43 protein-coding genes (1 of these 43 running past the window's edge) are annotated in these 57,671 nt (G+C 67.6%); 22 read left to right on the top strand and 21 right to left on the bottom strand.

Annotated elements, in window-relative coordinates:
* Positions 1-3,285, top strand: partial view of an ankyrin repeat domain-containing protein gene (locus ACZ6YI_RS14355; protein ID WP_465779260.1) — the 3' portion only. The gene continues 153 nt to the left of window position 1, outside the view; the window shows 3,285 of its 3,438 coding nt (coding positions 154-3,438); its start codon lies beyond the left edge, outside the window; the stop codon is at positions 3,283-3,285.
* Positions 3,286-3,334: 49 nt separating this feature from the next.
* On the opposite strand, the gene ACZ6YI_RS14350 is transcribed toward ACZ6YI_RS14355, so the two are convergent.
* The 8 genes from ACZ6YI_RS14350 to ACZ6YI_RS14315 all read right to left on the bottom strand — a co-directional run bounded on the left by ACZ6YI_RS14350 (position 3,335) and on the right by ACZ6YI_RS14315 (position 13,609).
* Complete coding sequence (locus tag ACZ6YI_RS14350; protein WP_465779259.1) at positions 3,335-5,143, bottom strand: monovalent cation:proton antiporter-2 (CPA2) family protein; 1,809 nt, start codon at positions 5,141-5,143, stop codon at positions 3,335-3,337.
* A gap of 62 nt (positions 5,144-5,205) precedes the next feature.
* The gene (gene hemB, locus ACZ6YI_RS14345; RefSeq protein ID WP_465779258.1) at positions 5,206-6,195 is read right to left on the bottom strand and encodes a porphobilinogen synthase; all 990 of its coding nucleotides are present in this window, start codon (positions 6,193-6,195) and stop codon (positions 5,206-5,208) included.
* 126 nt (positions 6,196-6,321) lie between these two features.
* Complete coding sequence (locus ACZ6YI_RS14340) at positions 6,322-7,092, bottom strand: heme ABC transporter ATP-binding protein (protein ID WP_465779257.1); 771 nt, start codon at positions 7,090-7,092, stop codon at positions 6,322-6,324.
* Positions 7,089-8,126, bottom strand: coding sequence for a FecCD family ABC transporter permease (locus ACZ6YI_RS14335; RefSeq protein WP_465779256.1), 1,038 nt, complete (start codon positions 8,124-8,126; stop codon positions 7,089-7,091). Before ACZ6YI_RS14335 ends, ACZ6YI_RS14340 begins: the two co-directional genes overlap by 4 nt.
* On the bottom strand, positions 8,123-8,959 hold the full coding sequence (locus tag ACZ6YI_RS14330) for a heme/hemin ABC transporter substrate-binding protein (RefSeq protein WP_465779255.1): 837 nt from the start codon (positions 8,957-8,959) through the stop codon (positions 8,123-8,125). The genes ACZ6YI_RS14335 and ACZ6YI_RS14330 overlap by 4 nt, the downstream gene beginning before the upstream one ends.
* A complete protein-coding gene (locus ACZ6YI_RS14325) occupies positions 8,956-10,029 on the bottom strand; it encodes a hemin-degrading factor (RefSeq protein WP_465779254.1) in 1,074 nt (357 codons plus the stop codon). Before ACZ6YI_RS14325 ends, ACZ6YI_RS14330 begins: the two co-directional genes overlap by 4 nt.
* A gap of 12 nt (positions 10,030-10,041) precedes the next feature.
* Complete coding sequence (locus ACZ6YI_RS14320; RefSeq protein WP_465779253.1) at positions 10,042-12,360, bottom strand: TonB-dependent hemoglobin/transferrin/lactoferrin family receptor; 2,319 nt, start codon at positions 12,358-12,360, stop codon at positions 10,042-10,044.
* A gap of 154 nt (positions 12,361-12,514) precedes the next feature.
* Positions 12,515-13,609: an ABC transporter ATP-binding protein gene (locus ACZ6YI_RS14315; protein ID WP_465779252.1), complete on the bottom strand. Its 1,095-nt coding sequence runs from the start codon at positions 13,607-13,609 to the stop codon at positions 12,515-12,517.
* Positions 13,610-13,835: 226 nt separating this feature from the next.
* Between ACZ6YI_RS14315 and glk the strand changes: the two genes are divergently transcribed.
* Positions 13,836-14,879 (top strand): glucokinase, encoded by a 1,044-nt coding sequence (glk, locus tag ACZ6YI_RS14310; RefSeq protein WP_440327335.1) that lies wholly within the window; start codon positions 13,836-13,838, stop codon positions 14,877-14,879.
* Positions 14,880-14,930: 51 nt separating this feature from the next.
* Here glk and ACZ6YI_RS14305 read toward each other — a convergent pair whose 3' ends face one another.
* The 4 genes from ACZ6YI_RS14305 to secB all read right to left on the bottom strand — a co-directional run bounded on the left by ACZ6YI_RS14305 (position 14,931) and on the right by secB (position 20,442).
* The gene (locus ACZ6YI_RS14305; RefSeq protein WP_465779251.1) at positions 14,931-15,542 is read right to left on the bottom strand and encodes a hypothetical protein; all 612 of its coding nucleotides are present in this window, start codon (positions 15,540-15,542) and stop codon (positions 14,931-14,933) included.
* 236 nt (positions 15,543-15,778) lie between these two features.
* Positions 15,779-18,790 carry a DEAD/DEAH box helicase gene (locus ACZ6YI_RS14300; protein WP_465779250.1) on the bottom strand — a complete coding sequence of 1,004 codons (3,012 nt, stop codon included), beginning with the start codon at positions 18,788-18,790 and terminating at the stop codon, positions 15,779-15,781.
* A gap of 119 nt (positions 18,791-18,909) precedes the next feature.
* Positions 18,910-19,947 carry an NAD(P)H-dependent glycerol-3-phosphate dehydrogenase gene (locus ACZ6YI_RS14295; RefSeq protein WP_440327339.1) on the bottom strand — a complete coding sequence of 346 codons (1,038 nt, stop codon included), beginning with the start codon at positions 19,945-19,947 and terminating at the stop codon, positions 18,910-18,912.
* A gap of 3 nt (positions 19,948-19,950) precedes the next feature.
* On the bottom strand, positions 19,951-20,442 hold the full coding sequence (gene secB / locus ACZ6YI_RS14290; RefSeq protein WP_440327341.1) for a protein-export chaperone SecB: 492 nt from the start codon (positions 20,440-20,442) through the stop codon (positions 19,951-19,953).
* Positions 20,443-20,753: 311 nt separating this feature from the next.
* Here secB and rpmB point away from each other — a divergent pair, with 311 nt between their 5' ends.
* Both rpmB and rpmG read left to right on the top strand, forming a co-directional pair.
* Positions 20,754-20,990, top strand: a complete 237-nt coding sequence (gene rpmB, locus ACZ6YI_RS14285) for a 50S ribosomal protein L28 (RefSeq protein WP_216156715.1) — start codon at positions 20,754-20,756, stop codon at positions 20,988-20,990.
* An 11-nt stretch (positions 20,991-21,001) separates the two neighbouring features.
* Positions 21,002-21,166 carry a 50S ribosomal protein L33 gene (rpmG, locus tag ACZ6YI_RS14280; RefSeq protein ID WP_045829048.1) on the top strand — a complete coding sequence of 55 codons (165 nt, stop codon included), beginning with the start codon at positions 21,002-21,004 and terminating at the stop codon, positions 21,164-21,166.
* A gap of 105 nt (positions 21,167-21,271) precedes the next feature.
* On the opposite strand, the gene ACZ6YI_RS14275 is transcribed toward rpmG, so the two are convergent.
* Complete coding sequence (locus ACZ6YI_RS14275) at positions 21,272-22,465, bottom strand: DesA family fatty acid desaturase (RefSeq protein WP_465779249.1); 1,194 nt, start codon at positions 22,463-22,465, stop codon at positions 21,272-21,274.
* Between the two features lie 236 nt (positions 22,466-22,701).
* On the opposite strand from ACZ6YI_RS14275, the gene ACZ6YI_RS14270 reads away from it, so the two are divergent.
* The 6 genes from ACZ6YI_RS14270 to ACZ6YI_RS14245 all read left to right on the top strand — a co-directional run bounded on the left by ACZ6YI_RS14270 (position 22,702) and on the right by ACZ6YI_RS14245 (position 28,273).
* On the top strand, positions 22,702-23,433 hold the full coding sequence (locus tag ACZ6YI_RS14270; RefSeq protein WP_465779248.1) for an ABC transporter ATP-binding protein: 732 nt from the start codon (positions 22,702-22,704) through the stop codon (positions 23,431-23,433).
* A complete protein-coding gene (locus tag ACZ6YI_RS14265) occupies positions 23,430-24,185 on the top strand; it encodes an ABC transporter permease (RefSeq protein WP_440327347.1) in 756 nt (251 codons plus the stop codon). Before ACZ6YI_RS14270 ends, ACZ6YI_RS14265 begins: the two co-directional genes overlap by 4 nt.
* Positions 24,185-25,531: a GldG family protein gene (locus ACZ6YI_RS14260; RefSeq protein ID WP_465779247.1), complete on the top strand. Its 1,347-nt coding sequence runs from the start codon at positions 24,185-24,187 to the stop codon at positions 25,529-25,531. Before ACZ6YI_RS14265 ends, ACZ6YI_RS14260 begins: the two co-directional genes overlap by 1 nt.
* Before the next feature lie 2 nt (positions 25,532-25,533).
* Positions 25,534-26,004 (top strand): hypothetical protein, encoded by a 471-nt coding sequence (locus tag ACZ6YI_RS14255; protein WP_465779246.1) that lies wholly within the window; start codon positions 25,534-25,536, stop codon positions 26,002-26,004.
* 140 nt (positions 26,005-26,144) lie between these two features.
* Complete coding sequence (gene mutM, locus ACZ6YI_RS14250; protein WP_465779245.1) at positions 26,145-26,957, top strand: bifunctional DNA-formamidopyrimidine glycosylase/DNA-(apurinic or apyrimidinic site) lyase; 813 nt, start codon at positions 26,145-26,147, stop codon at positions 26,955-26,957.
* A gap of 89 nt (positions 26,958-27,046) precedes the next feature.
* Positions 27,047-28,273 (top strand): PI-PLC domain-containing protein, encoded by a 1,227-nt coding sequence (locus ACZ6YI_RS14245; RefSeq protein WP_465779244.1) that lies wholly within the window; start codon positions 27,047-27,049, stop codon positions 28,271-28,273.
* Between the two features lie 74 nt (positions 28,274-28,347).
* Here ACZ6YI_RS14245 and ACZ6YI_RS14240 read toward each other — a convergent pair whose 3' ends face one another.
* Complete coding sequence (locus ACZ6YI_RS14240; protein WP_465779243.1) at positions 28,348-29,121, bottom strand: hypothetical protein; 774 nt, start codon at positions 29,119-29,121, stop codon at positions 28,348-28,350.
* Positions 29,118-29,771 carry a thymidine kinase gene (locus ACZ6YI_RS14235; RefSeq protein ID WP_440328108.1) on the bottom strand — a complete coding sequence of 218 codons (654 nt, stop codon included), beginning with the start codon at positions 29,769-29,771 and terminating at the stop codon, positions 29,118-29,120. Before ACZ6YI_RS14235 ends, ACZ6YI_RS14240 begins: the two co-directional genes overlap by 4 nt.
* A gap of 142 nt (positions 29,772-29,913) precedes the next feature.
* On the opposite strand from ACZ6YI_RS14235, the gene ACZ6YI_RS14230 reads away from it, so the two are divergent.
* Entirely contained in the window at positions 29,914-31,908 is a 1,995-nt protein-coding gene (locus ACZ6YI_RS14230; protein ID WP_465779242.1) for a UvrD-helicase domain-containing protein, read from the top strand.
* Between the two features lie 91 nt (positions 31,909-31,999).
* Here ACZ6YI_RS14230 and ACZ6YI_RS14225 read toward each other — a convergent pair whose 3' ends face one another.
* Together ACZ6YI_RS14225 and ACZ6YI_RS14220 are read right to left on the bottom strand one after the other, a co-directional pair.
* Positions 32,000-33,019 carry an AI-2E family transporter gene (locus ACZ6YI_RS14225; RefSeq protein WP_465779241.1) on the bottom strand — a complete coding sequence of 340 codons (1,020 nt, stop codon included), beginning with the start codon at positions 33,017-33,019 and terminating at the stop codon, positions 32,000-32,002.
* Between the two features lie 52 nt (positions 33,020-33,071).
* Entirely contained in the window at positions 33,072-34,088 is a 1,017-nt protein-coding gene (locus ACZ6YI_RS14220) for an AI-2E family transporter (RefSeq protein WP_465779240.1), read from the bottom strand.
* Positions 34,089-34,231: 143 nt separating this feature from the next.
* On the opposite strand from ACZ6YI_RS14220, the gene ACZ6YI_RS14215 reads away from it, so the two are divergent.
* From ACZ6YI_RS14215 to ACZ6YI_RS14175, 9 genes are all read left to right on the top strand, one after another.
* Positions 34,232-35,149, top strand: coding sequence for a 5'-nucleotidase, lipoprotein e(P4) family (locus ACZ6YI_RS14215; RefSeq protein WP_465779239.1), 918 nt, complete (start codon positions 34,232-34,234; stop codon positions 35,147-35,149).
* A gap of 242 nt (positions 35,150-35,391) precedes the next feature.
* On the top strand, positions 35,392-36,360 hold the full coding sequence (locus ACZ6YI_RS14210; protein WP_465779238.1) for a hypothetical protein: 969 nt from the start codon (positions 35,392-35,394) through the stop codon (positions 36,358-36,360).
* A gap of 17 nt (positions 36,361-36,377) precedes the next feature.
* The gene (gene plsB, locus ACZ6YI_RS14205) at positions 36,378-38,987 is read left to right on the top strand and encodes a glycerol-3-phosphate 1-O-acyltransferase PlsB (RefSeq protein WP_465779237.1); all 2,610 of its coding nucleotides are present in this window, start codon (positions 36,378-36,380) and stop codon (positions 38,985-38,987) included.
* Between the two features lie 103 nt (positions 38,988-39,090).
* Positions 39,091-42,321, top strand: coding sequence for a dermonecrotic toxin domain-containing protein (locus ACZ6YI_RS14200; RefSeq protein WP_465779236.1), 3,231 nt, complete (start codon positions 39,091-39,093; stop codon positions 42,319-42,321).
* Positions 42,322-42,339: 18 nt separating this feature from the next.
* Positions 42,340-43,119 carry a bifunctional demethylmenaquinone methyltransferase/2-methoxy-6-polyprenyl-1,4-benzoquinol methylase UbiE gene (ubiE, locus tag ACZ6YI_RS14195; RefSeq protein ID WP_465779235.1) on the top strand — a complete coding sequence of 260 codons (780 nt, stop codon included), beginning with the start codon at positions 42,340-42,342 and terminating at the stop codon, positions 43,117-43,119.
* Between the two features lie 115 nt (positions 43,120-43,234).
* Entirely contained in the window at positions 43,235-46,090 is a 2,856-nt protein-coding gene (locus tag ACZ6YI_RS14190) for a hypothetical protein (protein WP_465779234.1), read from the top strand.
* A gap of 56 nt (positions 46,091-46,146) precedes the next feature.
* The gene (locus ACZ6YI_RS14185; RefSeq protein WP_465779233.1) at positions 46,147-49,659 is read left to right on the top strand and encodes a hypothetical protein; all 3,513 of its coding nucleotides are present in this window, start codon (positions 46,147-46,149) and stop codon (positions 49,657-49,659) included.
* 74 nt (positions 49,660-49,733) lie between these two features.
* Complete coding sequence (locus tag ACZ6YI_RS14180) at positions 49,734-51,581, top strand: M1 family metallopeptidase (RefSeq protein WP_465779232.1); 1,848 nt, start codon at positions 49,734-49,736, stop codon at positions 51,579-51,581.
* Position 51,582: 1 nt separating this feature from the next.
* Complete coding sequence (locus ACZ6YI_RS14175) at positions 51,583-52,584, top strand: alpha/beta fold hydrolase (protein WP_465779231.1); 1,002 nt, start codon at positions 51,583-51,585, stop codon at positions 52,582-52,584.
* A gap of 103 nt (positions 52,585-52,687) precedes the next feature.
* Here the strand turns inward: ACZ6YI_RS14175 and ACZ6YI_RS14170 are convergent, their stop codons facing one another.
* From ACZ6YI_RS14170 to ttcA, 4 genes are all read right to left on the bottom strand, one after another.
* Entirely contained in the window at positions 52,688-53,455 is a 768-nt protein-coding gene (locus ACZ6YI_RS14170) for a M48 family metallopeptidase (protein WP_440327738.1), read from the bottom strand.
* 72 nt (positions 53,456-53,527) lie between these two features.
* Positions 53,528-54,436: a recombination-associated protein RdgC gene (locus ACZ6YI_RS14165; protein WP_440327737.1), complete on the bottom strand. Its 909-nt coding sequence runs from the start codon at positions 54,434-54,436 to the stop codon at positions 53,528-53,530.
* 76 nt (positions 54,437-54,512) lie between these two features.
* On the bottom strand, positions 54,513-55,700 hold the full coding sequence (locus ACZ6YI_RS14160; protein ID WP_440327736.1) for an amino acid aminotransferase: 1,188 nt from the start codon (positions 55,698-55,700) through the stop codon (positions 54,513-54,515).
* 33 nt (positions 55,701-55,733) lie between these two features.
* Positions 55,734-56,606 (bottom strand): tRNA 2-thiocytidine(32) synthetase TtcA, encoded by an 873-nt coding sequence (gene ttcA, locus ACZ6YI_RS14155; RefSeq protein WP_440327735.1) that lies wholly within the window; start codon positions 56,604-56,606, stop codon positions 55,734-55,736.
* A gap of 104 nt (positions 56,607-56,710) precedes the next feature.
* Here ttcA and ACZ6YI_RS14150 point away from each other — a divergent pair, with 104 nt between their 5' ends.
* A complete protein-coding gene (locus ACZ6YI_RS14150; RefSeq protein WP_440327734.1) occupies positions 56,711-56,917 on the top strand; it encodes a YdcH family protein in 207 nt (68 codons plus the stop codon).
* 14 nt (positions 56,918-56,931) lie between these two features.
* Positions 56,932-57,516, top strand: coding sequence for a GNAT family N-acetyltransferase (locus ACZ6YI_RS14145; protein WP_465779230.1), 585 nt, complete (start codon positions 56,932-56,934; stop codon positions 57,514-57,516).
* The last annotated feature ends 155 nt before the right edge of the window (positions 57,517-57,671 follow it).

Genomic DNA, 57,671 nt, shown 5'->3' with positions numbered 1-57,671 from the left:
TGCCATGCGATCGGTTTCGACCCGGAACCGAACTACCTGCGCACCGCGCTGCGCCGCGGTTCGGCGTACGTGGTCATGTTCACGATCTACACGTTCGCCGTGTTCGTGCTCGTGGCCTGGCCAATCCTGAAGCTCACCCAGGCGCCCAGCCTGGGCTACGCCCTGCTCCTTGCCGCCACCCTGGTCGTGGCGCTGGGCATCCTGTGGCGGATGTGGCCGGCATTCGGCCTGGTCTACCTGTGGGATGACGCCTACCCCGAGAGCAGTGGCGATGGCTCGTGGATCTTCACGGCCATGGCCCGGTCGGTGAGCTTCGGCCGCCACCTGTCGGCCGAGGAGCGCTTCTTCACCCATTTCCTGCCGGCCGCGATCGGCCTGCTCGTGCTTGCCTTCTGCGCAGTCGCCCTGTCCGGCCTGTACGGGGTGTTCCCGGCCGAGATGCGTATCGCCGCGCTCGCCATCTACGCCGTGGTGCTGCTGCCGGCCTGCTCGCTGCTGATCGCCAACCGCACCCTGCGCGCCCTGCTCTGCGACCGCCGCGGCCACATCCGCACCGCGCGGGCCGAGACCCGGCGCGAGCCCGAGATCAGCGATGCCCACCGGGTGCCGACGCCGACGCCCATCCCGGAGCTGTCGACGGAAGACCGCCAGCCGGAGATCCGTGATGGCGCGCTGCTCGCCGCGATCCGCTCGGGCGATGTCGCCCGTGCGGTCGCCCTCGTCGAGGCAGGTGCGAACCCGAACACCGAAGCGGAACCGGGCGACCGTGACCAGCGGCCGGTGCTCACCCTGGCGGCCCTCTCGGCCGATACGCGACTGCTGCGCGCGCTGATTGCGCGGGGCGCGGACGTTAACCGCGCGCACCACGGCGTTAGCGCATTGCTCGCCGCCTGCCGCGATAGCTGGCACGGCCGGCCGGATGCCGTGCTTACCCTGGTCTCGAACGGCGCCAACGCGGCCGCGACGGATGCGGAAGGCAATACACCGTTGCACGGGGCTGTGCTGAGCGCCGAACCGATGGTTGCCGCCATGCTCCTCGACGCCGGTGCACCGGTGGACGCGGTGAACGCCGCCGGCGAAACGCCGCTGGCCATCGCTTGCCGCGCCGCCAACTGGGCCCTCGCACGCTTCCTGCTCGAACATGGCGCCAAGCCTGCGCCTGTCGGCGCCGAACCTGCCCTGGTCGCGGCGGCCAGCATCGCCGACGACGATGCCGAAGGCGTGAAGGTGCTCCTGCGCTACAAGGCGCCGGTGAACGGTGCCAACGGCCACGGCCGGACCGCGCTGATCGCGGCCGCCAGCGAAGGCCACGAGCAGATCGCCCGCGTCCTCCTCCAGGCCCACGCCAACGCCAACCTCGCCGATCGCCACGGCACCACGGCGTTGATGGAAGCCGCGCGCGCCGGCGCTACCGGCATCGTCCAGCTGCTCGCGGATGCGCAGGCCGACGCTGCGCCGCGCGACAGCCATGGGCGCGATGCACTGACGCTCGCCTGCCAGTCGCCGCGCGCGCAGGCCGCCACGGTCCGCGCCCTGCTCGCCATGGGCGCACAGCCGAAGGCGCCCGGCGCCGACGGGCGCAGCGCGCTCGACCATGCCGCCTCCGGTGGGCGCTGGGATTTCGTGGCATTGCTCGATCCCGAAACGCCGCTGCCCACCTCACTCAGTGAATCGGTGCTGCCCGAGGCTGGCGCCGATTCACCCCTGCACCTCCACGATGCCCTGCGCTTCGGCCACTGGGCGGTCGCATCGACGTTCGCGGCCAAGGTGCGCGAGTGGCCGGTGGAGGAACTCGCGGCGCTGTACATCGACCTGGCCGGCCCAGGCTTCGATGCCGCGCGCGCATGGCTCTTCGATCATGGCCTGCCCGCCGAGACCCGCCTCGCTCCTCCGGTCGATGAGCCCGTCGACGCACTCGGCCGTCGCCTGTTCGATGCCCTGCTCCCGCAGTTGCCGCAGTCCGCCGACGCGCTGTTGCAGCTGATGCGCGCGGGCGCATCGCCTGCTGGCGCGGGGCTGCTCGGCCAGGCCATCTGCCGCCTCGATGGCAGTGACGAGGGCCTTGCGCTCGCCATGCTTGAAGCAGGCGCCGACCCGTTTGGTGCGGACGCCCGTGGGCGCACGCCGATGCACATGGCGGCGGCCACCGGCTCCGCCCGCGTGCTCACCGCGCTGCTCACGCGCGGCCTCGATCCGAACGTTCGCGACGCTGGTGGGCGCACACCCTTGCATGCCGCGCTGGAACACGGCGGCGATGCGCTGCCGCTGGTGCGCCTGCTCGTGGCGCATGGCGCCGATCCGGAAGCTGCCGACGTCAACGGTGAAACGCCGTACGGTCTCGGCATCGGCCATGGCGACGTGGAGCGCTGGCTGAGCTGGCACCTGTGGCCCCTGCCAGGCCGTCCGCTGCATGCTGCCGATCTTCCCGCCGCCGCCGCGGCAGGCGACATGCAGGCGGTAGACCGCCTGCTCGAACTCGGTTTCGGTATCGACACGCGTGACGCGCAGGGTGCCACCGCGCTGCTGCGCGCCGCCGGTGCGGGCCAGGTCGACGTCGCGGTGCACCTGCTCGACGCCGGTGCTGATCCGGCGACCGCTGCGGCGTCCGGCGTCACGCCGCTTGCGGCAGCCGTCAATGCACGCCGCGACGCGGTCGTCGAGCGCCTGCTCGATCGTGGCGTGGCCGTCGACCAGCGCCTTCCGGGTGACACCACGGTGCTGATGATCGCCGCTGCACTGGGTTATCCCGATATCGTGGAGCGCCTGCTCGCCGCCGGCGCCGACGTCAAGGCGGAAGACGCCCATGGCCATACCGCGCTGCACGCTGCCGCGCAGTACTGCTTCGGCAGCAACGACAGCCTGCGCGCGCGTCGCCTGCTCGATGCCGTGATCGGCAAGGGCGCCGACGTCAACAAGGCCGACAAGGACGGCGCGACGCCGCTGCTTCTCCTGCTGGGTTCGCACATGCGCCCGGGCACCCCGGCCGATGCCACCCACCTGGGCGCACTGGTGCCGGTGCTGCTGGACGCAGGCGCGAAGATGGAACACGCCGATCACCGCGGCGTGAGCGCGTTGCACGCCTGCGCCATGCATGCCCTGCTTCCACCTGCCCGCGTACTGCTGCACCGTGGCGCCAACCGCAACGCGGCCGATGCATTCGGCCGCACCGCGGGTGACGTCGCACGCCACCTGGGCTATGTGGATATCGCGCATGAGCTGGGCGTGCGCGCCAACGCGATTCCAAGCGTGCGCCAGACGCTGCGCCAGCCCGCGCAGCCCGAGTGAGCCGTATCACCTGTGGGAGCGCGCTTGCGCGCTCCCACAAGGCAGAGGGTTATTTCTCTTCGGCCCGCTCGCGCTCTTCAGCCGCATCTGCCTCGAACAGGTGCTGCAGGTCGTTGAGCGCCTCCTTCGAACTCTGCACCAGCGCCGCGTCATCGTCGTAGACGAGGTACTGCTGGCGGAGCACCTGCTCATCGAGCTTGCGGAATCGCTGGATGCGCGCCTCGACGACTTCCGGCGGCATATCCAGCGCCTCGAGCACGTGGCGCGTCATCATCAGGCTGGAATAGAACGTCTCGCGCACCGGGTCTTCCACGCCGATATCCATCAGGCGGAACACGTGCTGGCGGTTGCGCGCGCGGGCCACGATCTTCAGGTGCGGATACTGCCGGCGCACGAGACGGGCGGTGCGCAGGTTGGCCTCCGGATCATCCGTGGCCAGCACGAACACCGAAGCCTTGTCGGCCTGCGCGGCGCGGAGCATCTCGGGGCGCCCCGGATCGCCGAAGAACAGTGATGTACCGCCGAAGCGACGCGACGTCTCCACCTGCTCGACGGAACTCTCCAGCGCGACGAACTGGATGCCCTGCGCACGCAGCACGCGGGCGACGATCTGGCCCATGCGACCGAAGCCCGCGATGATCACGCGTGGCGTATCGGTCTCGATCTGGTCGAACTCGCGATCGGGCTTGCGGGCGCGCTCGTGCACCAGGCGCGCGGCCAGCAACACCAGCAACGGTGTCAGCGCCATGGAAAGCGAGATCGCCATCACCATCAGGCCGCGCTGGGGCTCGGTGATGATGTGTTGCTGCTGGGCGAGGTTAAGCACCACGAACGCGAATTCGCCGCCGCTCGCCAGCACCGCGGCGAGCCGTACGGAATCCGCGTTGGTCAGCCCTCCGACCAGCCGGCCCAGCGGCATGATGAGGATGGCCTTCACCGCGAGCAGCCCGGCGACGAGGCCGATGACCACGAGCGGCTGTGCGTAAAGCAGGCGCAGGTCGACCGACATGCCCACGCTGATGAAGAACAGGCCGAGGAGCAGGCCCTTGAACGGCTCGATGTTCGATTCGAGTTCGTGGCGGTATTCGGAGTCGGCGAGCAGCAGGCCGGCCAGGAAGGCACCGAGCGTGCTGGAGATGCCGGCCAGCTCCATCAGCCACGCCGTGCCCATGACCACGAGCAGCGCCGTCGCCGTGGAGACTTCGGTGCTCTTGGCGCGGGCAACGAAGCGGAAGACATGGCGCAACACCACGCGGCCACCGATGATGACGCCGATGATGGCGCCCACGACGCGGGCGATGCTCATGAAATCCGGTGCGTGGGTGTCGCGCGCCAGCTCGCCCCCCAGCAGCGGAACGGCGGCGATGAGCGGGATCGCGGCGAGATCCTGGAACAGCAGGATCGCGAACGCCTGGCGGCCATAGGCGGTGCCGGCTTCCTTGCGTTCCGCGAGGATCTGCAGGCCGAACGCCGTGGAGGACAGCGCCAGGCTGCCGCCGACGATGACCGCCGCTTTCCAGGTCAGGCCGAAGAGGTAGTAACCCATGGCGCCCAGCGCGAGGGCGCAGACGATCACCTGCAAGGTGCCGCTACCAAACACGGCGCGGCGCATGACCCACAGGCGCGACGGCGAAAGCTCGAGGCCGATGACGAACAGCATCAGCACCACGCCGAAATCGGAAATGGTGGCGACACCCTCCGTATCGCTGATCAGGCCGAGCATCGATGGCCCGATGACCACGCCTGCCAGCAGGAAGCCGAGGACGGCCCCCAGGCGGAAGCGCTTCGTCAGCGGGACGGCGATGACCGTCGCCAGCAGGAAGACGACCGCCGTTTCGAGGAATTGATGTCCGTCCATCCGCCGCTCCCGAAATACTGGCCCGGATTATGTCATGGGCGGACGTGGGCGGTTTGGAGGAATCAGGCCTTCAGCCAGCGTGCGACGTCCACCGCGAAATAGGTCAGGATGGCATCCGCGCCGGCGCGCTTCATCGCCACCAGTGACTCGAGGACGACCGCCTTCTCATCCAGCCAGCCGTTCTGCGCGGCCGCCTTGATCATCGCGTACTCGCCGCTCACCTGGTAGACGAAGGTCGGCGCACCGAAGGTCTCCTTCACCCGGCGCACGATGTCGAGGTACGGCAGGCCCGGCTTCACCATGACGGCATCGGCACCTTCGGCCAGGTCGAGCTCGACCTCGCGCAGCGCCTCATCGCTATTGCCCACGTCCATCTGGTACGTGTGCTTGTTGCCCTTGCCGAGGTTGGCCGACGAACCGACGGCATCGCGAAACGGACCGTAGAAGCTCGATGCGTATTTCGCCGAGTAGGCCAGGATGCGAGTGTGGATGTGGCCGGCCGCCTCGAGCGCGTCGCGGATCGCACCGATGCGTCCATCCATCATGTCGGACGGCGCCACGAAATCCATGCCGGCCTCGGCCTGGGCCAGCGACATCCGGATCAGCGCCTCCACGGTCGGCTCGTTCATCACATAGCCATCGGCGTCGATGAGCCCGTCCTGGCCGTGCGTCGTGTATGGGTCGAGCGCGACGTCACCGATCAGTCCCAGTTCCGGGAAACGCTTCTTCAGCTCGCGCGTCGCGCGCTGGAACAGCCCGTCGGGGTTCCATGCCTCGCGCGCGTCCTCGGTCTTCGCGGAGCCATCCACCGACGGGAAGATCGCCAGCGCGGGAATACCCAGCGCGACGCACTCGGCGCCGAGCTTCAGCAGTTCATCGATGGAGAGGCGCTCGACGCCCGGCATGGACGGCACCAGCTGGCGGACACCCTGGCCCTCGACCACGAACGCAACCATGATCAGGTCGGCGGTGGTGAGCACGGTTTCGCGCATCAGGGCGCGGGAGAAGGCGTCGCGGCGCATGCGGCGCATACGGACAGCAGGAAAGGTCATGGGACGTGCCTGGACGTGTGGCGATCCCGCCATTTTACGCCCCGGCGGCCACCCCGGGGGCGGCAGGTCGTCGCAGCCCGCGCCCGCGGTCGTGGGAGCCCACCCCGTGGGCGACGCCTTTCGCCCCTAGGCCACGTCGATACCAAAGCTCCGCCCCAACGGAATCCCATAGATCTCGGACAACAACGCCGTATCCAGCGCCTCCCCCGGCGCCCCGTGCCGCAACAACGCACCCCCGGCCAGCACCGCCACGTCGTCCGCATATCGCGCGGCGAGGTTCAGGTCATGCAGCACCGCGATGACCCCCAGGCCCATCGCCGCGCACGCCCGTGCGCGGCGCAGGATGAAGTGCTGGTGGGCGATGTCGAGGCCCGCTTCCGGCTCATCCAGCAGCAGCCACGCCCCCTGCGGCCCACCCTGCCAGATCTGCGCCAGCACCCGTGCGAGCTGCACGCGCTGCTGCTCGCCGCCGGACAACGCGGTGTAGCGCCGGTCGCGCAACTCCCAGGCGTGCGCCGCGCGCAACGCCGCCACGACGATCGCTTCGTCGCGCACGGCATCCGGCACGTGCGGGCTACGACCCAGCATCACGACCTCGCGCGCGGTGAAACCGAACGCCAGGTCGATCCGCTGCGAGAGCATCGCCCGCCGGCGCGCGAGCGCACGCGGTTCCCACGCGGTGAGCGGCAGCCCATCGAGGGTGACATACCCGGCATCCGGCCGGATCCGCCCAGCGAGCGCGCCGAGCAGCGTGCTCTTGCCCGCACCGTTGGGGCCAACCAGCACCAGCAACCGTCCCGGTGTGGCTGCGAGCGATACATGGCTCAGGATCGCGCGGCCCTGGCGCACGATGCCGACACCTTCGGCGACCAGCTGACTGACTGCGTTGGTCGTCATGACACGCCCTCCCCCACCCGGCGACGCAACAGCAGCCAGAGGAAGAACGGGCCGCCCACGAGTGCCGTGAGTACGCCGATCGGCAGCTCACCCGGCGCCACCACGGTGCGCGCGAGCGCATCGGCTGCCACCAGCAAAGTGGCGCCGCCCAGCGCGGAGGCTGGCAGCAGGAAGCGATGGTCCGGACCACAGGTCATGCGCAGCAGGTGCGGTACGACCAGCCCGACGAACCCGATCACGCCCGTGAACGCGACCGAAGCGCCGACCGACAAGGCGACTAGCCCCACGAGCAAGGGCTGCAGGCGTTCGGGGCGGAACCCCAGCAAGGCGGCCTCTCCATCACCCAGCAGCAACGCGTTCAACGCGGCCGCGGCGCGCGGCAACAGGAGCAGCGGGACTACGATCCACGGCGCGACGATCCCAAGCCGTCCCCAACTGGCGCCACCCAGGCTGCCGAGCGACCAGAAGGTGAGATCGCGCAACTGGTTTTCGTTGGCGAGGTAGGTGAGCAGGCCGACACCGGCCATGGCGATCGCATTGATCGCGACGCCGGCGAGCAGCAGGTTCGCGACACCCGGCCGACGCCGTCCAATGGCGAATACCAGCGAGGTCGCGACGAGTCCGCCGATGAAGGCCGACACCGCCACCACCCACGAGCCCGACTTGCCACCGAGCACGATCGCCCCGACGGCACCCACGGCCGCACCGGCCGAGACGCCGATCAGCCCCGGGTCGGCGAGTGGATTGCGGAACAGCCCCTGCATCGTGCTGCCGCCCGTCGCCAACGCAGCCCCTACCGCCGTCGCGAGCAGCAGGCGCGGCAACCGCAGGCCAAGCACGATGCCGTCGTCACCCTGCGGCGCTTCGCCCATGAGCCAGCGCCACAGCGCGCCGGCGACATCGGCCGGCGCGATCGCCATGGCACCGCGGGTCAAGCTCCAGATCGCCGTGGCGAGCAGGAGCAGCGCCAGCGCGCCCAGCAGGGCGCGGCGCCCTGGGCGGCGCCTCGGCAACGACGCAGCCACGCTGTTCACGGCGCAGCCCAGCGCGCCTGCAGTGCCGCGGCGCTTTCCGCCGTGCGCGGGCCAAAGCCAAGCAAGGCCTGGCCTTCCACGAAGAAGATCCGCTTCGCCTTGCCGGCCGGCGTATCGGAAACACCCGGCATCCGCAGCACGCCATCCACACCGCCCACCGAGGCCTCCTGCTCCTTCATCAGCACGATGGCATCCGGCTTCATGGCCACGAGCGACTCGGGCGACACGGCCTTGTATCCCGGAACGTCCGCCGCGGCATTGATACCGCCCGCCAGCACGATGGCGCGATCCGCCGCGGTATCGCGGCCTGCAGCCATCGGGCTGCCCGTGCCGGCCGACATCAGGTACACGGCACGCGGATGCGTCGGCATGGCCGCCACGACCTTCGCCAACGATGCGAAGCGGGCGGCCACATCGTTCGCCAGTGCGTCGGCTTCCTTCGCATGGCCCGTGATAGCACCGATGCGGCGGATCTTCGCTTCGATATCCTGCGGCGACCGCGATGCGGGCAACGTTTCGATCTGGACGCCAGCCCCACGGATCTGTTCGATCGCGGTCGGCGGCCCCGCATCGTGCGTGGCGAGGATCAGGTCGGGGCGCAACGCGAGCACGCCTTCCGCACTGAGCTGGCGAACGTAGCCGACGTCGGGCAGCTTGCGCGCGGCCTCGGGCCAGGTGCTGGTGCTGTCCACCGCCGCGAGCTGGTCCTGCGCGTGGATGGCATAGACGGTTTCCGTGACATCGCCACCAAGCGAGACAATGCGCGACGCGGCTTCAGCGACGCACGGCAACGCCGCCATCGCGGCGGCGAGGACGAGTGCCCGCGCGTTCATGCCGCCACCTCGACGGTGGCGAGCAACGCCCGCCAGTCATCCCGCTCGGGCACACCGGGCTTGCGCTTGCCGAACACCTGCACGATCTGCGTGCCGTCCGCTGCATAGAGTTCCAGCGACGTCACCACACCTTCCGGCACGGGCTTGCGGACGATCCAGCTGCTCACGATCGCATCGGTGCGCAGGTGCAGGTTGAACGCGGGATCCATCACGTTGATCCACGGGCCCGCCATCACGATGTTGCTGACCGGGCCGGTGTGGATCTGCACCACGCCCGGCGAACCGACGAACACCATCAGCGGCGTCCCGGTCGCCGAGGCGCCTTCGAGCACGCTGCGGATCGCCGCATCGGAAACCCGCGTGGCGAACTCTTCACCCACCAGGCGGAGCGCCTGCGTGCGCGTGACCTTGTGCTTCTTCAGCATCGCGAAGAAGTCGTGCGGATCGCGCAGCGCGCGCCAATGGTCGCGCAACGAATCGGCATCCACCGCCGCATCGTCGAGCCGCTCGGGCAGCGGCTCCTCCACGCTCACGATGTCGATGAGCGGCGACTGCACCGCGGCGGTATAGCGGTGCAGCAGTGCGCGCCACGCCGAGCGATTGGTGTCCTCGGTGACATAGACCTTGTGCACCGCCTTGCCGTCGCCATCGAAGAACTGCAGGCTCTCGAGCTCCCGGCCACGCGATACTTCCTTGACCGCGAAGCCGTAGCGCCAGTGGCGGAGGAACAGGCGGAGGTCGATGTCCTCGGCGAGGACGATACCCATGGCGCCGCCGATATCGATGTGGTCGTAGGCGCCTTTCTTCTCATGAACGCAGTACTCGTTGCGCGTCAGCGCCATCACGCGGCACAGCGCGGGCAGGTCGCGGATGATGTCGGGAAGCTCGCCTTCGAGGCGGGTCACGCCATCGCCTACGCGGCTTGCGACCAGGGCGCCTTCGCTGACGCCCAGCCGCTGCGCGGCATCGCGGGCGCGCAGGCCGGGTTCGGCCTCTCGAAGGAGACGGTAACCCTGGAGAAGCGCCGGGATGTCGATGCGCGGCGCGGTAGCGGTCTGGATATCCTGCATGGCGCGGTCTCCTCAGAAGGTGTAGCGGGCGGATACGACGAGCGCGCGGCCGGGCATGGTCAGCCGCTCGATCTGGGCGTTGCGCGCCTGGGCGTCATCGACGCCGCCGCCCGTGGCGACGTTGGTCAGCACGCCGCCGTGCAGCGAGCCCCAGTCCCAGTATTTGCGATCGGCGATATTGGTGACGCCGGCCATCAGCTCCAGCGGCTCCCACGGCTTCCAGTGCGCATACAGATCGAGCGTGGCGTAGCCGGGCGCGCGGAACGTCGTGTCGTCGTCAAGCCGCGACTTGCGCTGCACGCCCTTGCCCACCAGTTCGGCGCCCCAGTCCTTCGCGTCGTACGCGATGCCGAGCGTCGCCGTGAGCGGGTCGACACTGTTGAGCGGCGACCAGCCACCTTCGTAAGTCTTCTTGTCGCCCTTCGACGCGGCCAGGTTGCCTTCGATGCGCCAGCCGGCCAGCGAGTCGTTCAACGCGCCGAGCATGAGGCCACCCGAGGCTTCGACGCCCTTGATCGTGGCCTTCGGGAAATTCACCGCCTGCATGACGATCAACAGGTTCTGGCTGACCGCCCACTGCGGCCATTCGTTCCGCGGCAGGGTGTAACCGCCGAAGATGAAGTTGCGGTAGCGGTTGTAGTACGCGCTGGCGCTGAAGTAACCGAGGTCACCGTTGCCACGCACGCCGATCTCGATGCCCTTGCTCGTCTCGGGCTTGAGGTTCGGGTTGGGTACGATGCCGTAAAGACGCGCCGTGCCCCACGCCACGGCCAGTTCGTTGTACAGCGGCGGGCGGAAGCCCTGGCTGTAATTGCCGAACAGTTCGACGTTGTCGGTGACGGCGAAGGTCACGCCGAGCTTCGGGGAGAATCGGTTCTTCTTTACATCGCCCAGGCCCTCCTGCACGAACGAGCTCTGGTAGTACGGGTCGTTCTGGTCCGGCTTGAACGCATAGTGATCCCAGCGCACGCCCGGGGTGATACGCAAACGGCCGTCCATCAGGGCGATCTCGTCCTGGGCGAAGACGGCGTAGCGATCCGTGTCGTTGCGAGGGAAGAAGCGCAGCGGGTAGTTCTCCGGCATGTACGGCGAACTGCTCGAGGTGATGCCGGTAGCGATGTTCGTGCCCTGCCCGCCCAGCTGGCCGGTCGGCGTGGTGCGCGATGCCTCGACGCCGTAGGCGATGTGCTGTTGCACGCTGCCCGAGTCGATCGTCTTGCCGAACGTGAGGTGGCCACCGACCACCTTCTCGTTCAGGTCGCTGAGGTACAGGCGGTCGTACGTCGCATTGCGCGTGGGCACGTTGGCGAGCGTACGCGTCTGCGATTCGGTCTCGGACTTCTGCCAGTACAGGTCCCACTCGAGGGTGTCGGCGATACCCATGGCGATCGTCGGGAAGCGCTGGCCGACCGAAACGCGCTGGCGGGTCGCGCGGTCGTTCGCCGTATCGGTGAGCAGACGCGTCGTGCCGGCCTGGCCGACCGCGCTAAGGACGTTGGTATCGACGTTGTTACGGTAGAAGTCAGCCGTCACCCGATCCTCGCGACCGCTCGCCGCGACGTGCACGTATTTCGCGAGCAGGCTGGTGCTGTTCTGGGTCAGCGGATCGGGGCGCGTGCGAGTGTAGTTCTGCGTTGCGACATCGCCTTTGTTGCCGAGGTCGTGGCCTTCGATGTGGTTGGCCACGATCACCAGGCCGTTATCCGGACGGCCGCCGGCCAGCGTGAGCGAGGTGCCCAGTGAACGGTCGGCGCTGTCGTAGCGCTCGCGTACCGACACGTAGGTGTCCTTGCCGTCCTTCAGGTAATCGGCGGGGTCCTTCGTGGTGTAACGCACCGTGCCGCCGAGCGAGTCCGACGGATTCAGGGCCGAGGCGGGACCACGGGTGATCTCCACGGCCTTCAGCGTGTCCGGGTCGACGAAGCTGCGGCCCGCGCGCATGCCGGTGGTGGAGAAGCCGAACGAGCTGGAGGCCGGTACGCCGTCGGTCAGGATCGACACGCGGTTACCGTCGAGCCCGCGGATGTTGTAGCTGTCGAGACCCCAGCGACCGGCGGTGCCGACCACGGAAACGCCGGGTTCGTACTTCACGAGGTCGCGGATGTTCGCGACAAGGTGGCGGTCCATCTTCTGCCGGTCGATGACCGTGACGGTGGCCGGCACGTCGAAACGCAGCGACGAGCCGATCGCGGTGACGGTGATGCGCGGGAGGTCATCCGTCGTCGTGGCGGCGATGGGCGCGGCGGCCGCGTCGGCGGCATGGGCGCTGGCGGCGCAAAGCAGTGCCGCGCCTACGGCAGCGGCGAGCAGGGTCTTCCGGGTTGTGTACACGTGGAACGTCCTTCGCTAGGGATCGGGAGCTTGCGAAGGAGGCACGTGCCTCCGGGCTGGCGGCCGGTTATCGGGGCATGGTTCGCCGCCTCTTCATGGGCGGTCGCCGCCTAGCTTATTGCGAATGGATCGCATTCGCAACATGAGATGATACTCACGCGTCGATGCGTGAAGTCGTCTCCGGGTCGAAGAAGTGCAAGCGCTCAGGCTTGAAGCCCAGGCCGACATCCGTGCCCGGCTGGATCGACGAATGCGGCGGTACGCGTGAGACGAGCTCCTCGCCGGCGTGGCGCATGTTGAGGAACACTTCGTTACCCACGGGCTCGACGACCTCGACATGTGCGCGCAGGCGCTCATCGACGTCGGCATGATCGGCGACCGTCAGAAGGTCTTCAGGACGCAGCCCGACGATCAGCGGCTTGTCGACATAAGCCGCCAGCGCCGGCGTGTCCGCGCCCAGCGCGATGCTGCCCTCCTCCATCACCAGGCGCAGCCCATCCTCACGACGCAGCGTGCCGTGGAACAGGTTCATGGCCGGGCTGCCGAGGAAGCCGGCGACGAAAAGATTTGCCGGCTTGTTGTAGAGGTTCATCGGCGTATCCAGCTGCTGGATCACGCCGCCGTTCAACACCACGATGCGCTGGCCTAGCGTCATTGCCTCGATCTGGTCGTGGGTGACGTAGACCATGGTCGCACCGACGCGGCGATGGATGCGGGCGATTTCGACGCGAGTCGAGAGACGCAGCTTCGCGTCGAGGTTCGACAGCGGCTCGTCGAGCAGGAACACGGAAGGGTCACGCACCAGTGCGCGGCCGAGGGCAACACGCTGGCGCTGGCCGCCCGACAATGCCGCCGGGCGATGGTCCAGGCGCTCATTCAAGCCAAGCATGTCGGACGCATCCGCAACGCGGCGATCGATCTCCGCCTTGTCGGTGCCACGCAGGCGCAGGCCGAAGCCGAGGTTCTCGCGCACGGTCATGTGCGGGTACAGCGCGTAGTTCTGGAACACCATGGCGATGTCGCGATCCTTCGGCGCCACGTCGTTCACCACGCGGTCGCCGATGGTCATCGTGCCGCCCGTGATCGATTCGAGCCCGGCGATCATGCGCAGCAGCGTGGTCTTGCCACAGCCCGAGGGGCCGACCAGCACCAGCAGCTCGCCATCCGCGATCTCGAAGCTCGCCTCTTTCAGGGCCACGTGGCCGTTGGGGTAAACCTTGCGTACCTTGTCGAGGCGAACCGCTGCCATCAGAACTCTCCGGGGGGTGTCGGGGGCCGGCCCGCCTGCGCGTGCCATGGACCCGGTGGATGGGGTATTCTGCCGACGTAATCGTTTACGTCATAGTGTCGGTTCCCCACGGCCCCATTCAGGACTCCCCGGTCGTGTCAACGGAGTGAAGAGCAAACCGTCACTAGACGTCAGGCCCCGCAAGAGGCACCCTTGCGGGCTTCCGTGACACGACAGGTTTCCCATCATGGCCAACGTTAGCGCCGCGGCGCCGACCCTGCTTGCCGATCTCGGCGGCACGAATGTCCGGTTCGGCATCGCCCACCCGGAACAGGACCACCCGCTGGTCCAGGAAAGCATCCGCCGCTACCACGTCAAGGACTACGCCTCGCTGGCTGACGCCGCGAAGCAGTACTTCAAGGAAACCGGGCATGAGGCGCAGCGCGCCATCATCGCCGCCGCAGGCCGTATCGATAACGGCGAGACCGTGAAGGTCACCAACAACCCCTGGGCCATTTCCGCGCACAAGCTGGCGAAGGAACTGGACCTCGAGTGGGTCCACCTGGTCAACGATTTCGCCGCCCAGTCGATGGCGGTGATGCTGATGAGCGCGGACAAGGTCATCGATGACAAGGGCACCACCGAGCTCATGGCGGTCGGCAACGTCGCCGTGCCGCGCATCGGTGCGAAGGACGAGCAGACCTTCGTCGTCGTCGGTCCGGGCACCGGCCTTGGCGTGGGCGGCCTGCTGATCCGTGGCGACAAGGTCAGCGTGTTGCAGACCGAGGGCGGCCACGCCGGCTTCGCTGCGCACAGCCCGGAAGATATCGAGATCCTGAAAGTCCTGAATCTCCGTTACGGCCGCGTCTCGAACGAGCGCCTGATCAGCGGTGGCGGCCTGCAGAACCTCTATACCGCCATCTGCGAGATCTCGGGCCAGAAGCCCGATGAGACGATCACCCCGGAAGACATCACCCGCCGCGCCACCGACGGCACCTGCCCGATGTGCCAGCGCGCGGTCGAGACTTTCGCCGGCATCTTCGGCAGCGTCGCAGGTGATCTCGTGCTCACGCTGGGTGCGTGGGATGGCGTGTACCTCACCGGTGGCATGACCCCGATCCTGATCCCCTGGATCCAGAAGCACTTCCGCGAGCGCTTCGAAGCCAAGGGCCGCTTCCGCGACACGATGGAGCAGGTGCCAACCCAGGCCATCATGAACCCGGAACCGGGCCTCATCGGCGGCGCCGCCCTGGCGATCGTCGAGGCTGGCGGCACGCCGCTGCGCCGCTGATCCATCAGATCGAGGCGCCGACGACGGCGCCTCGATCAGTTCCTGGCTGCGCTACTGTTCCTCGTGCTTCGGGTGAGGCGACAGAGAAATCGTTCCCACGCAATCGGGCGCGGCCTCTTCAAAAGCAAACATCAGCTCACCCCATTCGCCGGTGGCGGACCAAACCGTGCGCTGGGCCCCGTGCGGGCTCGGGGGCTGGCTGATTGCCAGCGATGGGTAGTGCCTGACGACCTCATGGCGCGTGACGCATCGCCCCTCAAGAGCCATGGACGCGACGGCCACCTTATCGTCCACGTCAACCCGGACTTCTGAGCCGCTAACGAACACCGCGGCCGAAAGCTGAGCGGCCCCGCCCGTCGTCGTCCCATTCGGAACAACGCTCGAGGCGATGTCCTTGACTGGCGACGAAAACGGCCAGGTTGCGCGCAAGACAGCGCCACCTCGGCGTCCTGCATCAGCAAATGTCTCGATCTGGCGCCACAGGTCCGGCTCTACATCCGTAGCCGCGGCAACAGTCATCACTCCATGATTGGCGTCGTACCAGTTGCCGTAGTAGTCGAGATAGGTTTCGCCGGTCGGCACGCGGTTACGAGCGGGTTCGCTTGCGACTACCACCGGAACCCACGCCAGCGCCACCGCGCAGACAAATCCACGACAGATCATTCCTTTCCTTTCCTACATCCGCGCCGAATCGCGCAGCGGGAGTGTGCGAGAACCCTGCACATGAAAGTTTGAGAAAAGTGGACATTCCTATCTCGATTCTTTGCCCGCTCCCGACCCCGAAGCACACCGAGGCTAAGGCGGCGCAAGCCGCTCAAGACATGCATTCGCGATAGCGAATGAACCGATTCCGTGGCGCGTCGAAACGGACGCGCCCGGCAATGAACTCGATTGCTCGATCAGTTCGCCGGAGCGAGCAGCGCGTCCAGGTCGCTTTCGTCGAAGCTCAGGCGCTCACGGCTGCCGCCACCTTCGAGCACCGCATCGGCGAGTTCGGCCTTGCGGGCCTTCAACTCCTCGATGCGCTCCTCGACCGTCCCCGCCGTGATCAGGCGGTAGACAAACACCGGCTTGTCCTGCCCGATGCGATGCGCACGGTCGCTGGCCTGCGCTTCCGCCGCGGGGTTCCACCACGGATCGTAGTGGATGACCGTATCGGCGCTGGTGAGGTTGAGGCCGACGCCACCAGCTTTCAGCGACAGCAGGAACAGCGGCACTTCGCCATCCTGGAAGCGCTGCACCGGTTCGGCGCGATCGCGGGTTTCACCGGTGAGCGTGACGTAGCTCAGGCGGCGGCGGTCCAGCTCGTTCGCGATGAGCTTGAGCATCTCGGTGAACTGGCTGAAGAGCAGTACGCGCCGGCCTTCGGCGAGCAGTGCGGGCAGCATGTCCATCAGCAATTCGAACTTCGCCGATTCGCGCACGCCGCGCGCGGCTTCGAGCTTCACCAGGCGCGGATCGCAGCAGACCTGGCGCAGCTTCAGCAGCGCATCGAGCACGACGATGCCGCTGTGCGCGATACCGCGCTGCGCGATGACCTCGCGCAACTCTTCCGCGAGCGACAGGCGCAGGCTTTCATACAGATCGCGCTGGCGCGGCTCCATGACAACGCGGCGGGTGATCTCGGTCTTCGCCGGCAGTTCGGACGCCACCTGGGCTTTCGTACGGCGCAGGATGAACGGTGCGATGCGCCGGTTCAGGCGCTCCTGCACATCCGTGTCCTGGTGCTTTTCGATCGGTGCGCGGTAATGGCGACGGAACGCGCCTTCGTCACCAAGCAACCCCGGAACAGCAAGGTCGATCTGCGACCACAACTCGCCAAGGTGATTCTCGAGCGGCGTGCCGGTAAGGCACAGGCAACGCGGGATCTTCAGCGCCAGCAGCGCGCGGCGTGCCTGCGTGCGCGGGTTCTTCACCTGCTGCGCTTCATCGAGCACGACCAGCGAGAACGGCTGCTTCTTCAGCGCCTCCACATCACGCGGCATCAGTGCGTAGGTGGTGAGGATGACGTCGTTCTCCGCCATGCGGGTAAACGTCTCCGCACGCTGCGGACCATGCAGCGCGAGCAGGCGCAGGCTCGGCGCGAAACGCGCGACTTCCGACACCCAGTTCGGCACGAGGCTGGTCGGCACCACGACGAGCGCTGGCGCATCGAGCTGCCCGCTTTCCTTCAGCGCCAGCAGGTGCGTGATCAGCTGCAGCGTCTTGCCGAGGCCCATGTCGTCGGCGAGCACGCCACCGGTACCGGCTTCGGCCAGCGCGTTCATCCAGCGCAGGCCATCGCGCTGGTAGCCACGCAGTTCGGCTTGCAGGCCTTCGGGCACCGCATCGCTCGCGCGCTCCGCGGCTTCGCGCAGGCGCTTGGTGAAACCACGCAGGCGCTCCGGGGCTTCGAACGAACCACCGCTGGGCAGCGCCTGTACGATCTCTTCGAGACGGCCGGCCTGCACGCGTGGCAGGTGCAACTGCTGGCGCGGCTTCTCGAGATATTCGGCAAGCGGTGCGAGCAGGTCGCGCAGTTCCTTCAGGCGCACGGGCACGCGGCGGCGATCGTCGACCGGCGCGTACCACACGGAATCTTCCGCTTCACCCGGCATGGGGCTGAGGCTGAGCTGGTGCTCCGCGAGCGCCTGCGCCACGGCGGGCAGCAGGTTCACGCGCTTGCCTTCCACCTCGATGCCGATTTCCAGGTCGAACGCGCGATCGGCGTCGTCTTCGCGGGCCTGGCCGTACCAGTGCACCGGGCCTTCGAGCACTTCAAACGGGAAGCTGGGGGCGTAATCGAGCATGAAGCCATCGGCCTCGAGCTTCGGCCGCAGCGCCAGCCAGCGCGCGGGCGTGTTCACTTCGAGTGCGCCGGCGTAGCCCTTGCCGGGGAATAGCCACGCATCGTCAGGCAGCGTGTCGGCCATGTCCCAGGGCAAACCCTCGGTATCCACCGCCGGATTGAGTCCCGCGGTTTCCAGCGTTTCCATGCTGGCGAGTTCTTCGGCGCGGCGGCGCGTGATCTCGAGCAGCACGCCATTGCGCACGCGGCGAACCAGCGGCTCGCCACCGCGGCCGGGCAGGCGCTCACCGGCGTAATCGAACGACAGGCGGCCATACGCCAGCGGCGGAGTACCGGCGGCAAGGCGGGCGTGCCGGGTCAGCGCGTGCAGGGTCAGCACGGGGCGCGGCGACACCTCCGCCCGGCGCATCTCGGCGAAGACCTGCGGCGAGGGGATGCGCTCGCCCAGGCCCGCTTCGCCCAGGCCAGAAGCAAAGGTGGCGGTGCTTTCCGGCGGCAACGGCGGCAGATCGAGCCACGCGCTCTCGGCGGCATCGCTTTCGAGCGGGCCTACCTCGGCGTGCTCGGCGTCGAGGAACCACAGCGTGCCCACGCGGAACAGCCGCTGGCTGGCGGGCACGTCGGGGAGCAGCTTCTGGCCGCCATCCTTTTCAACGCTCCAGCGCCAGCGCAGGGCGTGCGGCGCGCCGCGCGAGAGACGCAGGCCGGCCACGCCACCGAAGAAGCACGGGGCGGAATCCAGGACCTCGGCAAGCAGCTGGTCACCCAGCGGGCCGGCGAACCGCGCGTAGCTGCGGCTCTTGCGCAACGTCTGCGGCAGGCCGAGGACAGTGGCGGCAAGACGTTTCTCATCGATATTGAGAGCGGACTCCGGCAGGTGCCGGCTATCCAGCGGCAACGGGCGCGAGAAACGGCCGTCTTCGCCCTGGGTCAGCAGGACAGGGGCGACATCCAGCCGCGCGGCCGGCTCGTGGTCGTCGTTCACGCCCTCGAGGAAGAAGCCCAGCACGGTGCGCTCTGCCGTGGGCGCCTTGGGCGCGATGCCGCCCAGCGCGCGTTGCCACGCCACGGGGAGCTCACCCGCCGGTTCGGTTCGCCTGCGCTTTTCGTCCGGTTGATGCATCCGTGTCGGTCTCGCCTGCGCGACCAAAACAGGAAGCTTAGCAAAGGCACGGTGACGTGCCCGTAGGACTTTTTACCCGGGACCGGCCCGGTTCAGCGAACCGGGCGGTCGGCGGGGGCCTACGAGCGACGGCTGGCGAACAGGTCGACCGGGTATTCGGCCTTCTGCTCGCGGCCCATCAGCCTGCGCACGCCCTCTTCCGGGGTGACTTTGCCATGCAGCACGTCGCGGACAGCCGCCGAAATCGGCAGGTCCAGGCCGTGCTTGGCGGCCAGGCGGTCCACCTCGTCGGCGGTGACCACGCTCTCGACCACCTGGCCGATCTGGCGCACGGCATCCTGCAGGCTGGTGCCCTTGCCCAGGGCCAGGCCCAGCCGGCGGTTGCGCGACAGGTCGCCGGTGCAGGTGAGCACCAGGTCGCCCAGGCCCGCCAGGCCCATCAGGGTCTCGGCACGGGCACCGAGGGCGACGCCGAGCCGGAGCATCTCGTTCATGCCGCGGGTAATGAGCCCCGCGCGGGCGTTCAGGCCCAGCTCCATGCCATCGGCCACGCCGGTGGCGACGGCCAGCACGTTCTTCATCGCGCCGCCCAGCTCGGCACCGAGGATGTCGTTGCCGGTGTAGGCACGGAAGTTCGGCGCATGGAGCAGGACGGCCAGCTCCTTGCCGAACGCTTCGTCGGTGGCGTGCACGGTCACCGCGCTGGGCAGGCCGGCGGTCACCTCACGGGCGAACGACGGACCGGTGACGACCGCGGCCGGGTGGCCCGGCAGCTTTTCGTTCACCAGCTCGTGCAGGAAGCGGCCGGTACCGGTCTCAAAGCCCTTGGTGGCCCAGGAAATCCGGGCACCCGGGTCGAGCATCGGGATGATCTCGTCCAGCACGGAGGCGAACGCATGGCTCGGCACCACGATCAGCACGATGCCCGCGCCGCGCACGGCGGTGGCTAGGTCGGCCTCGTAGGCGAGCTCCGGCGGGAGATCCAGGTCCGGCAGGTAGCGCAGGTTGCGCCGCGCCGAGGCCATCTCGGCCAGGGCGGCGGCGTCACGCCCCCACAGGCGCGTGGGGACGTCGTTACGCGCCAGCAGGGCGGCCAGTGCGGTGCCCCAGGACCCGGCGCCGAGGACGGCGACGGTGGGTCGGGAAGGCGCGCTCACGGCTTAGCTGTTGAGCGTATGGGTACCGGCGCCTTCGACCTGCTGGCGCTGCTGCTCGGCGTACAGGGCATCGAAGTTGATCGGCTGGAGGAGGAACGGCGGGAAGCCGCCTTCCTGGACCATGGCCGAGACCATCTGGCGGCCGTACGGGAAGAGCAGGTTCGGGCAGTACGAGCCCAGGATGCCGTCACGGTCTTCGTCGGTGAAACCGGCGATGCCGAAGATGCCGGCCTGGTGCACTTCGGCCAGGTACGCGGTGCGCTCGCCCAGGGCGCAGGTGAGCGTGAGCGACAGGACGACTTCGAACAGGTCGTTGCCGAGGTCGACGGCCTTGTGGCCCAGGTTCAGCTGGACCTGCGGCTGGGCCTCGGTCTCGCCCATTTCCTGGAAGATCTGCGGCGCGTTCGGGGCTTCGAACGAAGCGTCCTTCACGTAGATCTTCTGCAGCACGAGCTGGGGCTGGCCGGCCTGGCCGTTGGCGTTGAACTCTGCCATGGTCTGTTCCTCGAAAATAAGCGGCGTGGGTTGGGGATTCACGCCAGCGGCGCGAAAGCCGGGATTGTTTCACACAACCCGGGCAAGCGCACATCCTGCTTGCGTGAAGGGTCCATCATCTGGGAGAATGCCCGGCTCCCCTATGCCAACCCGCTTTGTCGGGCAGGCCCATCACGCGATGTGGGCCTCGAACTGGCGGGAATGCTCCACCTCCAGCCATCGCGTGGCGCCCCTGTATCCACGGGCCGTGTCGCTGGGCCGTTGCCTCCCTGGCCAAAGGGTGGTCAAACCGAATCTATAAGGAGGCCCACATGGCCCGTAGATGCCAAGTCACCAATAAGGGTGTGCAGACCGGTAACAACGTCTCGCATGCGAACAACAAGACCCGTCGCCGCTGGTTGCCGAACCTGCACGAGCGCCGCTTCTGGGTCGCCAGCGAGAACCGTTGGGTCAAGCTGCGCGTTTCTAACCACGCCCTGCGCACCATCGACAAGAACGGCATCGAAGCCGTGCTGGCCGACCTCCGTGCCCGTGGCGAGAAGATCTAAGGAGTCCGACAATGGCTGGCAAGCGCGATAAGATTCGCCTGATCTCCTCTGCGGGTACCGGGCACTTCTACACCACGGATAAGAACAAGAAGAACACGCCGGAAAAGATGCTGATCAAGAAGTACGATCCCGTCATCCGGAAGCACGTGGAATACAAGGAAGGCAAGATCAAGTAATTGATCTTGAGAAAAACCCGCCGAAAGGCGGGTTTTTTTTGCTCCCGCAAGAGCAATAAAAAAGCCCGCCAATGGCGGGCTTTTTTACGCTGCAATGTGGAGGGCTTACGCGCCGACGGCGGAGTAACCCTTCAAGCGCTGCGCGAACTGCTGGAGCGAGCGGATGCCGCTTTCCTCGGCTTCGTGGATCCACTGCTGGAGCGCGCTGAGCGCCTTGTCGGCACCACGCTCTTCCATCAGGGCGACGAGCCGGGCGCGGAAATCGCACACCGTCTGCAGCGCCGGGCGGTTGGCCAGGGCGGCGTGCATGCGCTCGCGGGCATCGTTGTCGAGCCAGCGGCCACCATCGGCCAGCGCACGGCGCAGGCGACGCGGCACGGCCTTCATGCGATCGCCGGCCTGCTCCACTTCCTCGCGCATCGTCGGGAGAATGACGTTGCGGTAGTAGTCCGTGGTCGCCTGGAAGCGCAGGGTGAGCACACCCTTCAGCGTCTCGGCATCCGGCAGGTGTACGTTCGGGCGGATGTTCAGCGTGGGGGCCACGCGGAGCACCTTGGCGAGACGGAACACACGCAGCGTGCAGATCGCCGCCCAGCCGATATCGAACTCCCACTTGCGCAGGGCGAACTTCGCCGAGCTCGGGAACGCGTGGTGGTTGTTGTGCAGCTCTTCACCGCCGATCCAGAAGCCCCACGGCGAGATGTTCGTGGCCGTGTCGCTGCTCTCGAAGTTGCGGTAACCCCACCAGTGGCCGATGCCATTGACGAAGCCGGCGGCCCAGAACGGGATCCACAGCATCTGCACGGCCCACAGCGCCATGCCGATCACGCCGAACAGCGAGAAATCGATGACCGCCATGAGCACGGGGCCCCAGTACGGGTGCTTGCCGAACAGGTGGCGCTCGAACCAGTCATCCGGGGTGCCGCGGCCGTACTTCTCCATGTCGGCCTTGTTGTAGCTGGCCTCACGGTAGAGCGACACGCCGTCCAGGAAGACCTTCTTGATACCGAAGATCTGCGGGCTGTGCGGATCTTCCTCGGTCTCGACCTTGGCGTGGTGCTTGCGGTGGATGGCGACCCATTCCTTGACGACCATGCCGGTGGCGAGCCAGCCCCAGAAGCGGAAGAAACCGTTGAGCGTCCAGTGGAAATCGACGCCGCGATGGGTGGCGCTGCGGTGGTAGTACAGCGTCACCGTGAAGATGGTGAGCTGGGTGACCACGAGCATGTAGACCACGATCTCGCCCCACGAAGCGCGGGTGAGGCCGTTGGCCAGGAAGTCGAGCACCGTGTCGAACATCGAGTCGTTACCGCTTGGGTAGTGAAGGGGATGTACAGTTGTGCAGTCTATATGGGCGACCCCGTACCCACCAGCACGGAACGCGGCAAAATGTGAAGCCCATGGTTGTGGGAAATGCGGCGCTTTCCGCACAATCGCCGGATGACCGCGACCCGCCCTGTTCAGCCATGTGAAGACCGCCGGGCGCGTTGCCCGCAGGATCCCGCGCGTTGCGCGACGATGGGCGATTTAGTCGCATGATCGATACCGGTTTGCTGAATGTCGCCGGCGTTTCCCGGCGCCGGGCGGGACGCGCCGCCGTGAGCGACGTGAGCTTTTCACTGAACCGCGGTGAAGTGTTGGGGCTTCTGGGCGTCAATGGCGCCGGTAAGTCGACCACCCTGCAGATGCTCGCCGGGGCGCTGAAGCCTGATACGGGCTCCATCCGGCTCGACGGGCGCGATTTCGTGGCGCAGCCGACGATCGCCCGCCAGCTGATCGGCTGGCTGCCGGAAAGCGCGCCGCTCTGGCCCGAACTCACGGTGGAAGAGCACCTGCAGGCGTTCGCGGCGCTCCGCGGCGCCGCGCGGACCGCGGCCCGCGCCGCCGCCAGCGCGATTATCGAGCGCCTCCAGCTGGGCGAGCTTCGGCGCCGCCTGGCAGGCGTGCTATCGCAGGGCCAGCGACAGCGACTGGGCCTGGCCTGTGCCCTGGTCCACGAACCGGCCCTGCTCATCCTCGACGAACCCGCCAACGCCCTGGATCCTGTCCAGGTCGGTGAACTGCGCAAGCTGATCCGCGAACGCGCCGCCGCCGGCAGCGCCGTGATCCTTTCCACCCATGTGCTGGCCGAGGTGGTCGCCGTCTGCGATCGCGTCGCGATCCTGCATGAGGGGACGCTCCGCCACGACGCGCCCCTGGGCGGCGCGGAAGGTGGGAAGGCGCTCGAATCCACCTTCTTCTCGATCGCCACCGGAGCGGCCGCATGAGCCTCGCCGCCGTCACGCGCCTGGAACTACGCCGCCTGGCCGTTCGCCCGCTCGCCTGGGCGCTGGCGGCGCTGACGATCGCGTGGCTCGCCTGGACCTTCGTGCTTGGGCTCGGCCAGTTCCTCGGCATGCAGGTCAAGCTGGCCGCGGTCGCCGACGCGCCCGGGTTCACCGATCTCGTAGCCATCCCCCTGCTGGCCGAACTGGTCAAGCTCTCCTTCCTGGTCGTGCCGCTGATGACGATGTCGCTGATCGCCGGCGAGCGCCGCACCGGCACGCTGGCCCTACTCGCGTCCACGGGCCTGCCTGCCTGGCGCATCGTGATCGGCAAATACCTCGCGGTCCTCGCATGGCTTGGCCTGTGGCTCGCCGCCACGCTCGCGATGCCACTGATCGTCGGCGCCAGCGGGAGCGCCGACTGGGGCAAGCTGGCCGCGGCGACGCTGGGCACGGCCCTGGTGCTGGCGACGCTGGCGGCGATCGGCCTGGCCTGCTCGGCTGCCACCGCGTTTCCTGCCATTGCCGCGGCGATGGCGCTCATCATCACGCTCGCGCTGTGGACTATCGACCGTGGCGCGCAGGCCGCCGGCATCAGTGGCGGCTTCCTCGACTGGCTCACGATGGCCACCCACCTGCAGAACCTGCTGCGCGGGCTGGTGACCTCGGTCGACGTGCTCTGGTTCGTCCTCGCCATCGCGCTGTCGCTCACCCTCGCCATCCGCCGCCTCGGCACCGACCGGGAGCGTCAGTAATGCGCCGCCTTGATCGCTGGCTCGTCGTCATCGGGCTTTTCATCGCGACCGGATGCCTCGGCTTCCTGAGTTCGCGCCACGTTTGGACGGCCGACTGGACCCGCGGCGCGCGCGCCAGCCTCGCGCCGGAAAGCGTCGCCGTGCTGTCGAAGCTGCCCGGCACGGTGGATGTCGTCGGTTACCTGTCGCCGACCGGCCCGCTGCGCGAGCAGACCGCGGCGGTGATCGAGCGCTACAGCCGGGAGAAGCACGACCTGAAGCTGTCCTTCGTCGATCCGGACCTCGATCCTGCGGCGTCGCGCCAGCTCGGCATCAGCGGCAACGGCGCGCTGCTCGTCCGTTACAAGGGGCGCGAAGAGCGCGTCGAGAGCCCGATCAACGAGCGCAACCTGTCGAATGCACTTGAGCGCCTCGCCCGCGGGGGCGAACGCATCGTCGCGTTCGTCACCGGCGATGGCGAACGCCAGGCTGACGGTGTCGCCAACGCCGACCTGGGCACCTTCATGCAGCAGATGGAGCGCCGCGGCATGCGCGCCGTGCCGCTCAACTTCGGGCAGACGCAGGGCGTGCCCGAACACACCGACCTGGTCGTGCTGGCGAGCCCCTCGGCGGCACTTACCCCGCAGGCCGTCGGTGCGCTGGTGGATTACGTGCACGGTGGTGGCAACCTGCTGTGGCTCACCGAGCCAGGCAATGCCGATTTCGGCACGGGCGCACTCGCCGATGTACTGGGCGTGCGCGTGCTGCCGGGCGTACTCGTCGATGGCCAGGGCAGCACGCTCAATGTGAAGGACCCACGGATCATCGTGGCGTCGGACTATCCGTTCCACGCGATCACCCGCGCGTTCCGCGATACGACCCTGTTCCCGCAGGCTTCGGCGCTCGCGCAGGTTTCCGACCATGACTGGGCCGTCGTGCCGTTCCTGCGCTCGAGCGATCGCAGCTGGACCGCTTTCGGCGGCATCGACAATGACAAGCCATCGACGATCGCCTTCCACCCCGAAACCGGTGAGCTGAAGGGCCCACTGGATTTCGGCTTCGCGCTGAACCGGCTCTCACCCAGCCCGGAGAAAAGCGAGCAGCGCGCGGTGATCATCGGCGACGGCGATTTCCTGTCGAACACGTACGTCGGCAACGGCGGCAATCGCGCGCTCGGCGAACGCATCTTCAACTGGTTGCTCGGCGATGACGTGCTCGTGGACCTGCCAGCTCGCGGGGCACCTGACCGGGTCATCACGGTGTCGCAGGACGGCCTGAATGCGCTGACGTTCGGCTTCCTTGTCGCGCTGCCCGTGCTGCTGATCGCGTGCGGCGGATTCATCGCCTGGCGCCGCCGGAGGCGCTGAGGATGCATGCGCGGATCATCGGGGTCGTGGTGCTGCTCGCGCTGGTCGGCGCCGTGGCATGGCAGATGCACTCCGACGATGCCGATGTGCTTGCCCACACGCTGACGCCGCTCGACCCTTCGACCGTGCAGCACGTCGACATCACCATGAAGGGCCTTCCTCCCCAGCGCTTCGACCGAGAGGGGGACCACTGGAGTGGCACGGACCAGGGCCGGCCAGCCGACCTCGCCGCGCTGGCTTCCACGCCCGTAGCCGAGTGGAAGCCGGCGGCCGACTTCGCACCGGCCAACATCGGACTGGCCCCGCCGCTCGCGGTCCTGACCCTCGACGGCACCCGCATCGAATACGGCGACCTTTCAGCCCTGGGCCGCCAGCGCTACGCCCGCATCGGCGACCGCATCGCGCTCATCCCCGCCCAGGCCATGCCCCGCCCACCCCGCACCCAGGCCCTGCCTACGAAGCCGATGCTCTAGGTGCTGTGGGCAAAACGCTGTGGGAGCGTGCTTGCACGCGATGGGTGGTGCCGCGAGCACCCATCGCGCGCAAGCGCGCTCCCACAAGGAAGTGCGCGTGGTGTCTTGCCCTTCCTCCCATTTCGCCCAATATTCCGGCCATGCCCGAATTACCCGAAGTCGAAACCACCCGCCGCGGCATCGCCCCGCATATCGAGGGGCGCCGCGTCACGGGCGTGATCCTGCGCCGCCCGGACCTGCGCTGGCCGATACCGGCCGAGGTGTCGTCGCTGCTGCCCGGCCAGGTCGTGGAGAGTGTCGACCGCCGGGCGAAATACCTGTTGCTGGAAACCAGCGCGGGCACCGCGCTGCTGCACCTGGGCATGTCGGGCATGCTGCGCGTGCTTCCCGCCGACACGCCGATCGCGAAGCACGACCACGTCGATATCGCGTTTGATACCGGCAAGGTCCTGCGCTTCACCGATCCGCGTCGCTTCGGCGCCCTGCTCTGGCAGAACCCCGGCGAGACCCACGAGCTGCTCGAAGGGATCGGCCCGGAGCCGCTGACGGACGCGTTCGACGGCGAGCGTTTGTTCGAGCTTTCGCGCGGCCGCAGTGCCGCGGTGAAGACCTTCATCATGGATAACGCGGTGGTCGTCGGCGTGGGAAACATCTATGCCAGCGAAGCCTTGTTCGCTGCGGGCATCGATCCACGGCGCGCGGCGGGGAAGGTCTCGTACGAACGCTATGTCCGCCTCGCCGCGGAGATCAAACGGATCCTTGCGTACGCGATCACCCGCGGCGGCACCACGCTGCGTGACTTCCTGGCGCCCGATGGCGCACCCGGCTATTTCTTCCAGGAGCTGTTCGTGTATGGCCGCGCCGGCGAGCCGTGCAAGGTGTGCGGGACGCCTGTTCGCGTCGTTACGCTCGGGCAGCGCGCGTCGTTCTGGTGCCCGTCTTGCCAGAGGTGAATTCCTACATTGATGTCGTCCTTCGCCCGATAGCGTGAAGCGCGCACGCCTCCGTAGGCTAGCCCCTCCCCACCCACGCAAGGATGCGTATGAAGAAGCTCATGCTGGCGGCGCTCGCCGCGGCTGCCGTGCCCGCAGCGCACGCACAGACCACGCTAGATCGGCCATTCAACGAATACACCTGGCTGACGGCCCATAACGCCTTCGCGAACACGCTCGTTCCGAGCCAGACGCTTTCCCTCGGCGCGCAACTCCAGAGGGGCGTGCGCGGCCTGATGCTGGATATCCACGAGAGCAATGGACGCGTGCGCCTGTGCCATGGCGGCTGCCTTGGCACCGAACCAACGCTCGCCGATGCACTGAACAAGCATGTCCTGCCCTTCATGCGGCAGGTGCCGCAGGCCATCGTCACGCTTCACCTCGAGGACTACACGAGCCGCGCCGCGCTGGCCGCGGAACTGTCGCTGGCGCCAGAGGCAGCTCGCCTCTCGTTCTCGCCGGAACAGTGGACGCGTGAGCGCTGGCCCACGCCGCGCGAGATGGCAGACGCGGGCCAGCGGCTGGTCATCTTCACGCAGCAACGGGATAACGCGGGTGCCCTGCCAACCGTGGGAGGACCCGCGCATGTCCTGCATGACCGCACCTACACCTCGGAGAACCACTGGGAGCTCGGCCGGACCATCTTCGAGCACGATGCCTCCTGCACCAGCCGCTGGGAGTCACCCGGTCTTTCCAACGGATCCACGTGGGGCCCGCGCGAGTGGCCGCGCCTCTTCGTGATGAACCACTTCCATGGTGCGCCGCTTGGCAATCACAGCGCTGCAGACAACAGCTACGACGCGCTGCGGTCACGCATCGACGATCATTGCCGCCCAGCGGCGGGCCGCAAGCCGAACTACGTGGCGGTGGATTTCGTGGAAGCCGGACAGGCGGCAAGCGTGGTCGCCGCGTTGAACGCCGGTGTGATCGAGTTCTTCGACGAACCCGCGGGCAAGGGCGAACGCATCTGCGCGGTGGCGGCGGGTGCGCGGCGGACGGTGATGCTGGAGGAATATGCGGGCGACCGCTGCCCGCCCGATCGCCTGCGCTCGGCGGTGGTGCGTGATGTACGGGCCGGCACCCGCATCGAACTGGCCGAAGCGGCGACGCACGATTCGGCGCGAACCATCATCACGGTGAAACACGATCTGGACGGTGAACGCGCGCTGGTACACGACCTCCGCGCCGCGCAGGAGGATGAACACCTCAAGGTGAGTTCATCCGCCAGCGGTTTCGCGAAGGGCGTGCTGCAGGTAGCGTTCGCGACCGCCCGTTAATTGTGGGAGCGCCCTTGGGCGCGATGGGTTTGCCGCAAGCCCCATCGCGCGCAAGCGCGCTCCCACAACGACGACTAGCGCGGCCAGCGCATCTCGGCGTGGGAGTTGTTGAAGCGGGGGTCGTTCTCGTCGCCGTGCAGTGCCACGGTGAGATCGACGGGGAGGCCCGCGACTTCGACGGCCTGGCCATCCTGGAAGCGAGCGCCGAGCGCGCCAAGATCGACGAGGCTTTCCGCCAGCGCGCCGACGCGGTCGATCTCGTTGTCCGGCACGTTGGTGAAGCTGAAGTCGGGCCGGCCAAACTTGCGCATGCCACGCGTACGAATCCACGAGCGGCCCTTCGTTTCTTCCGGGCTGCAGAGGATAAGCACGTGATGCCGGGTCGGCGCGCCGCCCTGGATCAGGTAGTGGTCGCGCCAGGCATCGGCACTGAACAGGGAAAGGATTTGGGGATCGACGACGACCTTGCCACCGACATCCGTGAGCGCGGCGACCACGCCCAGCGTGTCACGCAGGTAGCCAAGGTCTTCCCGATCCGGGAAGCGGCCACGGATCACCATGACGTGCGGTGCATCCTTCGCGGCCTTGAACGCCTCGGGGTTGTCCTCGGCAAGGAGTTCGCCCAGCGCGCCGGCGAGCGGGTAGCCCTCCCATCGCGCCAGCACGCTGTTCTGCATGCGCTGCATCTCGATGCCTTCAGGGAGGCCCGGGCTGCCGTATTTCATGGCGGGGATGGCGACGTCCTCGGCGAAACCGCCAAACACGAAGAACAGCAGCACACCCTGCTCATCGCTGGGCTGCCAGTAAGGGCGCGGCCATTCGGCGGCGGTGTTCGTCGTCTCGGTCACGCGTCGTGTCCTTCAGTGGGTTCGCTTTCGCCAAGCGGCAGCACAGGCTGCTGCAGCTCAATACGGCCATCGCCCGCGGTGATGCTCTTGAATTCCGCACGGCTCACGGAGACATAGCGGTCGTTGCCGCCGATCTCAACCTGCGGCCCCTGGGTCACGGCGCGGCCGTGTTCATCCACGCGCACGACCATGGTGGCCTTCTTGCCCGAGTGGCAGATGGTCTTGATCTCGTCGAGGTTATCCGCCCAGGCCAGCAGGTACTTGCTGCCCTCGAACAGCTCGCCCCGGAAATCGGTGCGCAGGCCATAGGCCAGCACCGGGATGCCCAGGCGATCGACCACGTCGGTGAGCTGCCAGACCTGGTTTTTCGAGAGGAACTGGGCCTCGTCGACCAGCACGCAGTTCAGGGTACCGCGCTGGGCGATGTCCTTCTCCACGATGGCGAAGATGTCTTCCTCGCCCGCGAAGCGCATGGCGCGGGCCTGCAGGCCGATCCGCGAGGCCACGATGCCCTCCCCGTACCGGTTATCCAGCGCCGGGGTGAGGATCAGCGTCCGCATGCCGCGCTCGTGGTAGTTATGGGCGCTCTGCAGCAGGGTCGTGGTCTTGCCGGCGTTCATCGCCGAATAATAGAAATACAGCTTGGCCATGCGCTTTCCTGGTCTCGACCGGGCATTTTAGCGAATCCGGCACGTCCCCGGGCCTTTCCGGTCGCCCGGGCCGGGCGGCTGGGCGGCGGTCCTGCTACCATCGCCTCCTCGTCCGTTCGCCTGCCCGCCCGGGCCGATCCCGATGCTGAATCCGCAACAACACGCGGCTGTCGAGTACTGCGACGGCCCCCTCCTCGTGCTCGCTGGCGCCGGTTCCGGCAAGACCCGCGTCATCACGGAGAAGATCTCCCACCTCATCTCCCGGCGCCACCTGGCGGCGGAGAAGATCGCCGCGATCACCTTCACCAACAAGGCGGCGAAGGAGATGCGTGAGCGCGTGGGCAAGCTCATCTCGGATGAGTCGGCGCGCGCCCTCACCGTCTGCACCTTCCATGCGCTGGGGCTGAAGTTCCTGCAGATCGAGCACGCGCGCGCGAAACTGCGCCGCGGCTTCTCCGTGCTGGACGCGGACGACAGCGCCAACATGATCAAGGAGCTCTCGCCCAAGGGCGTGAAGCCCGAGGTGATCCAGGGCATCCGCAATCTGGTAGGCAAGGCGAAGAACGCCGGCCTCACCCCGGACGAAGCCATGGCCGCGGCGCGCACCGCGCGCGAGATGGAAGCCGCGACCATCTACGACCTGTACCAGCAGCGCCTGGCCGCGTTCAACGCGGTGGATTTCGACGACCTGATCCGCCTGCCGCTCACCATCCTGGAGAGCGATGACGAAGCGCGTGCCATCTGGCAGGAGCGCCTGCGCTACCTGCTGGTCGACGAATACCAGGACACCAACGACGCGCAGTACCGCCTGCTGAAAGCCATCGCCGGACCCAAGGCGAGATTCACCTGCGTGGGTGACGACGACCAGAGCATCTACGCCTGGCGTGGTGCGAACCCCGAGAACATCGACCAGCTCGGCCGCGATTACCCGCACCTGCAGGTCATCAAGCTCGAACAGAACTACCGCTGCGCCAAGCGCATCCTTCGCGCCGCCAACAAGCTCATCGCGAACAACCCGCACGTGCACGAGAAGCGGCTGTGGAGCGACCATATCGAAGGTCCGCCCATCCGCGTCATCGAGTGCAAGGATAACGACCACGAGGCGGAGAAGATCGCTGCCATCGCCTCGAGCCTGCATGAGCGCTACAAGGACAAGGGTTGCCGCTGGGACGATTTCTGCATCCTGTATCGCGGCAACTTCCAGGCACGGCCCATCGAGAAGGCGCTGCGTCTGGCGCGCGTGCCATACCACCTGAGCGGTGCGCTCTCGTTCCTCGACCGCGCGGAAGTGAAGGACATCCTGAGCTACCTGCGCCTGCTCACGAACCCCACGGACGATGCGGCCTTCCTGCGCATCGTCAACACGCCGAAGCGCGAGATTGGCGCGACCTCACTGGAAAAGCTGGGCGAGATGGCACAGGCGCGCAACGCCTCGCTGCTGGATGCCGCGCGCAGCGACAGCGCGCTGAAGAACATCGCTCCGCGGCCGGCTTCCGCCCTGGCCGGTTTCGCCCGCCTGATGGACGAGCTGCGCAGCCATGCCGTCCACGAAAGTGCCGCCGACCTCGTCACCACGGTGATCGAGAAGACCGGTTACGGCGCGCACGTGGCGGCGAGCACGACGGATGAGGTGTTGCGCGAGCGCCGCATGGGCAACCTGCGCGAGCTCATCGACTGGTTCCGCGCGATGGGCCGTGATGGCGGCCGCACGGGCGACATCGCGCAGCAGCTTGCGCTGCTGAGCCATGCCGATCGCGACGACCCCGGTAATGCGCTGCGCATGATGACCCTGCATTCGGCGAAGGGCCTGGAATTCCGCTTCGTCTTCATCGTGGGCTGCGAAGACGGAACCCTGCCCCATGAAGGCGCGATCGACGAGGGCCGCCTGGATGAAGAGCGGCGACTGATGTACGTGGGCATCACCCGCGCCAAGGAAATGCTGACGCTGTCGTTCTCCGCGCGCTCGCGCAAATACGGCGAGGTGCTGAACAACGATCCAAGCCGCTTCCTCGAAGAATTGCCGGACGACGACCTGCACTGGGATGGGCAGGACCCGGAAGCCGATGCCGAAGTGAAGAAGGAAACCGCGGAGTCGCACATGGCCCGCATCCGGGCGATGCTGGCGGGCAACGGCTGAGCCACTGTTTTGTGGGAGCGCGCTTGCGCGCGATGGCAGGTGCGGCAAAACCCATCGCGCGCAAGCGCGCTCCCACGACAGCAGCTGCGGCTCAGATCAGGTTTTCCGCCTCGAGCTCGCTCTTCAGGTACGCGTAGTAGATCGGCCCGGCCACCAGGCCGCCGATGCCGAACGCGGCCTCGAACACCAGCATCGCCACCAGCAGCTCCCACGTGCGCGCGCGGATCTGCCCGCCGACGATGCGCGCGTTGAGGAAGTACTCGAGCTTGTGCACGACCACGAGGAAGCCCAGCGCGGCGACGCCGACCCACAGGCTGACCGAGAGCGCGGCGATCGTCACCAGCGTGTTCGAGATCAGGTTGCCGACCACGGGTAGCAGGCCGACCACGAAGGTCACGATCACCAGCGTCTTCGCCAGTGGGACGTGGATACCCATGATGGGCAACGCGATGAGCAGGAACACGGCCGCCAGCGAGGTGTTGATGGCCGAGATCTTCAGCTGGGCGAAGATGATGTTGTGGAACGCCTCCGCGAGGCGCGTGGCCCGCACGGACAACTCGTAAGCGAGCGGCCGCGACGGCCGGCCACCGCTGCCATGCGACACGGCCACGATGGCGCCCAGCACCAGGCCGATCAGGATATGCGCGAACACCCGCGCGGCCGTCGTGCCCATCAGGCGCAGGTCGCCCGAGTGTTCATGTGCCCAGCCCATGCCCTGCGAACGGAAATCCGCGAAGCTGTCGGGAAGGTTCCCGGTGATCCACACCGGCAGTTGCTCATGCGCCTTGTCGAGCAACGGCAGCAGCTTCTCGTCCCACAATTGCTGGGGATCGCCCAGGTCGTGGCGGTAGAAGCTAAGCCCCGACACCACCAGCAGGACGATGACGCCCACGATCACCACCGCGACCACGGCGACGGCGATCAGGCGCGCCCGTTCGCCCGGGATCGCCCGGCGGATCAGCGGGGTCATGGCCTCCACGACCTCGTACACCAGCAAGCCGGCCAGCAGGGCCGAGATCAGGTGCAGCATGAGCACGCCCCACAGCGCGAGCGCGGCGAGGACATAAGTGGCCAGGCGAATGGCGCGGGAATCCCCGGGGACGCGAACCATGCTGAAACTCCTTGCGAGCGTGGGGCGGATTCCAGCAGCCGGGCGATGAACGCTAGATCAAGCGCTCGGCTTCCAGTTCAGCCTTGATGTAGGCGTAGAAGATGGGTGCTGCAACCAGCCCAGGCAAGCCGAAGGCCGCTTCGAACACCAGCATGGCCACCAGCAGCTCCCACGCCCGGGCCCGGATCTGGCCGCCGACGATGCGCGCGTTGAGGAAATATTCCAGCTTGTGGATGAGGATGAGGAAGGCGAGTGCGCCCAGGCCCACGTAGAGGCCGACGGACAGGCCGACGATCGTGATAGCCGTGTTCGACAGCAGGTTGCCGATGACCGGCAACAGGCCGACGATGAAGGTGATGACGATCAGCGTCTTCGTCAGCGGCAGGTGCTGGCCGAACAGCGGAAGCACCACGACCAGGAAAATGGCCGTGAACGCGGTGTTGACCAGGGAGATCTTGATCTGGGCGAACACGATGTTGTGGAACGCATCGGCGAGCCGCGCGCAGCGCAGGCCGAGTTCCGCGGCGAACGGGCCGATCTGGTGCGTGGGCCGCGCACGGCTGAGCGCGACGAACGCGCCGAGGACCAGGCCGAGCACGATGTGGACGAACACGCGCGCCGCTTCCTTGCCCGCCAGCTGCAGGGTCACCGCGTGCGAGCGCACCCAGTCGAGCGCCGTGACCCTCAGCGCATCCACGCTCTCCGGCAGCATGCCGACCACGGTGGGAGGCAACTGCTGGCGTGCGCGCTCGACCATCGGCATGAGCTTGTTCTGCCACAGGTCGGCCGGGTTGCCGATCTCGGTGCGGAAGAAGCTGATCGCACCCAGGATAAGCAGGGTCAGCAGGCCGACCACGATCACGCCCACGAGGGCGACGGCCAGGATCCGCGCGCGCTCGCCCGACAGCCGGCGGCCCATCAGCGGCGCCACGGAGAGCACCACCTCGTAAACCAGCAACCCGGCAAGCAGGGCCGGCAGCAGGCGCAGGAACATCACCAGCAGGAGGGCGACGCCAGCGAGGACATAGCTGGCGATGCGCACGGCGCGGGTTCGGGTTTCGGCGTCCATGGCAGGCTCGTCGTGGATGAGGGCGCAGTCTGTCAGGACACGGGGGGCGCGCGCCATAGGCGTGCCGCCGTCGTCACCCTGTCGTAAACTGCCGCCACAATCGCCGGCCCTCGGGCATTGGCGCCCGACTTTCAGGGGATCCCATGATGAAGTTCGCCCCGGCCGCGCTTGCGGCCGCCCTCGTCCTCGCCGGTTGCGCATCGGCGCCGCACGCACCGTCCGCCACGACGCCCGCACCCGAAGCCGCCGCCACGGCCGCGCCGGCGCCCGCCGCGAAAGGCCCGGCCGCCGACGACAACCTGAACGCGGTGCTGTGGTCGCAGACGTCGAACGAGCACGACTTCATCTACATCCAGGCGTTCCGCAACGCGCAGGAGAAACTTCTCAAAGCGAAGGCTGACCCGACGTGGGATGCCCTCGCCAAGGATGACCGCGCCGCGCATCCGTCCCTCAAGGGCCTGAAGCCCGCCGTGGTCCTCGACGTGGATGAAACCGCGCTGGACAACTCGCCCTACCAGGCGCGCCTGATCCGCTCAGGCGGCGAGTACAACGAGGCCGAGTGGGCCGCGTGGTGCCAGGAAGAAAAGGCGAAGCCGATGGCAGGCGCCGTGGCCTTCACGCAGTTCGCGGCAGCCCACGGCATCGAGGTGCTGTACATCTCCAACCGTGCGAAGGACCTCAACGACGCCACGCTCGACAACCTGCGCAAGGCCGGCTTCCCGGTGGCGGGCAAGCAGTCGTTCCTTGGCCTGGGCACGTTCGTCGAAGGCTGCGAGCAGGCCGGCTCCGAGAAGGGTTGCCGCCGCCAGCTGATCGCCGGCAAGTATCGCGTGCTGATGCAGTTCGGCGACCAGATCGGCGATTTCGCGAACGTCTACGGCAATACCGCCGAGGGCCGCGCCAAGGCCATGGCGCCCTATGCGGCCTGGATCGGCGAGCGCTGGTTCGTCCTGCCGAACGCGACTTACGGCAGCTGGGAACCCGCGCTGTTCGATAACGACTACACTCTGCCTCGCGAAGAGCGCCGCCAGAAAAAGATCGACGCGCTGCGAGTCAATTAAATCAATCATTTAGGCATAGTTTCCTGACGTATTGCTTTAGCAATGTCAGGCAACTATCATGTGCCTCGCCGAAACCTGCGGTGCCGAAAGCAAAGCAGGCAAGGCCATTTCCCTTACCGGCTTCGGGCCGGATAACCCCGTGAGACGATTCGTCTCCGGGGTTTTTCTTTATGTGACGCCACTTGCCGCCCGGCCGCGCCCCTCGTAACCTCGCCATCCCCCGACGTATGGACGACGCAGCCATGAAGCGCTTTCACCCCACGGCCTGGGTGCTGGTGTTGGTACTGGCGCTGTTCGCCGGCTGCAACCGGCACAAGGAAGCACCCGGCACGCCCGGCGGCGGTTCGCCCGAGGACGCGATGCGCGATTCGCTCGAACTGATCCGCGAAGGCAAGTTCGACATGTTCTGGCAGCACGCCCTGCCCCCGGCCGACTTCGCCGCGCTCAAGGCGGACTGGCCACGCCGCAACGTCGCCGCCGAACCGGTCAACGACGATGACCGCGCGAAGTTCGAGAACGGCGTAAAAAGGCTTACCGAGCCCGATGCCGAGAAAAAACTCTATGCCGACCTGCGCCCGGCCCTGGTTCGCTTCGACAAGGAATACAAGGACCAGATGCCGCTGCTCACCGGCGTGGCGCAGTCGATGGCGCTCACCGCCATCGACCAGGCCACCGACCTCACCATCCCGCAGAAGCGGCAACTGCGCGAGGCCGTGAACGTCATCGCACCGTGGGCGCAAACCGTGGGCTGGGGCGACCAGGCCAAGGCGAAGCAGGCGATCTCGATCCTGGTGGACACCGCGCGCAAGGCACGGCTCAGTACGCCGGAAGCCCTGCACACCATGGACTTCAACCAGTCCATGGCCGCTTATTCCACGATGTGGCTGGGCTTCAAGAACCTGTTCAACGTGTACGGGCTCTCGCTCGACAAGAGTTTCGACTCGGTGAGCATCGATACACTCGAGAACACTGGCGGCACCGCGCACGTCAAGATCACCTACACGATCCTCGACAAGCCGATCCAGACCGACGCCACGCTCGTCCTGCTCGACGGGCGCTGGTATGACAGCGACCTGCTCCAGAGCGTCCGCAACCAGCACGTGAGGCTGAACCCGCCTCCGCCGCCCGCCAGTGCCCCGCCACCCGCGGCGACCGCGGTGGCGCCGCCCCACGACCCGGCCGCCCCCGTGGCGGCCGCGAAGACCCGCTAAGGCCGTACAATCCCACGATGTCCGAATTACCGATGAGTGCGGATCCGCACGTCCGCGTCGCCCGCTCCCCCTGGTGGTTCAAGCTGCTGGGGCGCGTCCTCGAGCCGTGGGTGCGCATCAAGCGCGACCCGGCGGAGCCCGCCGCCCTGCTGAAGAGCGATGCGGCCGTGTGCTACGCCATCGAGCGCGATGGCACGTCCGATGCGCTGATCCTGGAACGGGCATGCCGCGAGGCCGGCCTGCCCAGCCCCATGCAGCTGCTGGACCTCCCCGGCCGTCGCCGCCGCTCGGTGTTCTCGCTGAGCCGCCAGCGTGGCTGGCTGTTTGGCCGCACGGACACCCATGGGCCGAAGGAGCCCATCGGCCAGCTCATCCGCGCCATTGAAGAAGACCCGACGCGCGATATCCAGGTCATCCCCGTGTCCATCTATGTCGGCCGCGCGCCCAACCGCGAAAGTGGCTGGTTCAGCGTGCTCTTCGCAGAGAACTGGCTGGTCGTCGGTCGCTTCCGGCGCATGCTGGCGTTGCTGCTGAATGGCCGCGACACCGTGGTGCATTTCTCCGAACCGGTGTCGCTGCGCAACGTGCTGTCGGAATCGCAGGGCCTGACCAATGAGCGCCTGACCCGCAAGATCGCCCGCGTGCTGCGTACGCATTTCCGCCGTATCCGCGCGGCGGTGATCGGACCCGACCTGTCGCACCGGCGTACGGTGGTCGACGCGGTGCTGACCGCACAGCCGGTACGCGATGCGATCGCCGCCACGGCCAGCAAGGAAAACATCAGCCACGCGAAGGCCGAGCGACGCGCGCGCGATTTCGCGCTCGAGATTTCCGCCGACTACTCGCATCCGGTCGTGCGCTCCACCTCGTTCCTGCTATCCAACTTCTGGAACAAGCTCTACGACGGCATCGCGATGCACCACTTCGACAAGGCCCGCGCCGCGGCGCCTGGCCATGAAGTGGTCTACGTACCCTGCCACCGCAGCCATACGGATTACCTGCTGCTCTCGTACCAGCTGCATCATTCGGGCGTCGTGCCGCCGCATATCGCGGCCGGCGTGAACCTCAACCTGCCCGTCGTCGGCCCGATCCTTCGTCGCGGTGGCGCCTTCTTCCTGCGCCGCAGCTTCAAGGGCAACGCGCTGTACTCGGTGGTGTTCAACGAATACCTGGCGCAGCTGGTCGATCGCGGCGTGCCGCTGGAGTACTTCATCGAAGGTGGCCGCTCGCGCACGGGCCGCCTGCTCGCCCCGCGCGCCGGCATGCTGGTGATGACCGTCCGCGCCTTCCTCCGCGCGCCGCGCCGCCCGGTGCTGTTCCAGCCCGTGTACATCGGCTACGAAAAGCTGATGGAAGGCAAGTCGTACGTCGGCGAGCTCTCCGGCAAGCCGAAGGAGAAGGAATCCCTGCTCGGCCTCATCCGCGGCCTGAAGGTGCTCCGCCAGCGCTACGGCCACGTCACGCTCAATTTCGGCGAGCCGATCCAGTTGACCCCGATGCTGGATGGCGTGGCACCCGACTGGCGCGAGACGACGGCTGACCCGGATACCAAGCCGGACTGGCTCAACAGCGTGGTCGATGACCTCGCCGAAAAGATCCAGATCAACATCAACCGCGCCGCGGACGTGAACCCGATCAACCTGCTCGCGCTGGCGCTGCTGGCCACGCCGAAGCACGCCATGGCGGAGAACGACCTGCTGGCGCAGCTCGAGCTCACGAAGGCGCTGTTCCAGGAGCTGCCGTATTCCGATCGCGTCACGATCACCGCCATGAACCCGCAGGGCATCATCGCGTACGGCGAGCAGATGGGCTGGATCCGCCGCATCCGCCACCCGCTCGGCGACGTGCTGGTCACCGAGGGCGAACAGGCCGTCCTGCTTTCCTACTTCCGCAACAACGTGCTGCACCTCAATGCAGCCGCGGCTTGGGTGGCGGCGTGCTTCCTCAATAACCGGCGGATGTCGCGCTCGTCGGTGGCACGGCTTGGCCGGATCATCTACCCGTTCATCCAGGGTGAGCTGTTCCTGCCCTGGGATGACGAAGGCTTTGCGAAGCAGGTGCAGGACACGATCGATTTCTTCGTCCGCCGCGGCATACTCGAAGCCTCGTCCGAGGGGCGCGTGCTGGAGCGCGGGCCGGGCCAGGACGATGGCGCGTACCAGCTGCGCGTCATCGCACGCAGCATGCTGCAAGCGTTCGAACGCTATTACATCGCCATCGCCGCGCTGGTGAAGAACGGCCCGCACACGATGTCGGCGGGTGAGCTGGAGACCGCCTGCACACTGACCGCGCAGCGCCTTGGCATGCTCAACGAGCTTTCCGCGCCCGAGTTCTTCGACAAGGCGCTGTTCCGCGGCTTCATCCAGAAGCTGCGCGAGGCCCGCGTCGTGTGGACCGATGAGAATGGCAAGCTCGATTTCAGCGATGCACTGGAAGACATGGTGCGCGATGCGCGCGTCATCCTCGCGCGCGAAGTGCGCCACTCCATTCTCAAGATCACGCCGGGTGGGGACAACGATCGCGACCTCGATGCACGCCCACCCAGCGACCCCGGCGAAACCACGGCGGAGTCGCTGCATGATCGTCACGTCGCGAACGAGCACGAACGTCACCATGGTCAACACTGACGTCCGATAGAGGGTTTCGCCTACACGGCGTAGGCGTCTTACCGGGCAGACCGGTGCGCTGGTCCTACCTAACCTTTGCGAACCACCACGCAAAGGAACGTCAATGGATATGACGCCGCCGCAGGCACCGCCTGCGCAGAACCAACCCGCCCACCAGGCCGCCACCGCCGCGTTCGAGAACCTCGTCGCGGCGCACGCGGTGCTTACCGCCGATATCGCGGCACTGCCGCCGATGCCGGCGGATCCCGCCAAGGCGCCTGCCCTGCTGGCCGCCCTCGACGGCTACTGGTCCCCGGCGCGCCGACAGGCTGCCGTCGAGCAGGTGCGCAGCGTGGCCGCGAACCTCGCCACCCTGCGCCAGGCCGACGAGACGCTGGATGCCGAGTCGGCCGGCATGGTCCGCGCGCTCGCGACACACCGCGGCGACGGCCCGGCACCCGGCATCGACGCGCGTTGCCCCATGTTTGCAGGCCGGCCGCTCGCCGGGAGCCTGGTCGTCGCCCGCCAGGGCGGCGAGGGCAGCGCACTGCTATTCACCGCTGACGCCGGCTGGGAACGTTATGCCAGCCTCGATGCACTGCACGACGCGTTCGGCCAGCGCCTGCGGCAGCACATGGCCGACGATGGCGGCGTGCCCGGCATGGCACGGCGCCCCCTGGCCGCCCAGGCGCTACCCTCAGTGACCTCCGCAACATGCACCGGCGGCGCGTTCTCCGCGTACGTCGATACCGCGCTCGCGGTTCAACGCGAAAGGGTAGCCGAGGCATGGGTGGGCTGGTTGGTGACCGCGACCGATCCCCATCGCGACATCGTGCTCGGCGATACCGTCACCGCCGAAATGGCGCGGCCGCTGGTGAACGTGGAAGCCTTGCTGGCACACCGGCATGCACGCCTGGTGAGCCTGGTGAACGAGGCACGCCTGGCGCAGGTCCCCGCCGAGGTTGCGAGCGGCTGGCAAGACGCCGCCGCGCACTACGCCGCCATGCAGGAGACGTACAAATCGGCAGATGCGGGCATCGAAACACTCACCGCCTTCGCGGCCCAGGAAACCGCGGCGCGGTTGGCAACCCTGGGGATCACGACCTCGCCTGCAGACATCTTCATCAAGGCGGACTACTGGCGGGACGCGGCCGTGCGCGCCCAATCGCTCGAGGCCTTGTTCGATGGTACGCGACCCGCCCGCATCGGCTTGCTGGATCTCGTGTACCAGAACATCGCATCGTTCGATCCGGTCCAGCTCAGCGCGGTTGACGCCGCGGGCCAGCCGCTGGCCGCATTGACAGACACGGCCATCCGCTCGCTTGTCCGCGACCTGGACCTCGCCACGCGCTACCGCGATCACCTTGTTGCCGCCTATCGCGACGGCGAGACCGCCGGGCAGCGCCGCGAGGCCAACACCACGCTGCTGCTCGCGCGCATGCGCATGCAGGCGGCGGAGGCACGCCTGTCGTACTACCTCCCGGGTGAGCCACGCTCGTTCCGTCCCGACCATGCCGAGCGCGGGTTCCGCTGGGTCGAAGCCGTGCTGGATGCCCCCTCGCCGGCGGGACGCGCGCGCGTGGACCAGCACGAAATCGTCGCGAGGCAGGTGACCTACCAGGGCACACCGCTCAAGGACGTACTGGAGATCGGCGTACGCCAGACCGAGGCCGTCCCGACCGTGGTGCTCTACACGCCCGATGCACCGGATGGCGTGGTGTTCCGCGAGTTCGACGATCGTGCCGAGGCCGCACGGCGTTTCTTCCATCACCCGGCGTTCCGCGAGTACCTGCTTGATCGCCTGCCGAACGAATATGCCAGGCCGCAGTCGGATGGTGGCAATCGCGCATTCGCGGGCGACCACCTCGCGCACTGGGTGCTCGGGGCGCCCGTCGATGCCGCTTATACGAAGACGGCGGAGCCTTTCGCGCAACGCGTCGTCGAGGGCAACGTCCTTGAAGCGGTCTACGACACCGGCGTGCAGCAGGCGCTGCGCAACGTCGCATTCTTCAGCCGCAGCGCGGAGGATGCGAATTGGGAATGGCTGGTCGACTGGCCGCGGCGCCTGCTCTTCGACAACCTGGTAGCCAATGCGGTGAAGGGCATTGTCTACGCGCCCGTGCATGCCGCGCAGGCCTCCTGGCGGCTGTACGACAGCCTGAAGGAGGGCGACCATGCCCGCGCATTCGTCGACTTCGCCGACTTCTACGTGGCGTCGCTGGGGATCATCGCCCCGCAGACCGTCGCGCCTTCGGCACGGGGGCTGGTTGCCGCGCGTTTCCGCCAGGGCGGCAAGCTGGTGGGTGGCCGGCCCGTGACGCAGGCGGCCGTGGCGTTCGAACCCCGGTTTGAAGCGAGTCTCGTGCCGGCCGGATCGTCCGCGGGCACGGATGGCATCGTGATGCTGGGTGCCCGGCGCTACATCGAGCAGAACGGAAAAATGTATGGCGTGCGCTACGACAGCGACTTCGCCACCTGGCGGCTCGAGCGCCAGGGCGCCCCGCATGCGTGGGGGCCGGCCATTCGCCGGACCGAAGCGGGCACCTGGGCGTTCAACGAGGTGGGCCTGCAGGGCGGGAGCGGACGCGGGGCTGCCCGTGTGCCCGGCCCGCCCGATCACGCCAACGGGCGTCCGTTCAATCGCTATATGGAGGAACTCGAGCACGCCTTCCCCAACCCCACCGAACGGGAACTCGTCGCCGGCGTGATGGAGGCGGAGGCGCGCAGCCTGCCGACGCCGGCCGTCATTACCACCGCCCAGCGCACGCGCTGGTCCGCGGCGGCTGAACGCGCCGCAGCCGCGCAGGCCATGTCCACCCAGGAGCGCCTCATCCTTGCGCAGAGCCGCCCACTGGATCTCAGCCCACTCCCGCCGGCCCGCCCGGCCGCTCTCCCCGTGGCACCCCCCGTACCCGAACCGTTCCGCCGGATCGAGCAGGCACGCGTCCCGGAGGAGATGTGGTACTACGGCCAGCTTCCCTTCCGCGACAGCCGGCTGCACCGCCAGCGCACGAACCGCGGTTACAACCCCCACTGGGCCCACCTGCATGGCGAGTGGCTCGGCGGTGGTCTCTACGGGGTCCGTGTCACCACCGTGCCGCCGACCGCTCCGCTCGCCGATATCCAGCGAGCGGTCGGGAACCGTGCGTTGACGCGGTCTACCACCTTCGCCATCCGGTTGCGTCCCCGCGAATTCCTCCAGCGGGAGGCCGCGCTCCCCTCGGGCGCCAGCGTGGAATACATCGGCATCGATAGCGCCAACGGCACCAAGTACTTCCTGCGCCCGACCAGCGAGGCCTTCATCCGCCTCGACGCCAGCGATATGCAGATCACCCACCTCGGGCGCGAACCCTGATCGGCCCCATGCTCGCCGATGGGCCGCAACCCCGGTACCATCGGCGGCATGGCTACCGACAAGACCACCCATTTCGGGTTTCGCGACGTCCCCGTGGCCGACAAGCAGAAGCTTGTCGGCCAGGTGTTCACCTCCGTCGCGCGTAACTACGACCTCATGAACGACCTGATGTCGTTCGGCATCCATCGGCTCTGGAAGCGCCACTTCGTGGCCGTCAGCGGCGTCCGCCGTGGCGATCGCGTGCTCGACCTGGCTGGCGGCACCGGTGACATCGCGGCCCTGCTCAAGCCCGTCGTCGGTGACGAAGGCGAAGTGGTCGTTGGCGACATCAACGCGGCGATGCTGGGCGTCGGCCGCGACAGGCTGACCGACCGCGGCCTGGTCGCTGGCCTGCGCTGGGCGCAGATGAATGCCGAGGCGCTGCCGTTCCCGGATGCCAGCTTCGATGCCATCACCATCGCTTTCGGCCTGCGCAACGTGACCGACAAGGAAAAGGCGCTGGCCGACATGCAGCGCATCCTCAAGCCTGGCGGTCGTGTCCTTGTCCTCGAGTTTTCGAAAGTGCAGAGCCCGCTGCTGTCGAAGCTGTACGACGTGCACTCGTTCAAGGTGCTGCCGCACCTCGGGCGACTGTTCGCCAATGACAGTGACAGCTACCAGTATCTCGCCGAGTCCATTCGCAAGCATCCCGACCAGGAGACGCTGAAGGGGATGATGCTTGGCGCCGGCTTCGGCCATGTCGAAGTCCGTAACCTGAGCAATGGCATTGTCGCGATCCATCGCGGCTACAAGCTGTAGGGCTCGACCTACACTGCTTTACAGGAAACCTTGCGGCGTTGATGGCACCCGCCCGGCATAGCGGGTGGGGCCTTCAACGTAGGCTAGCCGGGACATTCACCATCCCGAGGCCGCCATGGATCTGCAGCCCCCGCAGGCACCGCCTGCCGCCGTTCAATCCACCACCCAGAACCCTTCCGATATCCATGCCCGCATGGAGGCGACGCGCGCGTGGATCGATGATGCGCTCGCAGCGGAACCCATCGTTCCCGACACGATGGATGGGATCACGCGCACGACGTTCCTTGCAGCACTGGGCGCCGTCTGGAACGACACCGGCATCAGCGCGCTCGCCGATCGCTTCGCGAGCGTCATGCACGATGATGCGCTCCTCCGCCAACACGACGGCACGCTGTCCGCCACGGAGCAGCAACGCATTGCCGTGTTCACCGCCGCGCGCGGCCTGATCAGCCCGCCAGGCGTGGAGCCGCGCGAGCTCCTGTTCTCAGGTGAGGTCTATGCGGGTGCGCTAGCCCTCGCCGGTGCATCCTCCGATGCGCCGGCGCTGCTGTTCATGCCCGACCGCGGCTGGCAGGCATTCGCGTCACTCGATGCGCTGCATACGGAACTCGAACGACGTACGCGCCATGAACTGGTAGCGCGCGACACGTTGCCGGGCCTGCGAGTCGAGGTGGTCGACCGCATGGTGCGCGAGGATCACTTCGTCACCTCGCGTGCGGCTCCCGCGGATGCTATCCGCTCCATGGCCCGCACGGCTATCACCACGCGCCGCGCACAGGTGACCGACGCCTGGGATACGGTCGCCCTCGGTGACAGCCCGGCAGGCGCCGCCGACGCCGTACGCACTGCGCTCGACCTGCACCGCCATCTCGATGTCGACGCCATGCGCATCGATCGCCTTCAGCGCAGGCTGCTCACCCGGCATGCTGCGCGGCTTGCCTCAGTCCCCGCCGACGCGCGCGAGGAGTGGCGGCTCGAGGTCGACGCACTCCGGCGCGAGTACGACCAGGCGACCGATGCCCTGGACGCGAGCGGAACGGCTGCGCTTCCCACGCCACCGGGCGATATGGCGTCTCCCGACGCCATCCGCGCCTATCGCCTTGCGCTTGCCGACGCGTTCGCGCCGAATGGAGCGGGGCGCATCCGCGAGCACGTCGCTGCACGCATGCTCCGCGCGCGCGTGGCGGCTGCGTCGGCCGACGCGCGGCTGGGCTATTACCTGCCTGCGCAGGCGCCGGGTTACATCGCCGATCGTGACGAACGCGGCCACGCGTGGATGCGCGCGGTGGTCGATAGCCCAGCGGCTGCGACGCGGCGGAAGATCCAGGGCCATGACATCGTGGTTCACCAGTTCACCTACCGCGGTGCCGTGGTGGGCGACCTTTTCATCGTGAGTGCACGTCGGCGGGAGAGCGTCCCGCGCGTGATCCTCTACACGCCGGACGCACCCGATGGCCGCAGCGTGCGCGAGTTCGAGGACGCCGGGCAGGCGGCACGTGCCGTGCTGTACAACCCGCTGTTCGAAACCTGGCTGCTCGATCGCCTTCCCGCGTCGCACGCAAGTCTCGACGCGAATGGTGTTCGCCACTTCGATATCCCCGAAGAGGTACGTCGCAGCCGGTGGGTGCTCGCGCAGCAAAGCTCGGGCACGCAAACCGTGACCGCCGAGGTATTTGGCGAACGCGAAGTGACCGGCAACGTGTTCGAAGCGCTGCATGCCGCGTCGGTGTCACGCATGTCGCTTGACATGACCGATCTGGAATCTGCGCTTCGCGCCGCGGGCCCGGTCGCCCCGCTGCCGTTCGCCGGCGCGTTGGGCGATGTCGCCAACGGCACGTGGATGGTCCGCCAGTTCTTCGTGGACATTGGCCGTGGCATGCGCGCACTCTGGCGTACCGAGGATGCCTTGCGCGCGGGGGCCTATCGCGAGGCCTTCGTGGATGCGACTGAGGCCTATGTCGCGCTGCTGGGCGTCGTCCCGGCGCTTCACGTCGCAGCGCGCCCCGCCGCGTACGTCCGCTACGCCGTCCCCGGCTGGATCCGCAATCCCCTGGGCAGTGCGGCGCGCCTGGATCGGCGGTATGCGGCACCGGATATCAACCTTGCAGGTAGCCGCCCGGATGCACAGGGCATCCACACGATCGGCGGCCGGCGTTACGTCGCAGACGCGGAAGCAACTTACGAAGTGCACTTCGACGATGCGCACGCCACCTGGCGTCTCACCCGGCCCGGCGTGGCGGATGCGCATTACACGGGGCCCGCCATCGCGTGGTCGCGTGCCGGCTGGCACCTGCGTACCGATCTCGGCCTTCGCGGCGGCCGCCGTGGTCCCGACGTGTATCCGCCTGAACATCGCATCCGCACGGTCAGCGAGAGCGACTATGCGGATCTCACGATGCACCAGCGCGGTGAATTCGTGCGTGTGCTGCGCCAAAGGCTGGGCGGCACGATGGGAGACGATCTCCACGCCGATGTGTTCATCGCCGCGGGCGCCCCGGTGTCGGTAGGGCCGCGCTTCTGGCATGCGTGGCGCAGCGCGCTGGAGGCCGGACGGCGCGCACCGCTCGTTCGGCCTGCCCCACCGGCGCCCCCGGTGGTCGCACATCCGCCATGGCGGGAGCTGCTACCCGAGGCCTGGCCGGAAGCCGTGTGGTATCAGCCACCGGCTTACGCGCTGCCGTTGGATCATCCCAGTGTCTACCTGCCCGTCGAGCGCGTGGGTGGGTCCGGCCTGTCGGGCGTGGCCGCGACAGGCCAGGCACCCGCCGTCCCCAACGGCGGCACGGCCAGCCCTTGGGTGCGGATCAACCTGCGCCAGGTGCGAGCGGCAGGCGCGCCACCAGGCCGCCCGGCGCTGCGGGTTTTCATCGATGACAGCGCTGCCCACCCGTCTTACCTCGTTCGTGGCAACACGGATGCGCAAGGCACGTTCCTCGTGCTCCAGCCCGGGCAGTTCCTGGCCGGCCCCTGACGGGCCAAAAGCCCGCATCGCAATACACCTTCCAACTCCCATCACAAGGTTCGCATATGGATATGCTCCCTCCTTCACCCGCTCCCGCGGCCGTTCACGGCATGACCCGGGAAGCCGCCGCGGCCTCGGCCGAATTGCAAAGGCTCAGCGCTGCGCACGCCGCGCTCGCACGCCTGGATGACAGCGCGCCGACGCTTCCCGATCCTGCGCCCGCGACGTTCGACGCCTTTCTTTCCGACCATACGGCATGGCGTTCCATCGCGCAGGCGCAGTTGGCACCGGTGGTTGCTGAGATCCTTCGCGGCGAAGCCGCTCTACGCAGCGAGGACGGTACGCTCTCGCCGAACGCCACGCGTCTCGCGGGGCGAGTCGCCGACGCGGTGGCGGGCAACGTCGGCGTGGGCTTATCGCTACAGGAAGTGTGGGTGGGGCCACATGTGGTCGCTGGCGCCGTGGCTGCGACGGCCGGTGACACGCCCGGCCTTCACTTGATCTTCTTGCCGGGCCAGGGCTGGGAGGCGCTGGCCTCGGTCGACGAGACTACGGATGCCGTCCGTCATTACGTGTCCGGGTGTATCCAGCCCGGTTCGGTCGCAGGGATGCACGTCGACGCCTGCGCCGACGCCTTCGATGGCGCGGAATTATCCCTGCGCGCGGCCAGCGCCGATGCCGCAGGGGCGTGGACAACGCACCTCATCGATACCCACCTCGCACGGATCCGCCAGGCCTGGGACGACTACCAGCTCGACCGCGACCTCCCTGGTGCCGAGGCTACATTCAACGACAGGCTGCTCGGCCATGCGCGCCTGGCGAGTGTCCTGGATGTGCCTGCGCTGCTGCGTGCCCGCGAGGCGCGCCTGCTCACCCAGGCCACCGACGAACGACTGGCGCGAGTACCGCCCGCGGTCGCCCGCGACTGGCGAGCGGCCACGGCGTCGTATGCACGCCTTGCCGCCGACACGGCCGCGCTGCGAACCGCGTGGGGTGTCGAGCCGCCGATGGGCATGACTGACTTCACATCGGACGAGCTCGATGGGCGGCTGGCGGCGCTCGGGATCGGCGATGCATCGGCCATGCTGTCGGTCGACGTCACCCACGACCCCGCCAAAGGCTCGTACGAACACCTGAAGCAGTTACTTGTTGGCCCCAACACGATCCGGCAGACGCTGCATGCACTCGCATGGCGGGGCCTCACCATCATGGATGCCGTGCAGTTGAGCACGGTGCGCCACGATGGCAGCGCCATGCCCGTCCCTCTTGCCCAGGCCGATCTCGTCGCCGTGGTTCGCGACGCGCGGGTGGCGCCGCGCTACCGCGAGCACCTCGAATCGCAGCTGCGCACGGGACCCGCCGGGCGGCTTGCGAAGCTCACCGCTATCGAACTGACGGCTGCGCGCATGCGTGCCGATGCCGCGCAGGCGCGGCTGTCGTATTACCTGGCCGACGAACCTCGTTCGTTCCTGGAGGACCGCGCCGAACGCGGCTTCCGCTGGGTCGAGGCGCTGCTCGACCACCGTACCCCGCAGGGGCGCGAGCTGATCGATGGCCACGAGGTCGTCGCTCGCCAGCTCACCTACAAGGACATCCCCCTGCGCGATGTCGTCGTCATCGGCGTGCGTGATGCGCGCAGCGTGCCCCGCGTCGTCGTGTATACGCCGGATGCGCCGGATGGCGTGGCCTTCCGCGAATTCGCTGACCGGCAAGCCATGGCTCGCACGTTCCTGTACGCGCCCGTGTTTCGCGAGTACCTGCTCGACCGACTCCCCGCGGCATTTGCCACGCAGGATCCCAACGGCGTTACGCGGCGTTTCAAGGGCGATCGCCTGGCCCACTGGGTCCTTGGAAGCCCGGCCGACGCGGCGTACACGCTTACGGCAGAACCGTTCAACGAACGCGAGATGAGCGGCGATTTTATCGATGCCGGCTACGATGCGATGGTGGATCAACGTATCCACGATACGCACCACGTCGAATCCGGGGCGAAAGAGCACTGGACCTTCAGCCCGATCGGGACGCACCCGGTCACCGGGCTCGCGACGGATCTTGCACTGTCGACGTTGTCCGCACCCGCACGCCTGCGCAGTGCGCTGGATCGCTTCTACGATGGCGTCAAATCCGGTGATGCCACCGATGCCTACCTCGCGTTTACCGATGCGTGGGTGAACGGGCTCGATCTCGCCGGGCCGCTCTGGGCGGCCGGCAGCGGGCGCGCGCCATTGCTCCGCCATGCGCGCGGCGCGGCACCGCAACCCGCGCAAGCCAGGCTGGATCTGCGCGGCCCACGCTTCGAAACCCGGTATTCGGCACGTAGCCTGGCCGCGAACGAACTCCCCGATAGCGAGGGCTTCCACATCGTCCAGGGGCGGCGCCACGTGAGCCAGGACGGGCGCCTGTATCCCGTACGTTTCGACGACTACAACCATGTGTGGCGGCTCGAACGGCCGCAGGGTTCGCTCGATGCCACCTTTACCGGTCCGGCCGTGCAGCGCATCGGGGGTGAATGGACGTATGCGCGCGGCGTGGGCCTGCCGGGTGGCGCCGGGCGAGGCCTGCGTGAGCGCCTGCGCCGCGCGCTGCATCTTGGCGGCCGCGAGGCCGACCATGCGGCCGTGCCAGCCGAACCGGTCGTACCGCCCGCTGCCGAGCCCGCAGCTGCCCCGCGGCCATCGCTGCCGCAAGCGCTCGAGCCCATCCGCGACGAGGTCGAGGCGATCATCCGTGACAACCCGTCGGCGACCTTCCGTTACCGGTTGGGAAGCAACGAGTCGATGCACCTGCGTGTCGATCTCCCTTCGCGCAGCGCCATGGTGTTCGATGACGGCATCGCTTCGGACCTCGCCACCCTGGATGCCGGCCAGCGTCGGCAATTCCTGCATGAGCTTGAAGCCCGGGTGCCGGACGCGCGCGAGCGCAGCCTGCTCCTCGCCCGCCGTGGCTGGGCCGATGGCGGGCGGCGCGTGGGCTCACCGGGCCAGCGGCGCTGGCGCGGCGAGGACGGGCAGGATCCGTCGATCGGGTCGAGTTCGGATCCTTCGACGCCCCCGCCAGCGGGCCACCTGACGCCGCGCCAGGCTTCGCTTTGGGACGAAGCGGTCGCAGCCGCGAGACTGGCCGTCGCCGCGGCGGATGACGCCGTCGGCGGTGTGGGCACGACCAGTATCGTCGCGCCGCACGACTGGCCGGAGAGCTTCTGGGTCTACACGCCGGAGGCGCCCGGCCGCGCGTTCGGTGTGAGCGGCGGCATCGAATGGCTCATCCAGGGTCATTCGCGCCACTTCTACGACCCCGGCGAATTCAGGGTGACCACCCTGCCCCCCGGCACTCCCCGCGCCAGGCTGGACGAGGCACTGGGTATCACGGCGCTTGAACGCGGCCGCGGCGACCCCACCGGCCACTGGATCCAGGTCGATCGCAACTACATGCGCCAGGCTTACTGGCGTGAGGAACACCGCATGGAGCGACGCCTGCTGGCCTCCGGCGAGTACGCCTACACCTTGCGAACCCGCCGCCGCGACCTGAACCTGCCCGAGGCGTTCACCCGGGCGTCCAGTGCCTTCAGCCTCCCGTAGCCGTCGGCGGGCGTTCGGCCCAGCCCCCGTGTGCCGGTGGCATACTGGGGGCTTCCCTCCCACGGAAACGTTCCATGCGCCTGCTTCCCTTCGCGGCCCTCACGGTGGCCTTCCCGGTGGCGGCCTTCGCCGCCGATCCCCATTCCTACGCCCAGCCGGACGTGGTCAAGGTCACCCACCTCGATCTCGACCTCAAGGTGGATTTCGCCAAACGCGAACTGGCCGGCGATGCGACGCTGAAGCTCGACTGGAAGGCCGGCAAGGGCGACCTGGTCCTCGACACGCGCGACCTGAAGATCGCCAGCGTTAATGCCGTGGACGCCAGCGGCAAGGCGACGCCGCTCAAGTTCGCGCTGGCGCCGCGCGACAAGGAACTGGGCGCGAAGCTGACGATCCAGGCGCCGGCGCATCCGGCACAGGTGCGCATCGCCTACACGACCGTGCCCGAGGCCTCGGGCCTGCAGTGGCTCCCGCCTGAGCAGACCGCGGACAAGAAGCAACCCTTCATGTTCTCGCAGTCGGAATCCATCCACGCGCGTTCGTGGGTGCCGCTGCAGGATTCGCCCGCCGTGCGCTTCACCTACGACGCGCACGTGAGCGCGCCGAAGGACGTGCGCGTGGTGATGAGCGCCATCAACGATGCGAAGCATCCGCTCGATGGCGATTTCAAGTTCGACCAGCCGCATCCCATCCCGTCGTACCTGCTGGCGATCGCCGCTGGCGACATCGCGGTGAAGGAGACCGGCCCGCGCAGCGCCGTGTACGCCGAGCCCAGCGTGGTCGCCAAGGCCGCGCACGAGTTCGAGGACACGGAGAAGCTGATCGAAACCACCGAGAAGCTGTATGGCCCGTATGCCTGGGGTCGTTACGACATTCTGGTGCTTCCGCCGTCGTTCCCGTTCGGCGGCATGGAGAACCCCAACATGACCTTCGCCACGCCAACCGTGCTCGTTGGCGACAAGAGCCTGGTCTCGCTGGTCTCGCATGAGCTGGCCCATTCGTGGTCGGGCAACCTGGTGACCAGCGCCGCATGGCGCGACATCTGGCTGAACGAAGGTTTCACCACCTACGTGCAGGGCCGCATCACCGAGGCCGTGTACGGCAAGTCGCAGGCGGACGAAGAAGCGCTGCTTTCCGCACGTGAACTCGAGAAGACCATAGGCTCGATGGAACCGAACACGCAGAAGCTCACGCCGGATCCGCGTGGCGTCGGCGCAGACGATTCGCTTTCGTCGGTCGCCTACGACAAGGGCTCGTGGTTCCTGCGCACGCTGGAGCAGCGTTTCGGCCGCGAGAACTTTGACGCGTACCTCAAGGGCTACTTCGCCCACTTCGCGTTCCAGAGCATCGATACCGACACGATGTTCGCCTACATGAAGGCCAACCTGCTCGATAAGTACCCGGGCAAGATGAGCGAGGCCGAGGCGCGCGCGTGGATCTGGCAGCCGGGTATCCCGAAGGATGCGCCGCTGCCTACGTCGGCGCGCTTCGACAACATCGACAAGGAACGCACGGATTTCCTCGCCGGCAAGCTCGATGCGGCGAAGCTGGATGCGAAAACCTGGAACACCCAGGAATGGATGTATTTCCTGGATCGCATGCCGGACGTGCCGCCGCTCGACAAGATGAAGGCGCTGGACGCGGCGTGGCACCTCACCGGTACGCCCAACGCGGAGATCGGCATGCGCTGGTACGCCCACGCCATCGCCGCCGGCGATAAGGATGTGTGGACCGCCGCCGCGGAACACATGACCCGCATCGGCCGCCTGTACCTCACCACGCCGGTGTATCGCGCGTTCGCGCGCACGCCGGAAGGCCTGGCTTTCGCGAAGGCCACCTATGCGAAAGCGAAGGCTGGCTATCACCCGATGACCCAGCAGGCGGTGGAGAACATCCTCGCCGGCAAGTCGAAGAAGAAGTGAGATGGCAAGGACTCCTGCTCCCCTCGATACCGCATCCACGCGCCCGCTCTGGCAGCGCCTGCTGCTGCGCCGGCTGAAATTCCTGGTCGTCGTAGCGCTGGTGCTGGGCGCCGGCGCCGGCCTGGTCTACCTGTTCGCGCCGCAGCTGCTGGTCAAGGCAGATGCGGCACGCATGGCGATGCAGGCCCACGTTGAGAAGAAGAGCGTGGTCGCCGGCGATACCACGTGGTCGTACTACGAAGGCGGCCAGGGCCCGACGATCGTGCTGTTGCACGGTTTCGCCGCCAACAAGGAAACCTGGCTGAAGATGGCCGGCGGCCTCACCGACCACTTCCATGTCGTGATCCCGGACCTGCCGGGCTGGGGCGAGTCGTCGCGCACGGCGGGCGGCGACTACGGCGTGCCGGCCCAGGCCGCGCGGCTCGATGCGTTCGCCGCCGCCACGGGCCTTCCGCGCTTCCTGCTCGTCGGCCAGTCGATGGGCGGCGCCATTGCAGGTGTCTACGCGGCCGACCACCCGGACCGGGTGGCGGCGCTCACGCTGATGAGTTCAGCCGGGCTGACGTTCAAGGAAAACGACTTTGTCCGCGATGTGAAGGCCGGCAAGGATCCGTTCCTGTTCAACGACCGCGAAGGCCTCGAGGCACTGCTCGCACGCATCTTCACCGTGCCGCCGCACCTGCCGGGTCGCATCGAGGACGCGCTGGTCCGCCGCAACGTCAAGGATCGTGCGTTCATCGAGAGCACGTTCGCCGAGCTGAAGAAGCCCGAGCAGGCCTACGTACTGGACCCGCTCCTCGGCAAGCTGACGATGCCCGTGCTTGGCGTCTGGTGCCACGACGACAAGATCATCGACGTGTCGGCGCTGGACACCCTGCGCAATGGCCTGAAGAATACGCCGTCCATCGACGCGACCGTGCTCAACGGTTGCAACCACATGCCGATGCTGGAGAAGCCCGACGAAACCGCGCGGATCATCACCGGATTCGCGCTGGCGCATTGAACGCATCGCGCGCAAGCGCGCTCCCACAACGGCCTCGCCTTGTCGGAGTGCGCCTGCGCGACCTAGCCCTTGTGGGAGCGCGCTTGCGCGCGATCATTACGCCTCAGTCCGCAACATCCGCAATCAACCGATCCAGCTGCGCCTTCAGCGCACTGCCGTGCGCACGCAGCCAGGTACGCTGCTCCCGGTGCTCCGGCAGGATGCTCTCCACCCAACTCCAGAAACGCGGCGAGTGGTTGCGCACCTTGAGGTGGCAGAGTTCGTGCACCAGCACGTAGCGCAACGCCGCAGGCGGCGCCAGCGCGAGCGCAAGATCGAGATTGATGCGGTCGCGCGTATCCAGGCTGCCCCACAGGCTCTTCAGCGGGCGGATACGCAATGCCGTGGGCGCCGCGTTGATCTGCGGGATATAGCCCGGCAGCCAGCGTGACACATCGCGGCGAATTTGCGCTTCGAAGAACGTAGCGAGCAGCCCGCGCGCGACCAGCAGTTCACGATGGTGCGGCCCCGGGATTACCAGGGTGATGCCGCTCTCATCGTGCTGCACGCGCGGGTACGGACCCTCGGCCCAGTCGAGCCGGACTTCCTCGCCACGGAACGGGAACGTGGTCGGCACGCCCACGCGCAACGCCGGCAAAGGCTCGGCATCCATGTGGAACTCGCCGAGCTTCTGTTCCAGCCAGTCGGCGTGGTGGCGCAGGAACGCGGTCATCTGCGCCACGTGAGTGCCATTGGGATAGGTGAGGCGCGCGCCCTTGGGCGTCACCGTCAGGCGGAGCCGGCGCGCACGGGGGTGCGCCGACTTCAGCACGCGGATCGTGCCCCCGGTCGGGGTGGAAAGTTCCAGCCACTCGCCTTGTTCTGATGCCATGTTGCCAGTCCCGAACCGATCCCGACAAACATCCCATCCCGGTGTATCAGCCACTGCGACCGGCCCGGCGGATCACTCCGGGCGCGGCAGCTTGAACCACTCTTCCATCTTGCCCAGCAGACGCTCGTATTCGAGCGCCATCAGGGCGAAGGTGGCGTCCATTTCCGCGGCGGCGTTCTCGTGGCTGTCGGCCTGTTCGTCCAGCACCACGTCCGTGAACTTGATTTTACGCAGGATGAGGTCCTCGCCAAGCACGAAAGAGATGCGGTCATCGAAGACCAAACCAAGCTGGAACACCTGTTTTCCCGTGCGCAGGTGCTCCCGAATCTCATCGGTGTCGAGATCCTGCCTGCGGCAACGGGCGATCGCGCCCGAGGCCGTGGCCGGATCGCGCAGCTCGCACTCGTCGCCCAGCGCCAGGCCTCCCGGCAGCTCGCCCGTCGCCACCCAGTGGGTCATGAGGATCCGCGGCGACTCCTCCGGTGCCAGGGGCACGGCGGGGAAGCTGCCCAGGGCCTCGCGGACCTGGCTCAGGGTGTTCTCGGCGGACTTGCGACTGGAGGTATCCAGGACGAACCAGCCGTTCTTCTTGTCGGCGTAGGCCTTCATGCGCGAGCTGCGCACGAAGGCGCGCGGCACGAGCTCGTTCAGCACGTCATCCTTGATCTTCTTGCGCTCACGCCCGCCGACCTTGCGGCCTTCTTCCTCGGCGATCTTCTGCACACGGTTGGCCACCTCGTCGTTGATGACGGAGGACGGCAGGAGCTTATCTTCGCTGCCCACGGTGACCATGGTGTTGCGGGCCACGTTGTGGGTCAGGCCTTCCTCGTTGCGGCCCAGCGGCGAGACGAAACCGCGCGCGGAAAGCTCCATGGGGCCCACCGGACGCAGGCGGTGTTCCGGCAGGGCTTCGTCCAGGCGATCGAGGTCGGCGGCAACGGATTCAGAGAAACGGAACAGCGTCAGGTTGCGAAAGAACATGTATCGGTGATTCTCATGCAAAGGGTTGGCCGTGGCGGGCGCAGTGCGCCCGCCGGCGAATAGGTGTGGCGGTGGCTCAGACCACCTTCGCGATCGCCTCGGCGACGCGGTCGATATTCCTGTCGTTCAGCGCGGCGACGCAGATGCGGCCCGTGCCCACGGCGTAGATGCCGAACTCTTCGCGCAGGCGATCGACCTGCGCGCTGCTGAGGCCGGAATACGAGAACATGCCGCGCTGCTGTTGAATGAAGCTGAAATCGCCGGCCTTCGCGAGGCGCTCGACGAGGCCGCGACGCATCGCACGGATACGCTCGCGCATCTCGCCCAGTTCCGTTTCCCACGTCGCGCGCAGGTCATCGTGGTTGAGCACGGCGGAGACGATGGCGGCACCGTGGGTCGGCGGGTTCGAATAGTTCGTGCGGATGATCCGCTTCAGCTGCGACTGCACGCGCACCGCTTCGTCGTGCGAACCGGTGACGATCGACAGCGCGCCGACGCGCTCGCCATACAGCGAGAACGACTTCGAGAACGAGCTGGCGACGAAGAACGGCACCTCGGCCTGGGCGAACAGGCGTACCGCCACGGCATCGGCTTCGATGCCATCGCCGAAGCCCTGGTAGGCGATGTCGAGGAACGGCACGAGGCCCTGCGTGCGCACGGTATCGATCACCCGCTTCCAGTCGCCTTCCGTCAGGTCGACACCGGTCGGGTTGTGGCAGCAGGCGTGCAGCACGACGACGGCGCCCTTCGGCAGCTTCGCCAGGCCGGCGAGCATGCCGTCGACATCCACGCCGTGGGTGGCCGCGTCGTAGTACGGGTAATCGACGACCTTGAAGCCGGCGTTTTCGAACAGTGCCCGGTGGTTCTCCCAGCTCGGGTTGCTGATGGCGACCGGCACATCGGGATTCAGGCGCTTGAGGAAATCGGCGCCGACCTTGAGCGCACCGGTGCCGCCCAGCGCCTGCGCGGTGACCACGCGGCGATCGGCCAGCAGCGGCGACGAGGCACCGAACAGCAGCTTCTGTACCGCGCTGTCGTAGAGCGCAATACCGTCGATCGGCAGGTAGCCGCGCGGCAGCTGGGCTTCCACCCGCGCCTTTTCGGCTTCGCGCACGGCGCGCAGCAGCGGAACGTGGCCATTGGCGTCGTAGTAGACGCCCACGCCAAGGTTCACCTTGTCGGCGCGCGTATCGGCGCCAAAGGCTTCATTGAGGCCGAGGATCGGATCGCGCGGCGCGAGTTCGACAGCGGAGAACAGGGTCATGATCGGAAGGCCTTGAAGCGGTGGAAGGGGTTGTCAGTCGTTGTCGCCGGCGGCGTCACTGCCGCCAAGCCAGGCATGGGTATCGGCGCGCACCGCGCCTTCGCGTGCGCCCAGGCCCGCGAAGTCGAACAGGTTGCGATCCATCAGTTGCGAAGGGGCGATGTTGCCCAGCGCGCGGAACATCGTTTCACTGCGGCCCGGATGGCTCTTTTCCCAATCCGCGAGCATGCGCTTCACGACCTTGCGCTGCATGTTCTCCTGCGACCCGCAAAGGTTGCAGGGGATGATCGGGAAGGCCCTGGCCTCCGCGTACTCGGCGATATCGTCCTCCCGGCAGTACGCCAGCGGGCGGATGACCACGTGCTTCCCATCGTCGGACTGCAGCTTGGGCGGCATCGCCTTCAGGCTACCCTGGTAGAACATGTTCAGGAAGAAGGTGCCGAGGATGTCGTCGCGGTGATGGCCCAGCGCGATCTTGGTGACCCCGTTGTCGGCGGCCCACTGGTAGAGCGCGCCGCGGCGCATGCGCGAGCACAGGCTGCACATCGTCTTGCCCTGCGGGATCACGCGGGTGACGACGCTGTAGGTGTCCTGCTCGATGATGTGGAAGGGGATGCCGCGCTCGCTGAGGTATTCCGGGAGGATGTGCTCCGGGAAATCGGGCTGCTTCTGGTCGAGGTTCACCGCGATGATCTCGAACCGCACCGGTGCCTTGGCCTGCAGCGAGAGCAGGATATCCAGCATCGTGTAGGAGTCCTTGCCACCGGACAGGCACACCATGACCTTGTCGCCATCCTCGATCATCGCGTAGTCGGCGATCGCCTGGCCGACCTGGCGGCGCAGGCGCTTGGCCAGCTTGCCGGCTTCGTAGCTCTGCTTACGGGTGGCGTCGGGGTTCGCGGACATGTCGCTGGGTGCTTCGGAGGGGACGAGCCTCCTATTGTAGCTGCTGCGGCGCGGCACGCCGGGGGGTAAACTTCCCGCTTCCCCCAAAGCCGCCGGCCGCCGCCATGCAGGTTCAGGATCCGACCCAGCTATCCCAGCGTCTCGCGGAGCTCAAGGTGGAGCACCGGGACCTAGACGCCGCCATCGAGCACCTCGCCCAGGCCATCAGCCGGGACGAGCTCCAGCTCACCCGCCTCAAGAAGCGCAAACTGCTGCTAAAAGACGCGATCGCACGGATCGAGAGCAGCCTCATCCCCGACCTGGACGCCTGAGAGGAGCCCCACGCATGGCCGACCGCCTGGAAAACGCCTGGGTCATCCTGGAGCCCATGACCCTCGGGCACGTCCCCGCGCTGGAACAGGCCGCGGCCGATGGCGAGCTCTGGGACCTCTGGTTCACCACGGTCCCCCGCCCCGGCGAGATGACCGCCTACGTGGAGAAGGCCCTGCGCGGCCAGGTCGAGGGCCGCATGGCCCCGTGGGTGGTCCGCGAGCGCTCGAGCGGCGACATCGTCGGCACCAGCCGCTACTACGACATCACGCCCGACCCGTACCGGCTGGCCATCGGCTACACCTGGTACGCGAAGCGCTGGCAGCGCAGCCACCTGAACACGGCCTGCAAGCACCTGCTGCTGGATAACGCCTTCCAGAACCTTGGCGTGGTCGCGGTCGAGTTCCACACCGACGCTTACAACCAGGATTCCCAGAAGGCCATCGAGCGCCTTGGCGCGCGCAAGGAAGGCGTGCTGCGCGCCCACAAGCGCCGCGAGGACGGCTCCCTGCGCGACACCGTCTGCTACAGCATCCTCGCCACCGAGTGGGCTGATGTGGACAAGTGGCTGCAACTGCGCCTGAAGCGCCTGGCGCCCTGAACCCTGCTGTTGTGGGAGCGGGGGGGGGCGCGCGGGGGGGGTGGGGGGGCCCCCCCCCCCCCCCCCGCCGCCCCCCCCCCCCCCCACCCCACGGGCCCGCGCAAAAAAAAAACGGGTGGGGCGGGGATTTTTTATTTGGGTGCCCCGGAAACGCT

This window comes from Luteibacter sp. NPDC104163, assembly GCF_055584245.1.
Note: the sequence above shows the minus strand (reverse complement) of the source record. Positions and strands in the feature narration are given on the sequence as shown.

Excerpts from the sequence above, each read along its gene's own strand:
- ACZ6YI_RS14270 (WP_465779248.1), top strand. The coding sequence starts at position 22,702 with ATGATCGATACCGGTTTGCTGAATGTCGCCGGCGTTTCCCGGCGCCGG.
- ACZ6YI_RS14350 (WP_465779259.1), bottom strand. The coding sequence starts at position 5,143 with ATGGACGGACATCAATTCCTCGAAACGGCGGTCGTCTTCCTGCTGGCG.
- mutM (WP_465779245.1), top strand. The coding sequence starts at position 26,145 with ATGCCCGAATTACCCGAAGTCGAAACCACCCGCCGCGGCATCGCCCCG.
- ACZ6YI_RS14225 (WP_465779241.1), bottom strand. The coding sequence starts at position 33,019 with ATGGTTCGCGTCCCCGGGGATTCCCGCGCCATTCGCCTGGCCACTTAT.
- ACZ6YI_RS14145 (WP_465779230.1), top strand. The coding sequence starts at position 56,932 with ATGGCCGACCGCCTGGAAAACGCCTGGGTCATCCTGGAGCCCATGACC.
- ACZ6YI_RS14265 (WP_440327347.1), top strand. The coding sequence starts at position 23,430 with ATGAGCCTCGCCGCCGTCACGCGCCTGGAACTACGCCGCCTGGCCGTT.
- ACZ6YI_RS14255 (WP_465779246.1), top strand. The coding sequence starts at position 25,534 with ATGCATGCGCGGATCATCGGGGTCGTGGTGCTGCTCGCGCTGGTCGGC.
- ACZ6YI_RS14215 (WP_465779239.1), top strand. The coding sequence starts at position 34,232 with ATGATGAAGTTCGCCCCGGCCGCGCTTGCGGCCGCCCTCGTCCTCGCC.
- ACZ6YI_RS14180 (WP_465779232.1), top strand. The coding sequence starts at position 49,734 with ATGCGCCTGCTTCCCTTCGCGGCCCTCACGGTGGCCTTCCCGGTGGCG.
- plsB (WP_465779237.1), top strand. The coding sequence starts at position 36,378 with ATGTCCGAATTACCGATGAGTGCGGATCCGCACGTCCGCGTCGCCCGC.
- glk (WP_440327335.1), top strand. The coding sequence starts at position 13,836 with ATGGCCAACGTTAGCGCCGCGGCGCCGACCCTGCTTGCCGATCTCGGC.
- ACZ6YI_RS14160 (WP_440327736.1), bottom strand. The coding sequence starts at position 55,700 with ATGACCCTGTTCTCCGCTGTCGAACTCGCGCCGCGCGATCCGATCCTC.
- ACZ6YI_RS14170 (WP_440327738.1), bottom strand. The coding sequence starts at position 53,455 with ATGGCATCAGAACAAGGCGAGTGGCTGGAACTTTCCACCCCGACCGGG.
- ACZ6YI_RS14190 (WP_465779234.1), top strand. The coding sequence starts at position 43,235 with ATGGATCTGCAGCCCCCGCAGGCACCGCCTGCCGCCGTTCAATCCACC.
- rpmG (WP_045829048.1), top strand. The coding sequence starts at position 21,002 with ATGGCTGGCAAGCGCGATAAGATTCGCCTGATCTCCTCTGCGGGTACC.
- ACZ6YI_RS14185 (WP_465779233.1), top strand. The coding sequence starts at position 46,147 with ATGGATATGCTCCCTCCTTCACCCGCTCCCGCGGCCGTTCACGGCATG.
- ACZ6YI_RS14150 (WP_440327734.1), top strand. The coding sequence starts at position 56,711 with ATGCAGGTTCAGGATCCGACCCAGCTATCCCAGCGTCTCGCGGAGCTC.
- ACZ6YI_RS14275 (WP_465779249.1), bottom strand. The coding sequence starts at position 22,465 with ATGTTCGACACGGTGCTCGACTTCCTGGCCAACGGCCTCACCCGCGCT.
- ACZ6YI_RS14230 (WP_465779242.1), top strand. The coding sequence starts at position 29,914 with ATGCTGAATCCGCAACAACACGCGGCTGTCGAGTACTGCGACGGCCCC.
- ACZ6YI_RS14330 (WP_465779255.1), bottom strand. The coding sequence starts at position 8,959 with ATGAACGCGCGGGCACTCGTCCTCGCCGCCGCGATGGCGGCGTTGCCG.
- ACZ6YI_RS14300 (WP_465779250.1), bottom strand. The coding sequence starts at position 18,790 with ATGCATCAACCGGACGAAAAGCGCAGGCGAACCGAACCGGCGGGTGAG.
- secB (WP_440327341.1), bottom strand. The coding sequence starts at position 20,442 with ATGGCAGAGTTCAACGCCAACGGCCAGGCCGGCCAGCCCCAGCTCGTG.
- rpmB (WP_216156715.1), top strand. The coding sequence starts at position 20,754 with ATGGCCCGTAGATGCCAAGTCACCAATAAGGGTGTGCAGACCGGTAAC.
- ACZ6YI_RS14165 (WP_440327737.1), bottom strand. The coding sequence starts at position 54,436 with ATGTTCTTTCGCAACCTGACGCTGTTCCGTTTCTCTGAATCCGTTGCC.
- ACZ6YI_RS14245 (WP_465779244.1), top strand. The coding sequence starts at position 27,047 with ATGAAGAAGCTCATGCTGGCGGCGCTCGCCGCGGCTGCCGTGCCCGCA.
- ACZ6YI_RS14325 (WP_465779254.1), bottom strand. The coding sequence starts at position 10,029 with ATGCAGGATATCCAGACCGCTACCGCGCCGCGCATCGACATCCCGGCG.
- ttcA (WP_440327735.1), bottom strand. The coding sequence starts at position 56,606 with ATGTCCGCGAACCCCGACGCCACCCGTAAGCAGAGCTACGAAGCCGGC.
- ubiE (WP_465779235.1), top strand. The coding sequence starts at position 42,340 with ATGGGCCGCAACCCCGGTACCATCGGCGGCATGGCTACCGACAAGACC.
- hemB (WP_465779258.1), bottom strand. The coding sequence starts at position 6,195 with ATGACCTTTCCTGCTGTCCGTATGCGCCGCATGCGCCGCGACGCCTTC.
- ACZ6YI_RS14175 (WP_465779231.1), top strand. The coding sequence starts at position 51,583 with ATGGCAAGGACTCCTGCTCCCCTCGATACCGCATCCACGCGCCCGCTC.
- ACZ6YI_RS14235 (WP_440328108.1), bottom strand. The coding sequence starts at position 29,771 with ATGGCCAAGCTGTATTTCTATTATTCGGCGATGAACGCCGGCAAGACC.
- ACZ6YI_RS14260 (WP_465779247.1), top strand. The coding sequence starts at position 24,185 with ATGCGCCGCCTTGATCGCTGGCTCGTCGTCATCGGGCTTTTCATCGCG.
- ACZ6YI_RS14220 (WP_465779240.1), bottom strand. The coding sequence starts at position 34,088 with ATGGACGCCGAAACCCGAACCCGCGCCGTGCGCATCGCCAGCTATGTC.
- ACZ6YI_RS14315 (WP_465779252.1), bottom strand. The coding sequence starts at position 13,609 with ATGGCAGCGGTTCGCCTCGACAAGGTACGCAAGGTTTACCCCAACGGC.
- ACZ6YI_RS14200 (WP_465779236.1), top strand. The coding sequence starts at position 39,091 with ATGGATATGACGCCGCCGCAGGCACCGCCTGCGCAGAACCAACCCGCC.
- ACZ6YI_RS14210 (WP_465779238.1), top strand. The coding sequence starts at position 35,392 with ATGAAGCGCTTTCACCCCACGGCCTGGGTGCTGGTGTTGGTACTGGCG.
- ACZ6YI_RS14305 (WP_465779251.1), bottom strand. The coding sequence starts at position 15,542 with ATGATCTGTCGTGGATTTGTCTGCGCGGTGGCGCTGGCGTGGGTTCCG.
- ACZ6YI_RS14340 (WP_465779257.1), bottom strand. The coding sequence starts at position 7,092 with ATGACGACCAACGCAGTCAGTCAGCTGGTCGCCGAAGGTGTCGGCATC.